Annotated in this window: 44 protein-coding genes and 4 pseudogenes (1 of these 48 running past the window's edge); 8 read left to right on the forward strand and 40 right to left on the reverse strand. The window is 38.2% G+C overall.

Annotated elements, in window-relative coordinates:
• From V7D18_RS20120 to V7D18_RS20160, 9 genes are all read right to left on the reverse strand, one after another.
• On the reverse strand, window positions 1-707 hold a 707-nt coding region (locus V7D18_RS20120), incomplete at its 3' end, for a recombinase family protein (RefSeq protein ID WP_426156871.1).
• 92 nt (window positions 708-799) lie between these two features.
• Window positions 800-1,132 (reverse strand): recombinase family protein, encoded by a 333-nt coding sequence (locus V7D18_RS20125; RefSeq protein ID WP_426156873.1) that lies wholly within the window; start codon window positions 1,130-1,132, stop codon window positions 800-802.
• Between the two features lie 174 nt (window positions 1,133-1,306).
• A complete protein-coding gene (locus V7D18_RS20130; protein ID WP_426156875.1) occupies window positions 1,307-1,660 on the reverse strand; it encodes an SDR family oxidoreductase in 354 nt (117 codons plus the stop codon).
• Window positions 1,661-1,677: 17 nt separating this feature from the next.
• On the reverse strand, window positions 1,678-2,106 hold the full coding sequence (locus tag V7D18_RS20135) for an SDR family NAD(P)-dependent oxidoreductase (protein ID WP_426157002.1): 429 nt from the start codon (window positions 2,104-2,106) through the stop codon (window positions 1,678-1,680).
• A 68-nt stretch (window positions 2,107-2,174) separates the two neighbouring features.
• Window positions 2,175-3,191, reverse strand: coding sequence for an SDR family NAD(P)-dependent oxidoreductase (locus tag V7D18_RS20140; RefSeq protein WP_426156877.1), 1,017 nt, complete (start codon window positions 3,189-3,191; stop codon window positions 2,175-2,177).
• Window positions 3,192-3,501: 310 nt separating this feature from the next.
• On the reverse strand, window positions 3,502-4,173 hold the full coding sequence (locus V7D18_RS20145) for a response regulator transcription factor (RefSeq protein WP_426156879.1): 672 nt from the start codon (window positions 4,171-4,173) through the stop codon (window positions 3,502-3,504).
• Window positions 4,174-4,740: 567 nt separating this feature from the next.
• Window positions 4,741-7,047, reverse strand: coding sequence for a glycoside hydrolase family 2 TIM barrel-domain containing protein (locus V7D18_RS20150; RefSeq protein ID WP_426156881.1), 2,307 nt, complete (start codon window positions 7,045-7,047; stop codon window positions 4,741-4,743).
• Between the two features lie 90 nt (window positions 7,048-7,137).
• On the reverse strand, window positions 7,138-8,091 hold the full coding sequence (locus V7D18_RS20155; RefSeq protein ID WP_426156883.1) for a nucleoside hydrolase: 954 nt from the start codon (window positions 8,089-8,091) through the stop codon (window positions 7,138-7,140).
• Between the two features lie 150 nt (window positions 8,092-8,241).
• Complete coding sequence (locus V7D18_RS20160; RefSeq protein WP_426156885.1) at window positions 8,242-9,672, reverse strand: MFS transporter; 1,431 nt, start codon at window positions 9,670-9,672, stop codon at window positions 8,242-8,244.
• A 394-nt stretch (window positions 9,673-10,066) separates the two neighbouring features.
• On the opposite strand from V7D18_RS20160, the gene V7D18_RS20165 reads away from it, so the two are divergent.
• Entirely contained in the window at window positions 10,067-10,834 is a 768-nt protein-coding gene (locus tag V7D18_RS20165; protein ID WP_426156886.1) for a helix-turn-helix transcriptional regulator, read from the forward strand.
• A 391-nt stretch (window positions 10,835-11,225) separates the two neighbouring features.
• Here V7D18_RS20165 and V7D18_RS20170 read toward each other — a convergent pair whose 3' ends face one another.
• The gene (locus tag V7D18_RS20170) at window positions 11,226-13,265 is read right to left on the reverse strand and encodes a hypothetical protein (RefSeq protein WP_426156888.1); all 2,040 of its coding nucleotides are present in this window, start codon (window positions 13,263-13,265) and stop codon (window positions 11,226-11,228) included.
• 149 nt (window positions 13,266-13,414) lie between these two features.
• On the opposite strand from V7D18_RS20170, the gene V7D18_RS20175 reads away from it, so the two are divergent.
• The gene (locus tag V7D18_RS20175) at window positions 13,415-14,581 is read left to right on the forward strand and encodes a helix-turn-helix transcriptional regulator (RefSeq protein ID WP_426156890.1); all 1,167 of its coding nucleotides are present in this window, start codon (window positions 13,415-13,417) and stop codon (window positions 14,579-14,581) included.
• Window positions 14,582-14,718: 137 nt separating this feature from the next.
• Here V7D18_RS20175 and V7D18_RS20180 read toward each other — a convergent pair whose 3' ends face one another.
• From V7D18_RS20180 to V7D18_RS20210, 7 genes are all read right to left on the reverse strand, one after another.
• Window positions 14,719-16,140 (reverse strand): cell surface protein, encoded by a 1,422-nt coding sequence (locus V7D18_RS20180; protein ID WP_426156892.1) that lies wholly within the window; start codon window positions 16,138-16,140, stop codon window positions 14,719-14,721.
• 101 nt (window positions 16,141-16,241) lie between these two features.
• Complete coding sequence (locus V7D18_RS20185) at window positions 16,242-17,624, reverse strand: MFS transporter (protein WP_426156894.1); 1,383 nt, start codon at window positions 17,622-17,624, stop codon at window positions 16,242-16,244.
• A 473-nt stretch (window positions 17,625-18,097) separates the two neighbouring features.
• Window positions 18,098-19,624: a DUF5605 domain-containing protein gene (locus V7D18_RS20190; protein ID WP_426156895.1), complete on the reverse strand. Its 1,527-nt coding sequence runs from the start codon at window positions 19,622-19,624 to the stop codon at window positions 18,098-18,100.
• Window positions 19,625-19,677: 53 nt separating this feature from the next.
• Window positions 19,678-21,834 carry a family 78 glycoside hydrolase catalytic domain gene (locus V7D18_RS20195; protein WP_426156897.1) on the reverse strand — a complete coding sequence of 719 codons (2,157 nt, stop codon included), beginning with the start codon at window positions 21,832-21,834 and terminating at the stop codon, window positions 19,678-19,680.
• 39 nt (window positions 21,835-21,873) lie between these two features.
• Window positions 21,874-24,276 (reverse strand): glycoside hydrolase family 3 N-terminal domain-containing protein, encoded by a 2,403-nt coding sequence (locus V7D18_RS20200; RefSeq protein WP_426156899.1) that lies wholly within the window; start codon window positions 24,274-24,276, stop codon window positions 21,874-21,876.
• Window positions 24,277-24,317: 41 nt separating this feature from the next.
• Window positions 24,318-25,370, reverse strand: a complete 1,053-nt coding sequence (locus V7D18_RS20205) for a family 43 glycosylhydrolase (protein WP_426156901.1) — start codon at window positions 25,368-25,370, stop codon at window positions 24,318-24,320.
• A 39-nt stretch (window positions 25,371-25,409) separates the two neighbouring features.
• Window positions 25,410-25,766, reverse strand: coding sequence for an ABC transporter permease subunit (locus V7D18_RS20210; RefSeq protein ID WP_426156902.1), 357 nt, complete (start codon window positions 25,764-25,766; stop codon window positions 25,410-25,412).
• Here V7D18_RS20210 and V7D18_RS20215 point away from each other — a divergent pair.
• The gene (locus V7D18_RS20215) at window positions 25,723-26,232 is read left to right on the forward strand and encodes an IS66 family transposase (RefSeq protein ID WP_426156904.1); all 510 of its coding nucleotides are present in this window, start codon (window positions 25,723-25,725) and stop codon (window positions 26,230-26,232) included. The two genes, V7D18_RS20210 and V7D18_RS20215, sit on opposite strands and share 44 nt — an antisense overlap.
• Before the next feature lie 116 nt (window positions 26,233-26,348).
• Here the strand turns inward: V7D18_RS20215 and V7D18_RS20220 are convergent, their stop codons facing one another.
• From V7D18_RS20220 to V7D18_RS20230, 3 genes are all read right to left on the reverse strand, one after another.
• A complete protein-coding gene (locus V7D18_RS20220; protein WP_426156906.1) occupies window positions 26,349-27,920 on the reverse strand; it encodes a sulfatase-like hydrolase/transferase in 1,572 nt (523 codons plus the stop codon).
• Window positions 27,921-28,250: 330 nt separating this feature from the next.
• Complete coding sequence (locus V7D18_RS20225; RefSeq protein ID WP_426156908.1) at window positions 28,251-28,430, reverse strand: hypothetical protein; 180 nt, start codon at window positions 28,428-28,430, stop codon at window positions 28,251-28,253.
• A gap of 224 nt (window positions 28,431-28,654) precedes the next feature.
• Window positions 28,655-30,112, reverse strand: a complete 1,458-nt coding sequence (locus V7D18_RS20230; protein WP_426156909.1) for a sulfatase — start codon at window positions 30,110-30,112, stop codon at window positions 28,655-28,657.
• A 102-nt stretch (window positions 30,113-30,214) separates the two neighbouring features.
• Between V7D18_RS20230 and V7D18_RS20235 the strand changes: the two genes are divergently transcribed.
• Both V7D18_RS20235 and V7D18_RS20240 read left to right on the forward strand, forming a co-directional pair.
• The gene (locus tag V7D18_RS20235) at window positions 30,215-31,078 is read left to right on the forward strand and encodes an AraC family transcriptional regulator (protein ID WP_426156911.1); all 864 of its coding nucleotides are present in this window, start codon (window positions 30,215-30,217) and stop codon (window positions 31,076-31,078) included.
• Window positions 31,078-31,397 (forward strand): annotated as a pseudogene (locus V7D18_RS20240) (transposase); the annotation flags it as partial. The gene V7D18_RS20235 and the pseudogene V7D18_RS20240, both read left to right, overlap by 1 nt.
• Before the next feature lie 148 nt (window positions 31,398-31,545).
• Here V7D18_RS20240 and V7D18_RS20245 read toward each other — a convergent pair.
• A complete protein-coding gene (locus V7D18_RS20245; RefSeq protein WP_426156913.1) occupies window positions 31,546-34,641 on the reverse strand; it encodes a glycoside hydrolase family 2 TIM barrel-domain containing protein in 3,096 nt (1,031 codons plus the stop codon).
• A 177-nt stretch (window positions 34,642-34,818) separates the two neighbouring features.
• On the opposite strand from V7D18_RS20245, the gene V7D18_RS20250 reads away from it, so the two are divergent.
• Together V7D18_RS20250 and V7D18_RS20255 are read left to right on the forward strand one after the other, a co-directional pair.
• A complete protein-coding gene (locus V7D18_RS20250) occupies window positions 34,819-35,664 on the forward strand; it encodes a helix-turn-helix domain-containing protein (protein WP_426156915.1) in 846 nt (281 codons plus the stop codon).
• Window positions 35,665-35,946: 282 nt separating this feature from the next.
• Complete coding sequence (locus tag V7D18_RS20255) at window positions 35,947-36,246, forward strand: hypothetical protein (RefSeq protein ID WP_426157004.1); 300 nt, start codon at window positions 35,947-35,949, stop codon at window positions 36,244-36,246.
• On the opposite strand, the gene V7D18_RS20260 is transcribed toward V7D18_RS20255, so the two are convergent.
• The 11 genes from V7D18_RS20260 to V7D18_RS20310 all read right to left on the reverse strand — a co-directional run bounded on the left by V7D18_RS20260 (window position 36,187) and on the right by V7D18_RS20310 (window position 48,745).
• A complete protein-coding gene (locus V7D18_RS20260) occupies window positions 36,187-36,954 on the reverse strand; it encodes a hypothetical protein (protein WP_426156917.1) in 768 nt (255 codons plus the stop codon). The genes V7D18_RS20255 and V7D18_RS20260 overlap by 60 nt on opposite strands.
• 496 nt (window positions 36,955-37,450) lie before the next feature.
• A complete protein-coding gene (locus tag V7D18_RS20265; RefSeq protein ID WP_426156919.1) occupies window positions 37,451-37,741 on the reverse strand; it encodes a hypothetical protein in 291 nt (96 codons plus the stop codon).
• A 171-nt stretch (window positions 37,742-37,912) separates the two neighbouring features.
• Window positions 37,913-39,457 carry a DUF5605 domain-containing protein gene (locus tag V7D18_RS20270; RefSeq protein WP_426156921.1) on the reverse strand — a complete coding sequence of 515 codons (1,545 nt, stop codon included), beginning with the start codon at window positions 39,455-39,457 and terminating at the stop codon, window positions 37,913-37,915.
• A gap of 252 nt (window positions 39,458-39,709) precedes the next feature.
• Window positions 39,710-41,917, reverse strand: coding sequence for a glycosyl hydrolase (locus V7D18_RS20275; protein WP_426156923.1), 2,208 nt, complete (start codon window positions 41,915-41,917; stop codon window positions 39,710-39,712).
• Entirely contained in the window at window positions 41,914-42,798 is an 885-nt protein-coding gene (locus tag V7D18_RS20280; RefSeq protein ID WP_426156924.1) for a DUF4982 domain-containing protein, read from the reverse strand. Before V7D18_RS20280 ends, V7D18_RS20275 begins: the two co-directional genes overlap by 4 nt.
• Window positions 42,799-42,866: 68 nt before the next feature.
• A complete protein-coding gene (locus V7D18_RS20285; protein ID WP_426156926.1) occupies window positions 42,867-43,121 on the reverse strand; it encodes a hypothetical protein in 255 nt (84 codons plus the stop codon).
• A gap of 109 nt (window positions 43,122-43,230) precedes the next feature.
• On the reverse strand, window positions 43,231-44,775 hold the full coding sequence (locus V7D18_RS20290) for a family 43 glycosylhydrolase (RefSeq protein WP_426156928.1): 1,545 nt from the start codon (window positions 44,773-44,775) through the stop codon (window positions 43,231-43,233).
• A gap of 78 nt (window positions 44,776-44,853) precedes the next feature.
• Window positions 44,854-45,162, reverse strand: coding sequence for a hypothetical protein (locus tag V7D18_RS20295; RefSeq protein ID WP_426156930.1), 309 nt, complete (start codon window positions 45,160-45,162; stop codon window positions 44,854-44,856).
• A gap of 92 nt (window positions 45,163-45,254) precedes the next feature.
• On the reverse strand, window positions 45,255-46,154 hold the full coding sequence (locus V7D18_RS20300) for a carbohydrate ABC transporter permease (RefSeq protein WP_426156932.1): 900 nt from the start codon (window positions 46,152-46,154) through the stop codon (window positions 45,255-45,257).
• 11 nt (window positions 46,155-46,165) lie between these two features.
• The gene (locus V7D18_RS20305) at window positions 46,166-47,107 is read right to left on the reverse strand and encodes an ABC transporter permease (protein WP_426156934.1); all 942 of its coding nucleotides are present in this window, start codon (window positions 47,105-47,107) and stop codon (window positions 46,166-46,168) included.
• A 75-nt stretch (window positions 47,108-47,182) separates the two neighbouring features.
• A complete protein-coding gene (locus V7D18_RS20310; protein ID WP_426156936.1) occupies window positions 47,183-48,745 on the reverse strand; it encodes an ABC transporter substrate-binding protein in 1,563 nt (520 codons plus the stop codon).
• Window positions 48,746-48,920: 175 nt separating this feature from the next.
• Between V7D18_RS20310 and V7D18_RS20315 the strand changes: the two are divergent.
• Window positions 48,921-49,495: pseudogene (locus V7D18_RS20315) on the forward strand (transposase); the annotation flags it as partial.
• Window positions 49,496-50,141: 646 nt separating this feature from the next.
• Here the strand turns inward: V7D18_RS20315 and V7D18_RS20320 are convergent.
• The 8 genes and pseudogenes from V7D18_RS20320 to V7D18_RS20355 all read right to left on the reverse strand — a co-directional run.
• On the reverse strand, window positions 50,142-50,933 hold the full coding sequence (locus tag V7D18_RS20320) for a response regulator transcription factor (protein ID WP_426156938.1): 792 nt from the start codon (window positions 50,931-50,933) through the stop codon (window positions 50,142-50,144).
• Complete coding sequence (locus tag V7D18_RS20325) at window positions 50,911-52,575, reverse strand: sensor histidine kinase (protein WP_426156940.1); 1,665 nt, start codon at window positions 52,573-52,575, stop codon at window positions 50,911-50,913. The genes V7D18_RS20320 and V7D18_RS20325 overlap by 23 nt, the downstream gene beginning before the upstream one ends.
• Before the next feature lie 399 nt (window positions 52,576-52,974).
• Window positions 52,975-53,400: pseudogene (locus V7D18_RS20330) on the reverse strand (transposase); the annotation flags it as partial.
• A 415-nt stretch (window positions 53,401-53,815) separates the two neighbouring features.
• Window positions 53,816-53,952 (reverse strand): annotated as a pseudogene (locus tag V7D18_RS20335) (site-specific integrase); the annotation flags it as partial.
• Window positions 53,953-54,103: 151 nt separating this feature from the next.
• Entirely contained in the window at window positions 54,104-54,979 is an 876-nt protein-coding gene (locus V7D18_RS20340; RefSeq protein WP_426156942.1) for a sugar phosphate isomerase/epimerase family protein, read from the reverse strand.
• 15 nt (window positions 54,980-54,994) lie between these two features.
• Entirely contained in the window at window positions 54,995-55,942 is a 948-nt protein-coding gene (locus V7D18_RS20345) for a Gfo/Idh/MocA family protein (protein WP_426156944.1), read from the reverse strand.
• Window positions 55,935-56,849: a dihydrodipicolinate synthase family protein gene (locus V7D18_RS20350; protein WP_426156946.1), complete on the reverse strand. Its 915-nt coding sequence runs from the start codon at window positions 56,847-56,849 to the stop codon at window positions 55,935-55,937. Before V7D18_RS20350 ends, V7D18_RS20345 begins: the two co-directional genes overlap by 8 nt.
• Before the next feature lie 237 nt (window positions 56,850-57,086).
• Window positions 57,087-57,671 carry the 3' portion of an ABC transporter ATP-binding protein gene (locus V7D18_RS20355; protein WP_426156948.1) on the reverse strand. The gene runs 369 nt beyond the window's last position, so 585 of the gene's 954 nt are visible here — the last part of the coding sequence; the start codon falls outside the window, past its right edge — the gene reads right to left on this strand; its stop codon occupies window positions 57,087-57,089.

Here is a 57,671-nt window from a genome sequence, read left to right on the forward strand (position 1 = left end):
TATTCTGTATTTGCCTTGGTATTCTCAGTTTTCATCCTTTTAATTTCTGTCCGGAGTTCTGTCATGTGACAATCTTGTGCGTTGCTGACAACCATGTTGTCGGGGACTATTGACATACGTTCAAAAATTTGATGCAGCACTTGAGTAATTGCATCGTCAAGTAAGTGCATTGTATATCCTGTCTGACCATCGCACTCAAGACGGCGTCTTGTTTTATTATAGCAAATATATCTTATTCGCTTAACGCCTTTTGTTTCACCATTCGCTAGTCTAACTACTTTGCCGTTAGTTGTTAAGACCAGACGGCCTCCACAGTGACCACAAAACACATTCCCTGATAGAAGTGACTGTCCTGAAGTATTTAACGGAGCAGTTCTCTCTTCCTTCTTCTGATTGATGCGTTCTTCTATTAGCTCCTGAGCAAGATCAAATGTATATCGATCAATAATTTGAAGTTCCTTAAAAGGATCCGAAAATGTGGTTCCACTTCGTAATATCCCTTTATAGGTAACATTCTTCAAAATTGCTCCTACCGATGATTCATGCCAGTTTGCACCATTCCGAGTTTTGATACCTTTGTCATTTAAAAACATAGCGATACGCCAGCGCCCATATCCAGAAGATACGCATAGGTTATACATCATGTGTATTACTTCAGCTTCATCATCAATCACCAGTTTATTGACCTCATGCTTACGCTTATTCATTAATCCGCTTTTTTCGAGCCGATATCCGTATGGTGCCACGCCCCCGCGGAAGCGACCTTCCTGAACCATCTGGCTAAGGGCGGTTTTAGTTCTTATGGAGGTTTTTTGGCTTTCACCGTCAGCCTGCCAGAAACGGATGTAATAGTTAAGCGGTCAGTATGCGAGTCAAATCGCTGTTCTCCTTCATTGACGCTCCATACTTTAATACCTTTCTTTACAAACCATTCTACAACAAAAGGAGTTTCATCGGATTTTCTACCAAGTCTATCAAACATAAACACCAGTAGAATATCAAATTTACCTTTTTCAGCATGCTCTTTAACAAGTTGGAGCTTATCTCTGTCTGCTGCACTGACTTTAAATCCAGAAACGCCAGTTTCCTGCTCCTCGCGGATAATAATTAGAACACTAAAACCTCCCTGCATTCCAGTTCCTTGTCCAACTCATTCAGCATGACATTGCTAAGCAACGGACTAAGTGGTCCACCCCTCCTCTCCCATTAGGTCACCATGTTTTTCTCACGGTATATAGAACCAAATGCGAACCGGAGCATTTGGAAAGAATACCAAGTCTCCGTCACGCTGAATAACTGCACTATGCTACTTTTTGATCTTTTCTAAACCAAATCCGATCATACCTCCGTCACAAATAATATCTGTAGCAGTCAGATAACCGTTTCTTTCATCAACAATAGTTGAAAATAAATAAGCAATTTCTTCCGGATAACCAAAACGTTTAATAGCACATGCCTGAATATATTTTTTACCATCCTCAGATTCTAACGCTCCCATTGGCGTTTCAAATTTTCCATGAGAAACTGAAACCACGCGAATGCCTTTATCCCCCAATCTGCCTGCATCGTGCTTTGCCCTCCAATTTACAAAATTCTTCGATATTCCATAAGCCATAGCAGTCTGCATGTTTTCAGGAACTTTATTATTAATTTCTATCATTTTATCTAGAAACTGCTCTACATTTTTATAACTTTCCGGATAAATTTTTTTCGGGATAGCATCAGCAGGAGCAAATATGCTGAGATAGAGGAAACATCCAGAATACAGGATTTATCACCCATAACCTTTGAAAATACTTCATTAACATAAATGGCCCCCAAAGCATTTACTCTAAGAGGCATTTCTCCTGTTCCCATATGCGGGCTCATGCCTGCAGCATGAATTACAGCTGTAACTTTTCCAACTTCATTTGCCCTTGCTGCCAATTTTTCCACAGATGCTCTGTCACTGATATCACACGCTATCGCTTCAACTTTTATTCCTGCTTCCTGTAATTCATTTACTGCATTTTGTAATTTTGAAATTGTCCGGCCAGAAATAATAACATAGTGTGATTTTCCCATTATCTTTGCAGTTGCAAGTCCCATACCGCTGGCGCCGGTTATGACTCATACTTTTTGTCTGTCCATGTTTTCCTCCCAAAATTTTATTTCATAATAATTTTTTAAATTAGTTAAAATTCTCTTTGTGATGCAATAGATGTATAATCTTTTAATAAAGTCCTTGGAACTTGGTCAATAAGCTCTTCTACACTCCAAGGTTCCATATCTTTTCTGATTTCATTCGTTATTATCGGTTCGGCGTACAGGGATATCCTTCCTCCACCTGTTACTGTAAAAACAGCTCCATTGACATATTTTGCATTTACAGTACAGAGATATGCTAAAAATGGGGCAAGATTTTCAGCCGGGCCATGTTCTTTTTCAGATGTCTCCACACGCTTATCATTCGGATCGGCTTTAATTCCATTTTCCTCCATCATAGTCTTTAACGTTGCATTAAAGCTCATGTGTCCCGGAGAGGCTGCCTGAGGGCAATAGGCATTTACAGTAATGCCAAAACGATCAAGTTCTTTGGCTGTAGCTTTCGTTAATCCAACGATTCCGGCATTTGCTGCACTATAGGCACTTAAATTTGCAATTCCAGTCCATGCATCGGAAGCACTGTTTAATATTCTGCCATAGCCTTGCTTTATCATGACCGGAACAGCATGTGACATAAGATTATAGGCGCCTTTCAGCTTAGTCTGCGTTTGATAGTCCCAGTCTGACTCTGTGGTTTGTACAAAAGGACCAAATCCTAAACCCGCAGCATTATTTATTACAATATCAAGACGACCATATGTATCAATAGCTGTCTGCACTAATTTTCCAGCTACTTCATAGTCTGATACATCGCCGTAAAATGCGGTCGCTTTACCACCCTCTAACCTGATTTCGGAAGCAGTGCTTTCTGCATCCCCCCGCATCTTCATTATTTTTTTCTCTTCCTCCAAATCAAATTCTGCATTGCCCTTTAAGCCAATGGATTTAAAGGATTCATTTACTGTAATCGTATCATTAGTTTTTGGTTTACGGTTATTCGTAACAACCTTTGCCCCTTCTCTTGCAAGGAAAATAGCAATACCTCGCCCGACTCCCTGCCCTGAACCTGTTACAATCGCAACTTTACCTTCCAATGAATTTCCCATATTATACACAACCTTTCTTTAATTATTTAAGAGTAATATTAACAGTCTGCTGAACTTTCGGTCTTACAGCTGATTCAATGATCATACGGCATAATTGTTAATACATCTCTGTATTTATGTTAATGTTTTATTAAACTATAACGGAAAAGGCATACAGGGCTAGCGTATAGAACTGGTTATGCAAACTTTATGCCGCATTACTATATCCGTGATATATACAACTACTAGATATAAATAAACCGATACACTACTCCTATATAGCCCATACTGTATGAACTTTTAGCATTTATGCGTGGATCCTTATTGGAATTCATGAAATCACCGCCTTATAGCCAAGTCCTCGTACAGTTATAATTTTGAATGCACTGCTGTCCGAAAATTTTGATCGTAGATTTGTGATGAATACATCCACGGTGCGAAGTCCACTTTCACTTTCAACTCCACTAAATTCGTTTATTAGCTGACTCCGGGTAAAGGTACGGTTGGGATAAGATAGTAATCTAAAAAGTATCTGAAATTCCCGTAAAGTTAAAGGAACCTGTTCTCCATTTATAGCTGCACTTATTTCATTCTCGTCCAGAATCAGGTCGCCAATGACCAGCTTCTTTTCGGCGGCAATATTGGCCCTGCGAAGCAGTGCTGTAATATGCAACAACAATTCATCCAAATTAATGGGCTTTACCATATAATCATCAATTCCCAGCCGAAATCCCCGTTCTTTTGCTGAAAAATCCTCTCTGGCTGTCATAAACAGGATTGGGATATTGGAGTTTAGCTTTCGCACTGCCTCAGCAAATTCGAACCCATCAATGCCAGGCATCATAATATCTGAAATGATAATGTCATAATGACCGCTATACATGCACTCATAGGCCTCTGTCGGATTCAAACAACCCGTTACCTGATATTGGTGAAAACTTAAGTGCTTACATACCGTATGATTTAAGTCTTTATCATCCTCTACTATTAATATATTTATCATAATATCCCTCCTCGTTTATTTTCATTATAACTTACCATTCTTCTGTTAATGAATTGTTAATCCCCGCAAACATTTTTAAAGTTGCGTTTTAAAATGATGCTTTCTTTACGTATAACACTTTTCATATTTTCAAAGGTACGCAAAGATCCCATCGTGTATTGCGTGTATAAATCGTTTAGGAGGAGAATAAAGCTATAGCAGGTAAATATAACATACCTTAACAAACTATGCTTGAAAACAATAATCATTTCTACCCCTGCTATTTTCAAACATGTAACAAGAAATGAGTCCTGATTTGGACCTAAAGGAAAGATTACGCTATTGTTAGCATTATCTTTCCTTGTCTTCAATCATAATCATAGCTTTTATTTACTTTTGGATTATTGAACTAGTCTGGTCTTATATCCATAAGCCTCTAGCTTGGTCAAAGCGGAAATGAAAAATGAACCATCTGTATACCCTAATCTGCTTAATACTTCTTCTCTTTTCAAATTGTTTCCTCCAACGTTATAAATATTAACCGTTTTCAATTATTCTTACATTTAACTGACTTCTTCACCGTACCGATTATTTTGATTTTTTTATCTTAGTCAATTCTCTATTCAACATATACATCCGCTTTTTATTTTCTTCACTATTATCCTGTGCTGCTGTTGTATCAATCTTCATGTCAAGTACCATGGAAAACATCGGATGCTCATCTCTGTTTCCAAAATATTTACGATAAATAGCCTTAGTTTCTTCATTCTCAATAATTTCTCTGTAAGTGCATTGTGTAGAATAAACATCAGCTGTAATTTCCAAGTCTTCGATTATGACCTCACCTAAATCTGGCAGTACAAACCAGTTTTCTACATTTTCACCCACACCGGTACCTGGAGCTTTATAATATTCATTTTGCTCAGCAGTTTTATGGAAATGTGCAATATCTTCCCAACAGCCATCGTCATTTTTGCTCATTGCTCTTATTTCATTCCATTCTTTTTCCAATGGAACATTCGCAAATATAAATATACGATCATTCTTTTCTTGTGTCTCAAGTTCCTTTCCATTTACCAGCAGACTTACCTTTTCACAATTTGAATATAGCTTTATCTGTATTTCATCTGCACATCTGTCTACATAGCGTTTACCGGTGATATAAATAAACTTTTCATCACTCCAGAAAGCTTTATATAAATAAAAAGCATCTTTTTTTATCTTTCTGTCATAAGTTACCAGACCTTTATTGTTTCTACCCTTGACACCGCCCTCATCCCTGATGTTTGCGCCGAAGTCAAACATGTTCCATACATAAGTTCCCCAAAGGAACGGCCGTTCCATAAATATTTTCCAAGTTGTTTCATGGTATAGTGCATGATATTCTTCCGAATAATCACGGACTACCGGCGCATCACTATGATACTCCACAATTCCCTCTGCTCCATATTCCGAAATGCTTAATTTAACCTGTGGATTGATTTCATGAAAATCATCCAGCCATTGAGCCATATCTTCCGTCTTACCGCTGTACCAGCCAAAATATTTGTTAAATCCCAAGACATCTGTGATATAATTATATTCATCTGTATTCTTTACAAAGGTAACATTTGCCATAGTTGTTAATCTATATGGATCCTCTTTTTTAGTTAATTCATTTAATTCTTTTACGACCGTCTTTATTTCCTGACGATCTCCTCCAATTTGAATTTCATTTTGTAATCCCCAAAAAATCACTGAAGGATGATTATAATTCTGTTTAATCAATTCAAGCATCTGCAGTTTAGCATTGGAGCCGGTTAAATCCTCTTTGGACATAACTGAAATAAATGGTATTTCAGCCCATACTATCATCCCCTCCTGATCACACAAATCGTAGAAATATGGACTATGCTGATAATGTGCCAGTCTAATTGAAGTTGCCCCGATCTCTTTTATTAGTTCCATATCCTCAATCTGCTCTTTCTTTGTAATGGCCCACCCCATATTCTTCCGATCCTGGTGTCTTGAAACACCATTTAAAGCGAAATGATCTCCATTTAGGAAGAAGCCCTTTTCAGAGTCCACGTGAAAAAATCTTATCCCAATAGGAATTACCAATTCATCCGTAGTATCGTTATGTTTTATTAACGATACGATGGCTTTATATAAGTTAGGTTTTTTTCTACCATTCCACAAGATAGGTTTTAAAATTTTTGCAGAGAGCTCCACTTCTGAAGTGTCCAAAGCTTTTAATAATACTTCCTGGGCAGAATATGTAACATCATTTCCTTCCGAATCAATTATCTTCACCCAGAGTCGGACTTTTTGATCTTCCTCATATTCATTTTTTAATCTAGTTTTAATTTTTAGAACAGCACTATCATGATCCACTTTTTCCTGGCCAATATAAACCCCTTGGGAGCCATAATCCATTAGATCAAAATGTAAGTTATCAGTTATTATAATGTTAACATCCCGATAAATCCCGCCGTAAAAAGTGAAATCAGCTTTTTGAGGATATACGTCATCTACGACTGTATTATCCACTTTAACAGATAATATATTATTCGATCCATATTCTATTACATTCGTAATATCAAATCGAAATGTAGAATAGCCTCCACGATGCTGTCCTATATAATTGCCATTTACATATACATCTGTAATACTATTAGATCCATTAAATTCTATAAATACTTTACTTCCAAGTGTTAAGGAATTAACTTTAAATTCCTTTCTATACCAACAGGCGCCCTTGTAAAAGTCCACTCCGTTTGCACCATCAATTGCATTCCAGGTATGCGGTATATTTATATCTTCCCAACTTTTATCAATTAATGAGTTTTGAGTAGCCTGTTCTTCGTTGCATTTTGTAAATTTCCATTGGTTGTTTATATTGATTATTTGTCTCATGAAATAGTCCTTTCTCTACTTATTCTATTTACTTATTTTTTTATAACTATCACAGATCAATCGTGACCCTAAAGAATTACAATCATTATATTATTTACCATAACACAGCTGTAACTTAGCAAAAAAATCCTCCAGAGTCATACGTCTGTCAATACAGTCGTAGACCCTGATCTCTTTGCCTTCAGGATTGGGGGTATATGTCATATCATCATTCAATGTTACCTTTTCTATATGCCAGCACTCATATCCTGAATTTTGCAATAATACACTTACCGTAGGTTGATCCCCGATCCCCCATATTTCACCATGTGGAAACGGTAATCTCCTAGGAATCTTGCCATACCAGTCATTTACAGAAAACATTTCATCAACTAAATATTTTCCAAGTTCTCCATGGGGCTTTACCTTAAGCATAAGCTCTGCAAACGTAATGTGAACGCCACTATAAACATTTATTGGAATTTGCCATAAAGGAATTTCACTAAAAAAAACGATCTGAGCCGCAAGTACATCCTGCTGCATATTAGATTCACGTCCTCCATTTGGATATTTGCCTCCGCCTATCCATACCGCAGTAAGTCTTTCTGCAATCTTTGGATTCTTAAGATATGCAATTGCCAAATCAGTAAGGCCTCCTTGTAAGGCTACAAATAAAGGTGTATCATCATCCTTCATTGCTTCATTAATAATAAAATCAGCTCCTGGAGATGACGGTAAATTCTCTAAATCTATTATCTCATGTACTGCTCCTTTGACCAAAGGTACATCCTCCATTTCCATAAGCTTTAAAATTTTCTCTCCTTCTTCAAAGCTTTTTTCCATACTTGTAAAACGTTGTGCCCCAAGTTTAGGAATTGTTCGATAACGCCACTCAAAATTTGCAGCAATTATTCCAACTACCTGCTCTGACGGTGTCAACAAATGGTGAACGATTGCATACTGGTCATCTGCCTCGGCTGCTATATCTGCATGAACAATAACTCTTTTTTGCTTTATCTCCGGAACTATATAGCCTAATTTTTGCAGTATTTCTTTTCTTTTCATGAATTCCTCCTAAATGTTTTTTGATTTATAATTTATTTTATTTACAAATCTTCACCGAACTGCTAATAATTTTCAATTTTAATCAAAAAGCTGCAGTACAAAAACTATCTGCAGCTTTCAGATTATTTTTCTATCAGTATGTACCCGTAGCTATTTAGTTAACATCTCTTGACGCTTTATCTGATTGGCAATCTGTACTTTCTTCATCATTTCACCATCCAGCTTATAGAATCTCATTGCTACGACAGTAAACAACCAGCCCAAAATCGGCAATCCAAGCCATAAAGCCATAGACATCCAAAAGATTGCAGGCGTTCTTGGATCTGTTGGCTGCGGCATCTGTGAGGCATAGCCTATAGTGGCTATACAAAATGCAACTATCGTTGTTGCTAAAGATGATATCAATTTATCTATAAAACTATAAATTGCGCCTACCGTCGCAGGCAGATAATTCCCTGAACGATACATCTCATAGTCAACCAGGTCAGGAATCATTGCGCTGGTGCAGACACTTGTGATAACTTTTGCTCCTGTAAATAAACAAAATAGAATTAGGAATAGTGCAGTGTATATAGGCGAAACACTAATTTTAGTAGGATCATCAATGGCCAAAAATGCAATTAGCAGCACCGCAAATCCGATAGCAATCCAAGACCATTTAATCAAAATAGATTTTACATCTCCTTTTCCTCGTAGCTTTGTTCCATAAAATATCATGGCAATACATGGGATTAATGTAATTAAATTCAGTGAACCATTGAATGCATAATTACCGATTATAATACCAAAAACCATGGTAGTTATTGCAGATTGACTAGCCGCCTGAAGAGCTAATTTCTCTGTGCTGGCCGCTACAATAAAAGCCCACATTGGCCGATTTCCCTTTACCAGTTCCCAGCAATCTTTTAATTTAACTGCTTCCTTTTTTCCGCTTATGAAATTGTCCATTTTATCATATGGGGAAATGGCAATCATGGATATTGCAACCATTACAACTCCTGCAACAATGCAGACCACACTCAACTCCTGAAAGGCACCTAACTGCAATCCCCCATACTTTTTAGCCAGGAACATTGACATATAAACACTGACAAGTGCTGCAAATACCTGTGTAAAAATGGTACGCCAACGTGCTTGAATCATTCGCTGCTTAGGTTCATTCGTTATGATTGGTCCTCCCATGTTCTGTGCAATTCCAAAAAACGTATAACCGACCATATATAATATGTAAGCCAAAATAAACACTATCGTATTTGTTCCAATTCCCCAATAAAAAATAATGATCACTGCAAGCACCATAATACCATAGCCCAGTCCCAGCAAAATTCGTACTCTTCCAAACCTCGTTGTCAGTTTATCACTCATTAGTGCTACAATAGGGTCTAGTACTGCATCAAATATACGTGTTCCGGTTACTATAATTCCTGCAACTGATACTGCAATTCCATAACCACCAGCAGCTACATAACTAATAAACATCATCAGAATCATGAACATATTGTTTACACCTGTTGTCAAAGGCCATAGTGTATTTCTCCATGGTTCCGCTAGTTTGTATTGAATCGTTCTTTCTTCAGCCACAATATAATTCCTCCAATATGTCAATTGTTTGATAAATTTGATAAGATATCAAAATAAATGTAATCTACATAAAACCATTCGTTTTTCGATCAGCTAAATTAAATATCTTTTACAGTATGTAACTTTTTATTTCCATTACTAAAATCTCCTTCTCCACTTTTAAAGTAAAATTGAGGGTAACAGTTGTAATCCGTTACAGACACTCAATTGTTTTTATAGAAGCTGCGCAAAATCCATTTACTTTCCTTCATATCTTATTACTTTCTCACAAATTTCACCTGTATTATTTTTACTTATTCCAGTAATTTATTGCATTTTTCATATGGTTCAGTTATAATATTTATACATATATACTATCAACCAGAGCTGTTTAAGTTTCAGTTGGAGGTCCTTCATGAAAGGCATACATGATAAACATAACACTTTTAATTTGGCTGATATACAGTTGTCAACATTGAATATAGCTACCATTGAAAATGCTTATGTAACTGAAAAGGAAATGATGCTTGCTGTACAATCTGGTAATGTCAATAAGCTTGCCGACCTTTATGAAAACTCACACAATCATTATTCTCAAGATCATTTGAATCATCTCTTAAAACGAATCCCTCAGGATCCAATAAGACAATTGAAAAATATGATGTTTGTCAAAAATACGCTACTTAGAACTGCTGCCATGAAGGGTGGCCTACCAGTATTATATCTCCATACTATTTCAGAGAAGTTTGCTATTTCTATTGAAAATTCAATATCCTTTGATTTTTTGTTCACTCTTAGCAAGAAAATGGAGACGGATTACGCTAATGCTGTTGCCACGTTCTCAACCCTGAACTATAGTAACATTGTAAAAGAAGCAATCTGCTATATTACCTCTAATATTGCAAGGAAAATATGTATTGTAGAATTAGGATCTCAGCTTGGCGTCAATCCCAGTTACTTATCCCGGACATTTAAAGAAAATACCGGGATGTCAATAAGCAATTATATTAACCATCAAAGAATCGAACTGTCAAAATTCTACTTTGAGTCAGGTTCAGATAACGTAACGGAAATTGCTTTCCAGGTAGGTTATAATGACAGTAATTATTTTTCTAAGATTTTCAAAAAAACAATAGGGATAACACCAAAGGAATTTATAAAGAATTTAAAGATTAAAAATTAAACAAAGTAACAAATGAACTTATACTTCTAAAACAATACAAAAGAAAACTCTAGCAGATGTAGATATCGATCTTACATATCTCATCATATACCATTATTGGGGTAATTTTCCCTCATACATAATGCCACTTAATAATACACTTATTTTATAGTTTATATTTTGTTATGTAGCATTAAATCTCATTTTCAACCACAAGTATATTAGTCACATATACCTCTTCCTTAATTTGTAGACCATTTCAATAAAAAAAGAGTTTTTTCTTTTGTATAATGAAATTACCACACCAACATAATACAAAAGAAAAAGCTCTTATACATAGTTTAGACGAACCAAACAAAAACAATAAATTAGATTAAAATAAATTTCTTTTGAAAGTCATTTATCCTCCCCACTACTCTACTATTACTCTGGCACGGCAAATGTTTTTCACTTGCGTAAATATATCACTACTATCACCATGACGATTCGCTTTTACCCGGACAACTGCAAAATAAGTTCCCGGCTTCTGATAAATATGTTTTTGCTCTGCAACTGTGTAATCCTCTTTTTCTTCAAATATACTTTTTACCGGAAAGTCCTGCTCACCCTCAAAGCTCCATTCTACCGCAGTAACCTTACCACTCTTTGGCGGAAATTGTACTTTTGCCTCAAAGTACACTTCTTCTCCGGTTTTAACTCTGGCACACACACCACTATTGGCAGTCAAAGTTACTACTTGCTGAATTCCTCTTCTTTCTCTGGCTGTCAATGGCAGAATCACCTGTCCATCTTCAACCGTATATGCAGTATTATCACTCGGCTCAATTCCTTTTTCCACCCAATCACTCAAATCCAACAATGCCTGACGAAGCAATCCCATGTAGGAAGTAACATGCAGCTCATCTACTGTCTTTTCCTGATCATCATGGAGACTATTGTCCACATACCAGAGGCGAAATTGGTCATCAACATTTTCCCTCTTTTCCTCAGTTACTTTTCTCCTATACCAGTCCGGCTGCCATGGGAATGCACTTTCATCCATAACTGATGCTACCACAATCGCTTTACCTTGTATATCACCATCCTGGATAGAACCTGCACCGGATAATGCAATCGACTGACTTAATATATTTTGGCGCTGTGGCAGTACTGGATTCCCGCTCTTATCGCGGTACTGATCCCATACTGTATACTCTCTATCCGGAACCTGGTGACGGTGATACGTCTGGATAGCAATATAATCAGAATTATCCAACATCACCTGATCTCCTGCTTTCACTTTACCTAAAACTTCCGGTATACTCTCAACTCCAAAGCACATGCCAATAGTTACTTTATTATCCACTATTGATCCCAGAAGTAATCTCTGATCTTTCGCCTCTCCGTCTTCAAATATAATGTTGACACCACAAAGATACAGATCTTTCCCCGTCGGAATCTTATCTAATTCAAGATAACACTTACCCCCGTCATTCAGCATTTTTTTAAATGCATCATCAGCTCCATTACCTGCACTTACAGTAGATTCCTTTTTTTCTTCAGGGATATAAACCCTTTTTACTCTGGAGCGAAATTGAATACGATCATTTACCGCACTACCGTTTTCTTCCGTTCCCATATACCCTTTTTCTTTCCAAAAGTCTACAAAATACCCCGGATCATTCATAACTACGCTAGGTGCAAGCACTGGAAGGGCCCCATCATCCATATTCTTATGCCAAAACCAGCTCCTGGGCGGCATTCCCATAGCGGTTACTTCTTTCAGCACTGCTGCCTCCTCTTTATTTAATCCTTCATACATATCTCCACTTCCCCCGGGTTCCAATGCATCAACAATTCTCGGGAGTACATGCCGAAGCACCCGCAGTCCATGCACCTTAGTTGTATGACAATTTGGTATGGCCACTGGTGAACCAATGATATAAGGAACACCGCCATCCCATGCCTTCGTATTTTCTATACAACTTATGGTTTTATAACCGCCACCGCTACCTCCATATATGTATCCATATACCCGATGCTCTCCATACAACTCTTTTGCTTTCACCCTGGAATACTCTGCTGCTGCTGCACTGGCACGATAAACAATTGTCGAATCTGGGATTGTTTCAAAAGCAGCTCCTGACCCCATATTTGTTTCAACAAAATACGCTCCATGAGTTATTGCAAAAGCTATTTTATCATCTTCTGCAACTTTTTCCAACGAAGCAATCTCTTCATCTGGTCCCGGAAAAGGTGAGAGAAACTGAAAGAAACGACCCTGATACTGCTCTTTTTGCGGAAAACAAAAAATAAACTTTACATTGGTTCCATGAAAACCACCATGTATATACAGATACGGTATTACATTATCACCAGGTAAGTTCCGCTCTCGTATTTCTTCCGTATCTATATAAGGCTCCTGAAATTGCGGATCCTCTTTAGCAAAATAGATCTTTTTTGTATTATCCATCTTTTATCTCCTTGGCTTTATTAAAAATGTAAAAAAACAGTCGGTACTCGATATATTTAATAGTAATTTATCACAATCCTCTTCATTTCTATACTAAAATTTCAAACTATGTTATAATATATTTACATGATTTATTAGGAGGTTAAATAATGGACATCATTACTTTATTAACTAAATATTTTAAATCCACTCATATCCCCATTACCCTTTATGATTGTAATAATCCAATATATTTCTTTGATCCAAATGCATCACAGCTGGACATTGCTCATATACTGCTTAGCACCGCTGCTACTCCTAATACTTCACCCGATGCATTCTACACGCTAAGCTCTCACTATCTATATTGTGGCCTGATCCATCTAAATGATACTCAGCAGTATATTACGATCGGCCCCATTGCAGAATTTGCAGTATCAGCAGGACATTTTAAAGAAACTCTTTTATCACTTAATTTAGATACTCCAAGATCAACTGAACTACTGAATTGGTTCCAAAGCGTTCCTTTAATGACAGGAAAACAGTTTATCGCTGTTTTAGAGTTCCTGCAAGTTTTACTTAACGATAAAAATGAACCAATTCCTTATTTTCCTTGTAGCGATTCGCCTTACAAGAGCACAACACTTGGTAAAGAACCCGATATTCCGCAAGCTCTCTCCCCCCAGATGGAGATTGAAATTCTTGCTTATATCAGATACGGTAAAACCAAAGAAATTAAAAAGCTTTGGAATACCTATTTCAGCAATAACGATCTTTATTTTACTCCATCGGTCACTTGTAACCAAACATATCAGGATATTTTTATCTGTTCCGCTGTTCTCGCTTCCAGGTCAGCGATTCGTGGTGGTTTAGATTTTAGCATGGGTGTTGACTTACTGAATAAATATATAAGTAAATTTCGTAACCTGAATAGTTCATCGGCAATTATCAACTTGCTAAATAATATGTTTTTAGATTTTGCCGAACAGGCTAGAAAAGTTCAGGAGCTTCCGGCTTCTTCTCCGACAATAAAAAAGGTGTCCCGTTTTGTGCAGAGTCACCTTTATGAAAAAATATCGACTTGTCATATTGCCAATGAATTAAATATGAGTGAAGCATTCCTATGCCGACACTTTAAGCAGCAAACCGGTATGACGCTCACTGAATATATAAACCTGACTAAAATTACGGAAAGTAAATTACTACTTGAAACCAGTGACTTATCACTGGCACAGATTGCTGTCACTCTAGGTTATTCTTCACAGAACTATTATCAAAGCGTCTTTAAAAAATTAACCGGCACTACTCCCACCCAATATCGTGAGAATATCCATTAGATATTTTTTTATAATCGCTATAAATCTTTCCCTCGGTACGGATCCCCCATACTGGATACATTGATTATATAAGTTTCCGGGAATGCCATAAAATACAGAAAAAAATCATTTGTCATATAAAATAATAAATTGATTATCTAATAATTTAATCGCTCCTCTACAGGTAAATTATCTACAGTAGGTACAGTATCATAACCTGCAATAAAACTTTCTTTCATTAAATTATAAAAACCAGTTCCTTCCTCTCCTGTTTTCCATTTTGGCTTTTCTTCGTCATCTACCCTTATTATGAACCTACCGTTAATTATGATGAGGTATCCTCCTTCCTTATCCTTCACTGCTTTTTTATCACCTTTTACCATTTTTCCATTTGTATCTACCACCTTATAGTAAACTTCGGTATTTTTATTTATCTCTACAATGCCATATCCATATTCTTTATCCGCATCTAGTCTAAGACCGTTAATATAATACTTGTCATCTTTTCTTTGTAACTTATTTCTGTTCCCATATGCCTTTCCATTGTCTGAAAAGCCAAAATAAAATACCCCATCACTCAAATCCACTATTATTTCTTTCCCAGTTTGCATTGAACCCCCTTCTGCTTCAGATTGAGAAAACAGATACAGATCGAAATTTTCAATATCATCTATAGAGCCCTTTTTTAAATCATCTGAGCTAAAGCTATCAATATCATGTTGAGATATAAATTTAGATTTTCCATCGAACAGAACAAAACCAGTCTTTTTTTCACCTGATCCATCAAAGGCATAATATTTTTCACCTATCTTATGAATGGAATCCTTCGGCAAAAGTTTCCACAGGGTCGATCGCATATTGACAATTCCATTTTCATCAAATTTATATAATATACCTTCAATATTCTTAGATCTATTATATATTTTTTTCGAATTTTCATCAAAAAAGATCCACTTATTTTCGTACCATTCTGTATTTTCTCTATATAAATCGGCTCCTTTATACTTGATACTTATGGTCTCATAGTCAAGCCACTGCTCTGTAAGCAATGCACCGTCTTCTTTGGAAAAATAAATTCCATCAATAAAAGGATTTTCTAATTCATTAATGGAATATCCTTCTTTATCAAACCAACCCGTCAGCATTAGTCCCGCTTCATTAAAAATATATGTTTTACCATCAATCACTTTTTTAAAACTATTATTTTTACGACAATATGATCTTCCATCATGGCCAAAATAATACCAGCCTTCATCAAAATCACCAGCCGAGTTCTGGGCTTCATCAATATATACCCAGCTGTTTTGAACCATTTTCCCACTGGCATCTACATAATAACTAGCTGTTCCCCAACCAAAGATGCAGTTCTTTAAAATTGTACCATTTGATGATAGGTAATACCATTTGTCATCGTATTTTTTCCAAGCATTTATCACCTCATGGCTGCTCGAGTCAGAACAGATAAACTTATTATTTTCGAGAGTACAACATTCTCCTGCCAATACTTCCTCATATAAAAAAGCATTCAAAAGGCAAAATAGAAGCAAAAAGGTTGTTAAAATAATTCCCCTCTTATACATTACTCTTCCCCCAAATATATTCATATTTTTTAGCCAAATATATAAGATATTCTTGCCCAGTTATTTTTGATAAATAAGATTCCCAATCCAGTATAGAATCTTTAACTTTCCAGAAGTTTTTCTCTGCTTTGCCATGAAGATTTACGTGATTCCTCATTTTCCACTTTAATTTTCGGCATTATCTTATCAAGTTTATAAAAAATCAAAGATAAAGTCATTAACAGATAAAATAACATAGGAATTATGCTGAATAAAATGTGAATCATTGCAATAACCTTATCGGGCATTATGGTAAGAGAAGCATCATAACCAACACTTCCCAAAAGAAATCCAAGCATTCCAGCGCCAATAGCAGAACCAACTTTTGTTGCAAATCCAACTATGCTTCCTAACATTCCCTCCATTCTAGGTTGTTTTCTCCATTCATTATAAGAAGCACAATCAATAATAAGCAAAGGTGTTAAATAGGCTATTGGGAGATTCCCCATTCCGCATATAACAGTTCCAATCGCCAATAGTGGAATATTATCCCCTGCAAAAAATAAAGAAAAATATCCAATGGAACTAATCATACATCCCCCCATCACAATTTTGGATGCAGTAAATTTTTTCATTAGAACGGGTACTAACATCATTACCGGCAGAGAAAGTATTGTTGTCGCCGCGATTATACCCATTATTGCTACATTTTTCACTATATATGTGTAGTAATAAATAGACACTCCCATATTTGCAACTAAGCTACTGGTAAAACTTAAAAGCGCAACTACATATATATACGGATTTCCTTTTAATAAAGCCAGAACATCCTTAAATATGATTTTTTCTCCTATAGCAGAAATCTCCGTATGGTTTTCTTCTTTAATAAATATAAAGCGAAGCATTCCAATTAACAAAAGCGGTACTGCATAGATCGCAATCAACGTACTCCAACCTTTTGGTGAAACCGCAAGTTTTGCCATTAAAGAAGGAAAACTGATGTTCAAGAAAATCACACCAATAGTTGTAATAATACCACCGTAAGAATTTAATTCTATGTATTTTTGATCACCTTTAAAAGCACGTACCATATAAACTATACCATTAGCATGTAATAAAGTTACAAATATAGAATTAACAAAAACAAACATTATTAGAACCCATACAGTTTTAAGTGTGATTTCAGCCTCAGACGGGCAACTGTATAATAGCCACGTGCACAACCACATTCCAATAACAGCAAACTCATATGGACGTCCGCGTCCAATCCTGGTATTCGTACGGTCAACAATATACCCCGCTATCATATCGGTAATAGCATCCATCACTTTGCTAATCACCAGAAGAGTCCCCACCAAAGCCGGAGGCATTAACAAAGTGTCTGTACAGTAAATAGATAAATAGCCCAAAACAATTGCATTACACGCTAAAGATATCGACCTACTATGCCACATCAGCAGTTTCTTTAGCCCAAGCCGTTCCGTATTTTTTGCATTCTGCCCCATACAAAAATCTCCTTATCATTTATTTATGGTTTTTAATATAATCATTTTACCCTAACAACTTTTTATCGTATTACGCTATTTTAACTTATATTACAAATTATTTACTTAACTTTATACTTTATAGGCATTGTCAACAATATTGATATGTCCATCACAGTCGTATTTGTAATATTTTATTACAATTGTTGCATTTTCTATTTTATCCGAACATACCAATAAACAAAATTGCTAATCCACCAGTTATTTGTGGGGTTTTTTATATGAATTAATTTATTCTATAAATCAGAAATCACCAGGGCGCCAGAGACAAATTTACTGATAGGAGATCAGCAAATTAATAATTCTAAGTTTAGACCCTAGACTTTTGAATTCCAGCAACGATAATCTACCTTGACAAATATATCATGTTTAATAAAAATGCTGGAAAATAGCATATAAATCACTATTTTCCAGCATTATAAAGTTAAAACTATTTAATTCAATTTTAATGATTGTCCAGACATTCGAGTAATAAGTATTGCTATTCCTTCTTTTCCCGGTAGACCTATTTTTACCTGGCCGCTGATTCCTTCTGCAATCATAGTGCGTGTCATTGCCCATATATCTATTACTTCCACCCGATATTGTCCGTCTTTTGGCAAATTCACCCTTGCAAAGACGGGGCAGCTTCTTCCCAAATACTCTAGCCGGTAATCATCCGCAAACAGTACCATTGGCCTATGTGAAATTACATCATACGTTCTGTCTGGTGCTGCTTTTTCCAAAAGAGTTTTAAAATACTTATCCTGCTGTACAGCATCTTTGTCCTGATTTGGATTTTCATCAGTGATCTGATGTAAATATTCCCCCTCTTCGGGTAAACTATAGAGCAAATCTCTCAAAAAGGAAATTCGGCTTTCGCTTTGGCCGTATAAAATCCCGCCTTTCGCCCACCAAAGTACCTCATCCTCGCGATGAAAAGTTTCTCCATGTGTACAATATCCGCCCCGACAAACTGACACCCAGAAACGATGGGCCATTTCAAATGCAGAAATGTTTCCCCACGCATATTCGATATCTCCCTCGTATCCGCACTCATCAACAATAACCGGCATTTCATATTCCTGTTTCCATACCGGTATATAATGAATCCCCATCGATTGTACGGAGCAATGCGTCATCCAATTTTTTTTAGGATACATGGTAAGAATCTGGTGTATCGAAATAAGATGGCCATACGGATCCTTTTTCTTCAGCAATTCACCATACTCATTCCAATCTTCCATAATCTTTTTATAAACCATCTCATATTCATTAGCCAAACTCCACCAGACATTTCTGTACGCTGCCAATCTTGCAATACAATATTCCAGATATTCAAGCGACTCCTGCTGGCTGATCTTCGCAAATCCCCACCGGTCATACGGATGAAACAGAATGATATCAGCTTCTATTCCAAGCTCACATAAATCTTTTATTCGCTTGTCCAGATTATCCCAGAAAGCAAAGACCGGCTGCTTTATATTCCATTTTTCATTTCCAGATCCTGCAAACGGGAAATATTCTGGTTCGTTGTTGTTATATGGCATGGATTTGGGAAATATACACATACGGATTTTATTAAAGCAGGAAGCCTTTAAGGTATCCAATGTCTGCACCTGAAGTTCTTCCGGCTGATTGGTCCATGCATAACAGGTGGTTCCAAAAGGAATATACCTTGATCCATCAGTATACCGGAAATGAACGCCTTCCGTCCGCACTGGCCCATGATTACCGCCGCCACATGCAATACATTCGAATTCCCCGCTGAACTCCTGTCCGCCAAGCGTAATCCGATAGCTCCATATTCCTGTCTGGTCTGGCATAAAACGAACCATATATTCCTTTTCTCTGTACTTAAAAGCCGGAATAACTTTTTTAATATTTCCTTTTGTAAATATTCCGCAATATTCTACCAGTCCGGCATTTGCAATATCTTTTATACTTACCTCAAATATATCATATTGCTGTATTCTTTTCATGGTACCCTCCTAATATAAAGTCTGTTTTAACTTACTACTTTAAAAACCTCTTTTTATAGAAAAAAGACGTACGATCCGGGTTCTACTTTCTTTTCCTGCTCTCCTAATACCACGTAGGCTGGGCTTTCCGTTTTTATCTCAAGTCTTATCCGGTCTTCTACCCACGTCCATCGTGAGGTTATCTGGCCGGCTCTGGTCTGCAGATCTGCCTCTAACCATTCCAGTCTCTTATCAGGTTTGGGGGCAATGCGGACTGCCGCAAAGCCGGGCGCTTCTTCAATGAGCTGGATACCGCCTGCTTCTTCATACAACCAGTCCGCAACGGCTCCATATGCATAATGATTAAAAGAGTTCATATTTACACTCCAAAACTCTCCATTTTCCATGATTCCGTCCCAGTGTTCCCATATCGTTGTTGCCCCTTTGTTCACAGAATAGAGCCACGATGGATACTCTTCACGCAGCAACAGGCTGTAGGCCAGCTCACTATGCCCGTATTTGCTAATTACATGTAGTATATATGGTGTTCCAACAAATCCGGTTTTCATTTGGCAGCCATCTTTTCTTATCATGTCCGCCAACTCGTCTGCCGATTTCTGCGGATTTTCTGATAATTCAAACCATACCAACAGAGTATATTCTGTCTGAGTCAGACAGCTGGGATATTTTATCCTAAAAGCCCTGATAATTTCCCCGTATAAACTTTCGTATTCCGATACATCTTCTCCCAAGACTTTTCCCGCCTTCACCAGAATGCCTGTGGAATATGCATAAAAAGCAGAAGCAATAAAATCTTCCCTGCTGGATCCTTTATAGCTGCCTGTCGGTGCATCGAGTCCCAGCCAGTCACCGAAATGTTCCCCGTTGGTCCATAAATATTCCGTTTCTGTAGTACCGGTAATATAATCAACCCATTTTTTCATACTTGGAAATTGTTCGCGCAGTACCTCTGTATTTCCATATGTGAGATAAATCTGCCAAGGGCAAATTACCGCGGCATCTCCCCATGCCGCACTGGGCGCACCTTCCGGCATATAATCTGGAATAACCTGGCCAACAGCTCCGTTTGGACGCTGATCTGCTGCCAGATCCCGCAGCCATTTTCTAAAAAAGCGTTCAACATCAAAATTATAACTGGCTGCTTTTACAAACACCTGGGCATCACCTGTCCACCCCAGCCGCTCATCCCTCTGAGGACAGTCAGTCGGCACATCAAGAAAATTTCCTTTTTGTCCCCAGACAATATTGGAAAATAATTGATTGATCTTTGAATCAGAGCACTGTATTCTTCCTGTTCGCTTCATTTCCGAATAAACTACAATTGCTGTAAAATTTTCTGTCTTTGCTTCCCCCGGGAACTGCTCCAGCTTCAGGTAGCGAAATCCGAAAAAGGTCAATCCTGGATGCCATTTCTGCGTACCTTCTTCACAGATATAGTTTATTTCTGCCCTGGCACTGCGATAATTATCATTATAAAAGTTTCCGTTTGCATCCAATACTTCTCCGTGCAGGATTTTTACAGTATCTCCTGCTTTTGCATCAACAGTAAATTCTGCATAACCGGTTATTTCCTGGCCAAAATCCACCACCGTTTCACCCGCCGGGGTCTGAAACACTGATTTTGCATATACCCGCTCCATTTCGCGGATTTCTTCTCCTTCCTGGGGAATCAGAATGTCAAGCGGCCAGTCCAACGGAGCAACAGCCTTCCATGCTTCTGTACGATAACCGGCATCATAATTTTCCCCGTCATATATTTCACTGAATCTTACCCCACTTTCACCGTATTCCCATGAAGTATCTGTTGTAAGAATCTCTGTTTCTTTCTCTCCATAAATCAGATGAATTTCTCCCCAGATGCCGCAAGGCTGGCTGCTCCTTCTATGTTTATCTTCCGTTTCCTCCCAACCTGGCATAGGAGAACGAAACCAGCCTTTTCCGACCGTAACCAACAGTTTATTCATTCCGCTTAACAGCTCTGTAATATCATATTGCTGATATTGCAGTCTTTTCTCATAAGCCGTCCAACCGGGAGCCAATACGTATTCACTGATTCTCTGACCATTTAATTCTGCTTCATATACTCCCAGCGCAGTCAGATAAAGAATTGCTCTGACCGGCTGTTCTTTAAGCTGCCACTGTTTTCTGAATACGGGACAAATACTCCCCATTTCTTCAGACGGCTGTATCCATTTTGCCAAAAACTCCATATTATATTTCCTTTCTGTTCGCCTCTAAACTGTAAAGCGTCACTTTACTTTACAATCCGCATAAAAGTCCCTCTCTCTTCCCTGTATCCATGTATCCTGTGTTATGATAAATGTATCCTTTAAACGGATATCTTCTGATGAGCTTCCTATCTGGACCTCTATCTCTCCTTTTTCTATTTTCCACTTCATTTCTCTGTCAAGGAAAGCACATTGGCTTGCCTTCATTGTAAAGACAACGTTTTTCCTCTCCCCGACTTTTAAAGTCAGCCGTTTGAATCCCGCCAGTTCTTTTACAGGGCGCGTCATGCTTGCAAAACTATCACGGATATAGAGCTGTACAACCTCATCTCCATCCCTGCTGCCTTTATTCTCTACTGTAACTTCAATTTTGATCTGTTCACCCGGACGAACCTCTTTCTTATCCAACTTTAAATCCGAATAATCAAACTCCGTATAAGACAAGCCGTACCCAAAAAAATACCGGGGTGTATGCGGCATATTCACATAATTCTTAAATCCGATACTTTCTCCCTGATGATAAGCCGAACCATTGGGATGGTTATAATAAATAGGGATCTGCCCGGCATTGTATGCCGTGGATACCGGCATCTTTCCACCCGGGTTATATTCTCCCAGCAACACCTTAACGATTGCCTCCGCACCACACTCTGATGGATTCCAGCCCTCAAGGATGGCATCCAGATATGTATCAGCTGCATCACTGGATATCGGACGCCCATCGAAATGAATTCCTATCATTGGTTTGCCATATTCTGCCGCCTTTCTTATGAATGTGTCCTGACATACCGGAAGATTAATGTCCGTACTGTCTACACCCTCACCCATGGATGCAACCGAACAGGAACCATGTTTTCCACCCAATGTCATAATAACCAAATCAGCATCTTTCACTGCTTCAAGAGCCTTATCAATATGGGATAAGTCATTCCCAGCAATTGGATACCCATATTCATAAGTAATCGCAACATCAGGCAGTTTTTCACGGAGTTCTTCCAGGAGACAACGACATCCCGGTTTCTGTTGTTTCAAGATGGCATCAAATTCTTCTGTCTCATCAATTTGAATCTGGGTCCCCGGGACCGTTAGCATATTTTTCCTGGTTACGTCTCCTGACTCCATACCCGCAATTGAGTTTGCCACGGCATATACTGCTTCCACCATGCTCAGATGTGTATATCCACCAAAAAAACTTCTGGCATTTTTCGCATGGCAGCCGATAACAGCTATCTTTTTCAAATCCCTTTCAAGTGGCAATGCGCCGTTATTTTTTAAAAGCACCATGGATTCCATCGCGGACTGCAGGGATATTTTTCTGTCCTGTTCATCAAAAAATGCGTTTCTTAATTCCTCACCTTCCAAAGCAAACGGATGCTCAAAAATACCCATGCGGAACTTTGCTTCCAACACCCTCATAACTGCTTTGTCCAGTATTTTCATATCTGCTCTTCCTGTGCGAAACCATTCTTTTAGTTCTTCATTATATCCCACACAGTTCTGCATTTCCACATCCATTCCCGCTTCCATACAGAGCAGCCCGGCTTCTGTTATGCTCTCTCCAATTTTCTGCACATCATGTACATTAGCAACTGCGGTATAATCAGATCCGCAGATTCCATTAAATCCCATCTCATCCCTGAGAAGCCCAGTCAGCATCTTTTTTGATGCGGACAAAGGTTCTCCATTGATAGAGCAGTAACACGGCATAATTCCCTTAAGATCCGCTTCTCTGATTGCCGCCTGAAATGGCTTTCCATATACTTCATCCAGCAGCCTGTCAGGAATATCACAGTTTGAGCCGTGAATTCCTCCTTGTGAATTGTGAAATCCCAGAAAATGCTTCGCCATGGACTCCGCTCTTCGTCCTGCAGTCTTTCCTGACTGTACTCCCTTTGTATAGGCGGTCCCCATAGCTGCTGCAAGTGCCGGATCCTCCCCATAAGTCTCACCCTGACGCCCCATTCTGGAGTCTCTGGAAATATCAAGGATCGGAGCCAGCACCTGAGTAATCCCACATGCCAGCTCCTGCCTGCTGACAATCTGACCCACCTTTTCTTCCAGCTGGGGATTCCAGGAAGCCCCCCTGCCAATCCCTGAAGGAAAACTTATTCCATCCTGAATGAACGGACCGCACAGTCCTTCCATATGAAAGATTGCAGGGATATGGTGTTCACTATTCTCCATGACCATTTTCTGTATTTTCTGCTGCCAGGCGGCAGCGTTTTCCAAACTTTCAATTTCTCTCATATCTAATGTACTAACCTGGCCGATTCCATACTTTGCTTCTTCTTTCAGGCTGTCCCAGGTATTTCCAAGTGGGAACAGGCAGTTCACCTGTCCCATCTTCTCGCCCAGGCTCATTTTTGACAACAAATCCTGCGTTCTCTCCTCTGGGGAAAGATTTACATTTAAATATTTTTCCATTTTTTCACCCGTCCGCTGATTTCCTCAAAAATATATTTTATTTACTCGTAATCTTCTATTTTCCACTCTTCTTTCCAATCCACATATACCATCTCTCCCTCAAACCGCAGCGGAAGCCAGACATAGTCCGCAATGGATGTGTTCCTTTTGGAATCTTCCCCAATTTTTTTTCCAAAATCAATCTTACCTTTAAATTCCGGATGAAACATTTTCTCATACATTTTACTGTATTCGTCATACTTTAAGTCCATCTGATCCGGCACCCATCTGTCCGCCATTGCAACATAAAGGTCTTTCTTTCCCTCAACCTTGAAAATAGAAGATATCTGTGAATGATAAGAGGTTCGGCTTTCATCCCCTGGATGGGGATCACTCAATACCTTATATGGTCCATGCCATGTATCCGCGATCGCAACCTCAGAAGGATTGGGGAGATAGCCGGTGGTTCCAGACGTAATCAAATAATGTCTGAAATCCCTGCTGAAATGCACAGTTGCCTCTCTCACATAAGGTGGGTGCGAATGGGGAAAATGTGTACTGTAATATCCCGTCACATCTGTATAGTCCGATGTCAGGTCTGCACAGATTGTTTCACTGTGGACACGCTCAAAATAGTAATATGCTTTTCCGTCAGGTGCAACCGCCAGGTCAAAATCTCCTGCGCTCATATTCAGAGGCTTTAATCCCTCTCTCACTTTCGTGTATGGTCCAAGGATATCATCAGCTGTCATTACAGTCTCTGTCTGCGAACCAGCCCTGTCCATGATTTTCATCCAGCATATAAACTTCTTTGTACTTTTGTTATATATAATATGCGGTCGGTCCATCATGGAAGAGGGATGCAGAGATGACCGGGGATCTTCTGTTTCAGGCGGAATAATCAGTCCTTTATCTTCCCAGTTATATAAATCTGTAGAAGTGTAGCACCTCACACCCCAATGCCAGACTTCATCAAGACCCGTCGTTTTTTCTTTATTTTCTCCGTACCAATAATATACTCCATTCAGATACATCACAGAACCACCGTGCGACTGAATCCGTTTTCCTTCTGTGTCCAACCATACCTGGCCCGGACAAAAAGATTCATATTTCATTTTACTGCCCCTTTTCATTTTCTATCCTAGTATAAGTCATCATCCCTTTACACTTCCAGATGTCAACCCTGTCACAAAATATTTCCGTGTTAACATGAATAACGCGTACATCGGTATCATAACCAGACACATAGCGGCTGTGAGAGTTCCCCAGTCTTTTGTATACTGCCCCTGGAAATTCAGAAGTCCAATCGTAAGCGGAATTCCCTTATCCGCAAAAGATGTTACAATCTGTGCCCACATCAGTTCTCCCCATACAAAACAGAAATCAAATACCAGACATGTTGAAATTGATGTTTTCATCAAAGGCAATACTATCTTAAACATTGTCCTTGTTTCGCTGCTTCCATCTATGCGTAGCTTAAGGATCTTACCCCCTGATGATAGAATGATCAAACGTCAGGAAAAAGAAGTAACTGTTTGGAACAGCTTCTTTAAATGGATAGAAACAATAAATCCACTTGGAGGAAGCAAACTTGAAAAAGCAGTGAACTATGCCCTGAATTATAAAGAGACTCTATGTAACTATCTGCTGGATGGCAGATGTGAGATATCCAACAATGCCGCTGAACGTCGTGTGAAAAGTTATGCTCTGGGTAGAAAAGCTTTCATGTTCCACACTTCTGTAGCAGGTGCAGGTGCCAGTGCAGTCATGTATAGCATGATAGAAACAGCTAAGGCCAATCACTTAAATGTGTACCAGTATCTTTACATGGTGCTGCTGTATATGCCGGACTACAAAAATGAGCCCGCAGGCATAGAAAAGTTATTACCATGGAGCGATTTTATAAAGGAACACTGCACAGGCCTGATCGATGTTGAAAATATAACACCAGAAAATCATATACCATTACCGTTTTAACGTTTTGGTACACCAAGGGTGAATTATGCCATACGGTATCTTATTCATCGCTTACAAATGCTGTATTCAAAACCTCAACAGGTTTAAATACAGCATTTTCATATCATTTTATAAAATTAGTTCATTAAGTTATTTTCATATTCCATCTTAGCAATTGGATTCTTTCCACCGAACGTGTATGCAAGACGGAAACCTTCTGCTTGTCGTTGATCGATCAACTTGTCAATTTCCGGACTTACTTTCATTACTTCCCTGCCTGGAATTAAATCTTTGCCATCACTGAACCCTTCAGGACGGTTCTCTAATTCCTTTACTAAATCAGCTCTCCACTTTTCCAAAACTGACTGCCACTCCTGCTCTTGTGATAGATCATGCAACTCATTTGGATCACTAGAAAGATCAAAAAGCTGTTCCAAACCACTAGTAATATGCCAAATATATTTGATTTTTCCGTCTGTAAGATACTGTGTTCCCTTCTCATAGTAGAAGTTATGTCTAGGATCAACTGGGCGAGTTTTTACCTCACCAAAGAAGTTATGTACTGTTTCGCCGTGCATATATTTACGCCAAGGAGTAGATGTCCCTTCACCGCGAAGCAAAGGTGCAATACTACGTCCATCCACACTTGAAGGTATCTCAAGGCCTGCCAGATCCAAGATTGTTGGCATAAGATCATGCCAACCTACAGGTGCATCAATTGTCTGATTGTCACTAATTCCAGGCCCCATAATACAAAGTGGCAAATGTGAAGATCCTTCGTAAGGACGGCTCTTATGATACATATAATGATCTCCAAGCATCTCGCCATGATCTGAAGTAAAAATCACATAAGTATTGCATCCAAATGCAATCATAGGATTAGTAAGCAAACGTCCGACCTGAGCATCCAGGAATGAAATATTACCGTAATAACCAGCTCTTGCTGCTCTAAGTTCTTCATCTTTCAAATTGATGTAGCTTGACATAAAGTTTCCACTATTAACTGGCGGTATTTCCCAATCACCAATTGCAGGATTATCCAGATCTTCACGATTATAATAACGGTTAAAGTATTCTACCGGCGGATTATGTGGTGAATGTGGTGCATAAAAGCCAACGAATAACATAAATGGGCGAGATGGATCATGATTATCTAAGAAATCCATTGCACGATTTACTGTCCATTTGCTTTGATGGAATTCATCAGACAAATGGAAAGGTGCTGCCGCACGGGAATTATTGTTAATTCCATTACCATAGTATCCACCAGTTTCATCACTATTATTATCACGAAGATACTTAAAGAAAGCATCTGTTGTATCTTTGTTTTCACTGCTTGGATCTCCAGGCAGATAATATTCGAATCCATAAGACTCATTTGCTGGATATGTATGCATTGTACGCCCCACCATAGCTGTTTGATAGCTCCCACGACGCATTTCTGTCGGCAGGCTGGTTTCCATTGGGAAATATGGTATTCCAATATTTGATAATAATCCGTGGTGCTCCGGAGTCAGCCCAGTGAGAAATGACATACGCTGTGGAATACACAGTGGGCAATTGCTATAACATGCAGTAAAATTCGCTCCCATATTACCGATTGTATCAAGATATGGTGTATAGATTCCCTTTCGACGATTGTTAATTCCGACGCAGTCAAAACGATGTTGATCGGTATGAATCACAATAAAATTTGGACGTTGCTTCATGCTGTGTCCCTCCTTTGATTATTTAATTTTTTGACAGTGAAACAAACTGCCTTTTGATATAATTCTACTTATAATTTATAAATGAATATACCATCCAGATGAAACAACCCATCTAAAAGAAAGATCAATGGCACAAAAATCGGTCCCTGACGGCAAAATGTCAGAATCAAAGATGGTATTGCATTTCCCATGATCTGCACCTGTCTAGATATGGATTCATTGCCTGTTTTTTATTCATATTTATATCTCGATTTCTATTATATCTTCATTAACCACTATACTATTAATATAGTAACACGTCAAATCATCATTACAGCCTTCAGTTCCGCTTTATGACATCTGAATTGTCCCTCTAGCAAGTACTTTACAACCTGACAAAAAATTGATTGAAGAAACACTCGCCAAATGAAGCAAATCCAGAGTCGGCTTAATAATCACGCCTCCGCCGATGCCGCATATTGCCCCAATGATTGAAGCCAAAAAGCTTACAAGAAAGTAAAAAATCTGCATTTATGTCTTCCTCCTAATGCCCTACATAAGCAAAAAATAAATAAAAAGATAATAACCTTATTATTAGATCAATGTAGCAGTTTCCACTAACTCACGCTTGTAAATGCAGTATCTTCCGTATATATTGCTGTTCTTGGCATTCCATTCAATTTTGATTCTGGACTAAATTACCGGATAATTGTGTATCAATTTTATATCAACATGATATACTTTCTATTTTGACCCTATTTGTCTGTCAGCCCTAGCCTTTTAAATTGTTCCTCCGGGCAGTCATTTTCCCTCATTAGGCTCACCATAATATCAATCATATTTTTTTCCACCTTTGCGTCCTTGAGCGGAGTATTCTGATTTGGATCTTTTTGCAAATCAAAAAGAAGGGTTCCGAAGGAGTGAGATCCGAAGTACTGTCGGGATTCAATTTTCATAGTTCTACATCCCTTCGTAAAGGAGAAGGGGGCTGCCAATTGGATATTCTGTAGCTCTTCAGGTGGAAACATACACCACATATGTGTGGGCATCAAGGTGTATTCATATAGCGGAGCATTCATTTCAGATTCAGGTGCGCGCATATAGACATACCTTCCGTTGGTACAATTGACATGTCCCCCGTTGATTCCGAAAAGAATACCATCATGTACTTTTGTATTATTCTGAATCGTATCCTTTAAAGCTTTTCCCTGCATATCAGAAGGAGCAGCAATATTGAAATAATCCAGAATTGTTGGTGCCAGATCTATGGTCTGTACCAGTGCAGACCTACGGACTCCTTTAATGGCTACCTTGGGATCCCAGATAAACAAAGGTGTATGCGCAATCTCCTCATAAAAAGGCATGGAGTTTTTAGCCCACCAGTCATGCTCGCCCAAAAGAAAACCATGATCTGTATTGACAATGAGCATGGTATCCTTCCACATATCATGTTCATCCATGAAATCAAGAACTTTACCCATATAATGATCGCACATACTGATTAATGCCGCGTTCTCATATTGGACATGCTGGACATATGGGCGTTCCTCCCCACTTACCGGTTGGTACGGAGGCCAGTCAAATTGGGGGCCGTCATACTCATGAGGATAAAGGTCCTTATAATGCTGCTGTGTAAAATAGGGCTCATGAGGATCAAAGGTTTCTATCTGAAGAAACCAGTTGTCGTCATCCTTATTTTTCTCCAAAAACTCAAATCCAAGTTTGAAGGTAACCGCCTGAGGCTGATCCTCTTCCTTCTGCATGTATTTTCGGTTGACTACATCCTGACGACTGCTTCGCCCCATATGCACAGGACCATCTGGATCCTTCACTTCCCCTTTCCATTTGTCACCCTCCTGCCCCCGGACAATTTCCCATGTATTGTACCGTTGATGGTAGGTACAGCCTCCATCCTCCCAGTAGTGTTGGTGATCACTGACCAGATGTGTATAGACACCATTCTTCCCTAATACCTCCGGCATGGAATCATCAAAAGGCTCCAGTGGTCCCCAACTGCGGTGAAGAAAATTATATCTTCCTGTATGTAATTCCCGGCGCGCAGGCATACAAGGCATACTACCCACATAGCTGTTATCAAAAACCACCGTCTTTTCAGACAGTCTTTGAAAATTAGGAGCCTTTACCCAGTCACATCCATAGGGAGGAAGCATATGACGGTTAAGAGAATCAAACATTACCATTATCGCTCGCACTTTTACCACTCTCCTTTATCTTTTTGCGACTTAATTAATTTTATGATATACTAATATTATAACTTTTCAGTTCTAATAAGAATATCTTAAAAGGAGAATTATATGTCATTTTGCGAACTAGTAAAAGAAGGCTTTTGGCGATTAATAAAAAATGCTTCCAAAGAATTTGAGTTTAAAATGCACGGGAGTTTTCGCTATTCCGTCTATCCCGGCTGGAAATCTACTCTTCAAAACTATAACGACCTGCATATCTTGTATGTAAGAGGTGGTGAAGGTTGCTACCACATGCATGACGGTACGGATATCCAACTAACCCGGGGCACTTTAGTTTTTATCAGTCATGGGGTAGAACATCATGCCAGTGTCAATATACAGAATCCGCTACAAATAGTAGGATTGCGATTTGGAATTTATGATTGCAATGGGCTTAATGTGACCAAAGAGCTGACCGACTCCTTTTACTACTACATGTATCCGAAAAATCTCATGTACTACGACGAGCTTTTTCGGAAGCTGCACCAACTTTACAATAAAGAAGAAGGTGCTGTAACGGAGAAGATTAGTTCTTCATATTTATATCAGCTCCTATATGATTTCTATGAAATATTGGATAGGTATTCCGATAAGAAAAGTACAGACAGCCGGATAGAAAAGGTGCGGCACATCATCGAAGACCATCCATTTGAGAAAATCAGTATTCCGATGGTTGCAAATGAAATCGGAATATCTACCCGCTATCTCCAAAAAAAATTCAAGGAAAATTACAGTCTCAGTCCGAAGGAGTATCACTTGAAACAGCAAATGGACCTTGCACTCATTCTCCTAGGACAGGAGAATCTCCCGGTAACCGAAGTAGCCGAACGTTTAGGTTATTCGGATATGTTCTCCTTCTCCAAGCAGTTCAAGAAACACTTTGGATACCCACCGCTTCAGGCCAAAACAGTGAACAACAGCCGTGGAGGCTGAACAATTGTAAGCTGCATGGTATCCGGTTATCAGGACCAAAGCTTGGACGACCAAGCGAAACAGCAAAAGTAGATAAAAAGATAGAATATCAAGATAATGTAGATAGAATCGAAGTGGAAAGAACGTTCAGCTTGAGTAAACGTGTTATGGATTGGGTCTAATCCGGACTAAGCTGGAAGAGACCTCACTCACCTCGATAGCATTATCTGTATTCGTGACGAATCTTTTCAAGATTCAGACGCGAGTACTTTCTACGTTGATTTTGCTGATACAAATTTTATGGAACAGAGCTGCCGATTTTCAGGCGGAAGCCATTTAATCAGCAGACACTAAGTATCATCAATAACAATTTCAGAAGAGTGATTCCAAATCATTACTTATCTTTATCAATGTAACTAAAATAGTTAATAACTACTATTAAATATTGCCGATAATGAAGGCTGTTTTAAGTATATCCATACACTTCTCTAAACAATTTCAATTGTAAACTGATAATGATAAAATCCTTTTCCAATACAATATTCTGAATGAATGTTCCTCATCCAGCCTGTATCTCCGCCGACCCCAGCATGCTTATAATCTATATTCAAATATATATTGTTATCTCTTATTATTTCATCTTCATATGCAGCCTGATCACAAGCTTCGATTGAATAATCATGAATGTCAAAATGAAAAGGTTCAGCACTTGAAACACATATTCCTTTACCTAATGAGTTTATTACTTTCAAATACCTTATATCTTCTTTTCCTCCGCATTCTACCGGTTTGATATACGGGGTATATTGTTCAGAAACAGTACTGTTATAGCAACTAATTTGGGCTGATGTTTTTCTATCACAGTAATTTTCCCATGGACCGCGCCCATACCATGTAATTTGGTTGTTTTCTTCAGGTAAAACAAAGGTTAAACCGATTCTTGGAATTGTATGACTAGAACAATTATTAATCACCGTCTTATTAATCTCAATCCCTTCACTTCCGATTCGAAATTGCGTAGATACCTTTAATTTTACATCTTGATAAGACACTTCTGTAAAAATAAATATCTGATTATCTGCTACTGCCGTGTTTATATTCAATACATTTATTATTAGCTTATGAAGGCCTTCTTCACGCCAATCCCATGCATAATTTCTACCCGAATCTTTTATGCCTTCATCAATACCAGTTACAGGTCTGTAAAAATTATCATGACCACCTGTCATCCTACTTTCCCCTTTTAAAACAATTTTAGAAAAGGAACAGGTCTTTTTATCGAAACAGATATTCGTATACTGCCCTGTGATGGTAATATGATGCTCCATTTCATTCATAGTAAGCATTTCACCAGCGATACATGTAACTTTCTTACTTAAAACAGATTGTTCCAGAGGAATTTGCTTAGTGTAGATAAAATAGCCTGCCTGAACATAATTTGTATTATCCCTTAAAGAAACCTTGAGATTAATATAAGCTTCACCACTTGCTTGATTATGACATAAAGGTAGATCCAAATGTTCTGCTTCGCCTGCAGGGGTGAAATATTGCTTTAATTCACCATTATCTTTAACAATACCGTCACATTCCAATTCCCATGTTATTCTAAGATGACTAAGATTTTTAAACTGATAGTTATTAATTATTTTATATCCCTTGGGGCCTAAAAATGGAGGTACGTCGTAAACTATCTTTACTGGAGCCTGGCAATTTTTTATCTCATATGCAGAAGGTTTCCAATTGAGATCCGGAAATACGACTCCATTCAAACACATATCTTCTACAGGATCAATAACAGCCTCCTCAAATGCTCCCGCATATACGTACTTAAAGGTTCCGTCTTTTCTTTTCATTGTTAAAGCTTTATCCTGGAAGTCCCAGATAAACCCCCCTTGAAAACGGGGATATTTATCTACAAGCTCCCAAAACTCCATAAAGTTACCATTACTATTACTTTTAGCATAAGCATATTCACACATAATGAAAGGCCTGAGATCCTTCATATCAGCCATTTTTTCTTCAATCCAGTCTTTTGATGGATACATTGGTGCAAGAATATCCGTAATATTTGCTGCAGGATTACAGGACTCATATTGTACATACCTAGTCTTATCATATTCTTTGATCCATCCATACATGGCTGCATGATTTATGCCTGCCCCTGATTCATTGCCTAGGGACCATAGAATCACAGATGGATGATTTTTATCCCTAAGGACCATACGCGAAGCACGTTCCACATAAGCAGAAGTCCATTCCGGTGATGAACTTAACTGACCTCCATAACCATGCGTTTCAAGGTTTGTTTCATCTATTAAATAAATTCCCATCTCATCACAGAGATCGTACCACTCATTTACATGAGGATAATGACTGGTTCGTACAGCGTTAAAATTTAACTGCTTCATACAAATAATCTGTTGCCTCATATAATCATTCGTAATAACTCTACCGGTCTCTGGACAAAACTCGTGTAAATTTACACCTCGTACAATTAGCCGTTTTCCATTTATATAAAGTACTCCATCCGTACCAATTTCGACCTTGCGAAAACCTACTTTTGTACTTTCTATATCTGTGACATCCCCCGTTCCATCAATGGTCTCCATTACTAAGGTATATAGATATGGATCCTCAGCCGACCATAAATACGGTTCTTTTACTGCTATTGAAGTGACTGCGACATATTTAGGCATCAAATAAAAACCGCATTTTGAGTAGGGGGCGCTTTTAGTAGTTGCAACTAATTCCTTTTTTGCATCATATAAACTTAATTTTACAAAACATTCTCCATAGCCTTTTACAACATTATTTGGATGAAGTATAATTCGTAATTCTGACTCAGCGTAGTTATCACCTTTGAATAAAGTTTCAACTTTATAATCTATAAGACGTTGTTTTGCCTTTGCATAAATCTTTACCTCTCGATAAATTCCTGACAAATGCCAATAATCTTGATCCTCCAAATAGGTACCATCGCAAAATTGGAGTACTTTAACAGCCAATACATTAGTCCCGACATTAACGGCATGAGTTATATCAAAAGTTGCATCCAGCTTACTGTCCTGTGAATATCCAATTTCAATTCCATTTACATAGAAATAGAAACAGGACTCAACTCCTCCAAATTCAATCATGATATCTTTGCCATTATAGTAATCAGGAATTTCAAATGTAGTTCGATAACATCCTGTAAGATTTTTCTCGGGCACATAAGGAGCGTTCAGTTCTACCTGGCCTTTGGCAATCTCAATTTCATGATGGGAATCAATTCCTCCTCTTTCAAAAGGGTACGCAATATTCACATAAACAGGTTTTCCATAACCATGAAGTTCCCAATTAGATGGTACGGGTATTACATCCCAACAGCTATCATCGAAATTAACATTTCCAAATTCTTGCTGAACTTGAAACGGACTTTCTGAAAGCTTGAATTTCCACATTCCATTCAAGCTTTGAACATACTTTGAAGCAGTACGATCATACTCTAATGCTTGTTTTACCGTTTCATATACTCCATACGGAGAATGCATCGGATAACGATTCCTTTGTGTTACATACTGATTTTCCCATTCTCTAATCATAATATCTCCTTTTTGTCTTATCTGGTATTTATCTTATTTCATACTTATCTGGTATTTATCTTATTTCTACTTGTACAATTTTATTTACTATATTACTATATATATTGGTTATGCAAAATGTTTTGTTTGGTTAATTTTTTATCCTTTATGGTAATTATATTAGAAGGGAAGAGTCAAATGAAGCTTGAAATGAAAAAAGATGTTATATATCGATGCATTGGTTCAGATTTTACTAATGGGATTCTAGCTTGTGGTTTTATGACAAAACCTACCAAAGAACAATCTCAATATAATTTTTTAATCGATTATTATAGTTGCTTTATACTATTATCAGGAAACGGTTATTATTATGAAAGTGACAATAACAAACGCCAAATCCACGCGGGCGATTTTGTCCAACGTATTCCAGGAGTTATTCATACCACTGAAGTTGTCCCTGATGGTAACTGGTTAGAATTTTTTATTAGTTTTGGTCGTACTACGTATGATTATCTTAATAGTCTAAATTTAATACCAAAGGACACTCCAGTAGGGAAAGGAAATTATAACGAAACTATACACCAAAGATTATTAGGATTATTAAATTTGATTAAAATTTCTAACGTTAATGATCTACCTTATTTATCACTTCAGGCACAGGAATTACTTTTAAATATACTTATTTCAGATAGCAAAACCCATGGTGAAGATCCAATTAAAGTTGCTATGGATGAAGCCTGTCGTTTACTCTCTTCAGAAATAAGCTCAGTAATCTCATTAAAGGAGGTAGCTACTAAAATTAATATGAGTTACGAGAATTTTAGAAAGCAATTTCGAAAATATATTGGTACTTCTCCAGCCCAGTATCGTATAGCTCAACGCATGAAACATGCTAAACTTATGCTATTATCCGGAAATTCCATTAAAGAAACAGCAATATTAACCGGGTATAGTGATACTTATTCCTTTACAAAACAATTTACTAATTCAGTCGAAGTATCTCCAGGTCGTTACAAAAAAGAAAAATTAAGTGTTAAAAATTAAATGTTTTGTTGTTGATGCTTTTACAGATACGATTTATAAAGGTAATCCGGTTGCGGCTACAAAAAGCAGGTAGCGGCGGTCTTCAAGGCTGACCTCGGTAAATATACGACTAATGCAAGAAGGATCCTTGCATATCTTCCATGCATAAGGCCAAAGCGGAAGAACATACCGTATTTACAGCCGGAGGAGAATCAAAAACTGCACGTGGTTTTTTCCGGTGACTGCGCAGCTGGTCTTTCCTTACGCAACAAGGCGATTGGAACACTCCTGTTCTTCACAGGGATGAGGCCATGTGACATCTCAGGCCTTACGCTGGATGGGATAGACTGGGAAAACGAGGAAATCCGTATTGTTCAAAATAAGACCGATGTTCCGTTAGTTTTGCCCCTGATTGCAGTAATCGGAAACGCCATCTATGATTACATCACGTCGGAAAGACCCGAAAGTGAAGGCCAGCATCTATTCCTCGGTACTAACAAGCCCCACGACCCGATAGGGCTGAATGCAGTATGGCATGTAGCGTCAAAGGTGTACGATGCAGCCTTGATCAGGCTTGCAGAAGGGACAAGTCGTACAATCTAAGTCAAGCAGATGTATCCAACGATTCAGTAGATGCTTGGTTTCTCCATATAAATTTGTCTTCTCCATAGCACGGAAAAGCTCATAGCTGGTGGAAAACGAGCATTTAAGAATAGAATCATCATAAAATGTTTTCTCTAATATTTCTCTTCCTTTGTCTAATGGAACCATTTCGTTTAAAACAGCCCAGGCCTGAGCATGCTGCGTATATTGTGTAAAATCTGGTCCCTCTTTAAAAAGACCCTTGTTTTCGTCCCAGCATTTATTCTGGATTTGAGCTATTACTATAGATAAATCACCAGTTTGTTGATAATATTCAAAAATCATATAGATATAATGCAAGGAAAATGTAGAGATGATCTGCGGAAAAGCACTTGGGTATTTCCCCTGTATTAATCCATCTGGCATCATAGAATTATGAAAGTCCTTAAGTGCTTTTTTCGCAAGTGTCGTATCATTGCTAACTGCATATGTAAATAATGCCTGCAATCTTGTATCCATGGAAAACTGCATCTGCTCATAAAACGGACAATCCATATAGGTTTCTGTCATACAATTCTTCAAAGTATTGACGCACATATTCCATATACCGGAAACCCACTCTTCAGAGGATTTAACATAGGATCCTACCTCCAACGGATAACCGGTTCTTCTGAAGATTGGCTCATAAAGGGTGACTTCTTCCTCATCTGCTTCAATTTGTATCCTCAAATATCGGAAAGTTCGAAACCAAAAGGGTTCATATTTTACATATGCTCCTGATAAAATAATTTCATCCGTTAGGCCTTCTATTTTTCCGTTAACATAATCAGATCTTATGTTCGAATCCTTATTAATAAATCTTTCAAAAGTAAAATAAAGAAGTAAATTCGATTTTCAATAAGTAAATTCCATCTGTATAGAAGTTAGTGCTATACTTGCTTTTAATAGTTGTTGTTATACGGCATTGATTTTGGAAAAATACACATACGAAGCTTATTAAAACATGACATCTTTATGGTTTCCAATGTCTGTTCCTGCAGCTCTTCAGGTTGGTTTACCCAAGCATAGCAGGTTGTACCAAATGGAATATATTTTGATCCGTCCGCATAACTAAAATGATACCCCTTCGTTACTACTTTTCCATGGTTATCGCCTGAACTGGCGATACATTCGGCTCATCCTCTTTTAAGGCTTCCCTTATAATGAATCTGGCTCCTTCCGAATCCTACGGAGTAAATTCATTCTTAAGTGGGGACTCTGCTCCATGATATAACATCCCTTCTGTATTAAACTGCATCAAATCAAAGATTTTCTCCAAATCAGCATAGCTTCGATCCACACTGCCGCTTTCTCTACCATAACGGGCAGCGACAAAGCCGATATTATCGAACTTCGGGCTGAGCAATGCCTGAACGATGGCATACTGGTCATCCGCCTCGTTTTTAGCATCGGTATCGATAATTACTCTAACTTGCTTCTCTTGTGGTATTGTGAATGAATAATTATTATAAACCATATTTTATCTCTCTCCTTATTCTGTATTATCCTTTATGATTAAAGCATCAAAAGTCATTTTAAAATTTTATTTGTTAATCAAATGTTATTTGTGTGACTTTTGACGAAAACTCTATTTAAATAATTATTAAACTATATAATTAATGTAATTTTTCATATATTTGATAAAAATTTATTCCATCGTAGCTAACATAGCGATTCCTGGCTTTCCAGGGAGAACTATTTCTACCTTACCGTTCACATGTTCCGCAGCAATTGTTCTAGTCATCTCCCAAACATCAATAATTTCAACCTTATATTTATAATTATTAGGAAGCTCGATGCTTCCGTAGATCGTGCACATATCTCCGAAATATTGAAGATATACTTCATCCCCCACGTGAAGGATTGGCTGTGTAAAAAATTTCAACATATGCTTAAATTGTTCTTCATTCAATTTTATCATGCAGATAAACACAAGGTTATCAGAGAAGCCCGGAATATTCTTAGCTAATTGTTCCTTCAATTGTTCCTGGCTCTCAATTTTCAATCCATTTTCAGGCTGATAAACTTGCGGTGTTCCGGGGAAGGATTCCATCAACTCACGTAAGAAGCGGATCCTTGCAGGGCTTTCTCCTCTCAGAACTCCACCCTTACTCCACCAAAGAACCTGGTCATCATTCATCTTCTCCATATAGGTTTCACCATGGGTTGCATAACCGCCATAACACATAGTTTTCCAAAAACGGTTTACCATCTCAAAAGCAGACAGATTTCCCCAGCCATATGGTATATTGCCTTCATAACCCATCTCATCATACATAACCGGTTTTCCATATTTCTTTATCAGAAGCGGTATCTCCTGTGCATCCGAAGTCTGTAGGCAGACATGGGTAATATCAGGATTAGAAAAATCCCATGGAATTACAAAATTATGGTTGCTCAGAAGATGTCCATAACCATCCTGATTACGTAGAAAAGTGGCAATATCCTCCCAACGCTCCAGGTCAAAATCAGCCATCTGATCATATTCATTAGCCAAGGACCACCAGAGATTTGGATAAGCCGAAAGTCTGCGGGTCATATACTCTAAGTAGATAAAACACTCCTCTCTGGTAAGATGCATAAATCCCCAGTGATCATATGGGTGGAACAGAATTAAATCTACCTGAATATTCATCTTATCAAATTGGGATATTCGATACTCCAGTTCATCCCAGAACGCCATACATGGCCGGTTTACATTCCAGTTTCCATCTTCATTCTTTTCAAATGCAAAGACTTTCGGTTCATTACGGTTGAAATCAAAGAACTTTGGAAACACACAGAAACGAATTTTGTTAAATGGAGCTTCCTGCATGGTCTGCATGGTCTGATTCACTAATTCCTGCTCCTGATGAAGCAATGCATACACAGTGGTTCCAAATGGTAAGTATTTTGTTCCATCTTCATATTCGAATTTAGTTCCTACTGCTCTTACCAGACCATGTCTCCCTTCGGCTGCGGGTTCTACCTTTTCCTCTCCTACTGCAGCTACAAGTCCGCTTACTTGATAGCGCAGGATCCCTGTCTCTTTTGGTAAAAAATTGGCTTTATATGATCCGTTTCCTGCATAATAGCCTTTTCTTACATATTCTTTTCCGTTGATTTCAAATACTGCATTGACATCAACATTTACCCAATCATCTCCGGGTTCCATTCCTGATATTGTAACTTCAAATACTTCATACTGATTCATAATGTGATATGTATCCTCCAATCGAAATTTATAATCCAACTAATTCTATTTCATCATGCTCAATTAGAACCTGATATATTTCAAAATCTTTGGTTCTAATACAATATATTGTTAAAACTACTCCACTTTATTGATTCTTTATTGTGGCATATAATTTAATCGTAATACTTTAATAGTTCACTTACCATTTCCAAAGTAAATTAGCATTTGTCAAAATGAAACCACATTAAGTTTTATATAAGATTACTTCATCTACTTAGTCCACATCAGAAATACTCCCCTATATGCCTGAATCAATATAAGTTCACCCTCCTGAAGCTTTCTGCTTGTTCCGTCTTCTGGATTCCACAAAGTAACAGACTGTTGTTGCTCAGTATACCATTTGACCTCTACCTCATCCGGGGTATTATTTACCAAGAAATATATAATTTGATCGTCTTTTTCTAATCTGGACTTCAATAATGCTGTATCTTTTCCTATCACGGAAAGCTCGAGTTCTTCTTCCTGTTCTTCCAGTTGCTTCAACACGTCTTCTGCCTTGCAGGACTTAAAATATTCATTCTCTTTGCATCTGGTATCCAAGAGTGATTCCTCACGGAAATCGTAGTAGGCAAAAGGTATCGTTGTTCCCGTCAAATATTTTGGAATTTGATCCACAAATAGAACCTGAACACCTGCACGTTGGAGCTTTTGCAGACTATCCATTACTTCACTGCGAATAATATCCATAGTTGGAAGAATTACGGACTTTACCACAATACCAGAGATAACAGGCTTTCCGCTTTTAAGACTATTTGCAGCTTGCACCAGATCGATTGCATCTGCAAACAGATAATCAAACCCATTTTCATAGATCAGTCTTGTTATTTCCGTAAGGGATCGGTCTGTAGCCGATGATTCAGCCAAGATAGCACTATGACTTGGTAAGGTCTTTGCCTGTACATCCTCTATTGCATAATATACAAAGGTGTGGCTGATCTCCTTCGTTTGGTCTAGTAGATATCCAAGCCGCCCAACATATTCATTCAGTTGATTTGCTTCTTCCTGCTTCAGATATCCATGGTAAGCATGTAATTTATCCGGTGCGAAGGCTGAAAAATCCGGTGCAAAATAAGAATTGATACAGCGACATCCTCCCATGTACAGTAAATTAATAATTCCTCGTGCATAAGCAAGGGGTTTCTCATTAAAATGCTTCCTGTCAATGAAAGGACATAATTCCGTCATCAAACCATTGGTATCATTTTTTCTTGCTGCCATCTGAGCGAATTTCACTGTATTATAATTATAAATCTCAGGATAGGAAGCCAACACATCCACTCCAGGATAATCAGTTGCTTGAAGCACTTTTAGATAATTACCGTAGTAAATCACATGTGCCTGCATGGATTCTTCTGCAAGATAATGACCTGAAAATCTGCCACCATGTGCTTTGCACCACTCAGAGATTTGTCTGACATAAGCATCAGCAACCAGCTCACCAATTAATTCATAAAAGTCAATACGCACCTGATAGGCATTGCTTCTTCCTTCAAAAATCATTGGAAGATAAGGAAGAAGTGAATAACCATATTTATCCTCAAAGGTCTCAAATAACCCATCCACCCATGGTGCTAGTGCATAAGGCCAGGTTTCATCTCCATGTAGGTATCCTACCTGAAGACTTGGCTCATCGGTAAATACAGCTTCTGCATTCCGATATGCATCTGGAATATCCTTTACAATCGGTTCATAGCATACTTCCAGGAAGCGTTCGACCGCCTTGTGATCTAATATATTAATGTATCGATTGTAGGAACAGACATTGTGTGTCAGATGCGATCCTTCGTAAGCTGATTTTACACAGAATACAACAAATACTTCATTGGTTGCCAGGTCGCAGGAACAATGTGTTTTAGTAAAGGGTACCGGTTCCATCCGATCGTATTGTATAATGCTTGAATTTATCTGCGCACAATCAATAGGGTATTTGGCGGCCCAGATAATTTTATCCGACTCATCATCGAGAACAAATTGTGTATGCCTCGGTTCATAGGCAATTCGACGATGCATATAAAAACCTTTGGCCTCCAACTCAGGATGATCCTTAAGTGTCAAACCTCCTGCATATCCGGAAGGATAACCTTTTTCGTCATAAATCCAGTAATCCAGATTTTTCTTCTTCAATTGATCCAATATTTTTGCAAAGTTTACTATATTTTCCTTGTTACCGGTATAACCATTCTCAGTTGGAGGATTCGTTGCAGTTCCACCATATCCATAAGCTTTCACTGCTTCTGCCAATAAACCTATATCCTCCGGCCAATTATGTATAATTGTTCTCATTCGGTATCGTAACACTGGTTTTTTGAATTCTTCTTTCTTCATCTTAATAACCATACCTTTCTCATAACCTGCAAACTTTGGGCCGCAGGTACAAAAGCCGGAAGTATTTGGATATTTTTCATAATGCTCAATCAATTTTCCGCTCTCAATATAACCTGTAATGGTTCACAACCTTCTGTATTAAAAGTTACCCTGATTTCTCCCGTTTCCCTAGTAGAACGGATAGCTGCCTGTACATATCCGTCAAAAGTACTGCACACAAGACTTTGGAAGCTCTCAGAATCCGCAGGATCTGCACTTCCATATCCCAGCAGAATGCCTGCCCCTTCTACCATTACATAGATTTCTTTTTTCTGCTGTAGGTTGATTATAGCGTTCTTATCTTTCATCCCTACTGTAATGAAGGAAATATCCTGAATATCTGCCTTAAGGACTTCTCTGTCCACCTCTGCAAAAAGCTCCACCTTTCCTTCAGCAGACTTCAGTGTATAGCTACCGCTGACTATTCCGTCTCGATATAGGACTGCCTTTATCTCACCTGGTTCATAAGTCACTTGATATTTGACTGTGTATGTGTCATCCTCCTTAATGCATCTGCGGCCTTGTGACTTTTCGTTGATGAATAGCTCTACCTCATCTCCATCTCCATATACGTCAACCACAACCGGTTTTCCTTCAAATCCATCCCAAGTCCAACTTGCGAGGCTGTCCTCAAAAGCCCACTGAGATTTCTTCGCTTTCTTACCGAAATGTTCCGGTCTTTCGACAGCGATAAAAGGATCCTTTCTTAGTCCAAATACAATCTCCCTATAATAACTGATTGGTCGACGATGTCCGATCAGATCAATATCTCCTGCATATGCACTGCGGTACAGAACTCCTTCCTTTTGTCCGTCCTCCTCATAACGAATCAAACCAAGTGCTGCCTCTCCTAGGTAATCATATCCAGTCCATGTCATGTCACCGATTACAAATTTATTCTGCTTTACGATTTTCCACAGCTTTGCAATCTCCAAAGGGAAAGTCTCTGCCCCCAATATGATTCGATTCGGCTTAGCAGCCCTATCCATCTCATGACGCACTGTCAGGTAATTATATCCAGCAATATCCAGAGGGGTTCCAGAGCAAAAAAACGTTTGGTATAGCGATAGACTCCACCGGGATAATATCCTGTGCTGACTCCATTAGGACAGTCGGCCTTTTGCCTCTCCTCTATCATGGCATCATGGGGCAAAGTCACTGGCTTTCCTTCGCCGTATCCCATAATCTGCGGACCCAGGATACCGCCTTCCATTTTTTGTACTTTCCAATTTTCGTTAAATAATATCTTTATCATCATAATTCTCCTTACGTTATGTAATGCTATTTTTTTATTAATTTACTTTTTATAGCCAATGATCTACTATTCTGGCGTTTTGTATTTAAATCTTAGTAGTTATCATACACCTTCAGTCAACTTTTTCCAAAGTGAATGTCAGGAAATCAAAACTGCCAACTCCTTCGAACTTCAGATATAATGAGTGAACTCCCAGCTCAAAATCCACTATTCCCTCCAGTTCTGTCCAATCTCTAGATGCAACCTTCAATGTGATATTTCCGCAGGATGATTCTTTTGCTTCTAAGCTATTTTGAATCCAAACAAATCCTTCTGCATATCCTCTTATCTGCAATTTAATCTTATTTGCTCCTTTGAACCTAAAATACTTATATCCAATGATTGTTCCATTCTGAATATTCTTTATATATTGAATAGGAAGCTGACTCTCTTTCTTTGCTTCTTCTGAATCAGGTTCTATATCATGTACATCCTGTGTTAAAAACGGATAGTCCATTTTCATAGCTTGCGGATGAGATTGCGTTACTCCTTTCTTTCCGGTCAAATGACAACATATTCGTGCCGGATATACTCCATCATCAAGCAACGGTCCTTGATTGAGTCCGCAGGAGGTCACTTCCACCTGTGCAATCCGTCCATTATGATCAATGGTAATCTTTTCTGCACAACCCTGTCTACTGTAATTTGTCCGGTCGGTCTGACGATGATAAAATATATACCACTGCCCATCAATCATCTCAATCCCACCATGAGTATTGCCCAATGCATTTAGGGCATTATCAACTGTTCGTCCATTCAGCGCGATATCCCCAATATCAATCAGAGTACCTCCATATTGGTATCCTGAATCCGGACGATCACTTACTGCATAGCATAACTCTGAACTCTTAACCGATGAATAAATTAGATAATACTTATTATTTATCTTTCGTATAGAGCTTGCTTCAAAGAATTCGTGTTCTTCATAACCAGTTCCTATACTTGACGTGATACTTGGGAGAAGACGTTTCGGCTCAGCTTTCAGAGTTAACATATCATGCATCAACTCCATTACTTGAGAGGCATGTTTCCCATCCTCATGCTCCGGTTTCATCGGCGCATTTCCAGAATATAAATAAATATTATCATTATCCATAAACACACCTGGATCAAACTGTACCAAATCCTTTTCACCAGTCCCTAGCACTGTCCCATTCTTGTGCTTAACAAAACCTAAAAACTTATATTTTCCAGCAGGTATATCACTAACTGCGACACCAATTTCCGGCAGGAAATCAAGGCAATAATAAAGATAAAACCTTCCATCCGGTCCCTGTACTACATCCGGAGCCCACTGAGCATGAATACCACGTGGATTAAGATCTTCCTCTTTTTCAGGCTCTATTCCAAAGAGCAATATCTGTTTAGGTGCATCCTCAGGAATATTCTGATTTCTGGGATCCTGTTCTTTTTTATAGATGACTCCTTCATAACTCCATTCTGTTAGATTTTTGACACTTGCGGAGTAACATACATAATCATTCAGACAAAAGCCTGCACTCCCAAATCGATCATGACTTCCATAGATATACACACGGTCACCAAACACATGCGGCTCACCATCCGGTACATACTCGTAAGACGGTAGATAGGGATTAAATGCTTGTTTCTTTTCCATAATATCCTCCATCATTTAAAATTCTTCACTAGTTGCAAACGTTACTTAATGCAATGAAATATAAGGTACAAAAGATACTTATTTATGATGAAAATATCTTCCGGTTCCGCTTCCTGAAATTCCTCTTCGATTTACCTTACTTAATGCACTCCAGGCGTGACATTCACTTCTTCCATTCTCCGGTTCCTCCAGACAACAAGTACAGTCTAACTCTATCAAGTTTGCCCAACGCATCAGACTTTCTTCTGTCTCCTGATACATTCCGGCAATCTCCATCGCACGGAAAAATTCATAAGCTGTTGAGAACGACACCCTGATCACCGGTTCACAGCCTGAAAATGGCGCATGCTGTGAAAACTGTAAAAAGTCCGGACCCTCCCGGTACATTCCAGCTGCCTCATCCCAACATAGTCTCTGAATTTACCCTTATAATTTTAACATTTATTGTCTTAATAACTTTCCTTCTATTTAGGGCACACTTATTCTTTAACACCACCCAGCGTAATTCCTTTTACTAGATATCTCTGGAAAAACGGATAAATAATTATTATGGGTATAATTCCAACCACGGCAATTGCCATGCGGATGGTTGTAGAAGGCATTTTTACATTAGTGGCTATCGCAGAGCTACTCGTAGCTGCTGCTGCAATGGCACGAATATCATCGCTTATATTATTCAACACAATCTGAATGGTAAAATATTGCGATCCTCCTCTTGCAGACAAATAGTACAATCCATTTTGCCAGTCATTCCAATAGCTTAGTGCCGTCATTAAACCGATAGTCGCAATAATTGGTTTACTTAATGGTATTATAATAGACGTTAGGATACGAACCACTCCGGCTCCATCAATCCTTGCTGCCTCTTCCAGACTAATTGGAATACTGTTTATAAAATAGTTTCGGATTAAAATGATATTAAATGCATTCATTAGCATATTGGGCACAATCAATGCCCAGATAGTATCCTTAATATCCCAAACTCTAATATAACAGTAGTAGGTAGACACCAGACCCCCATTAAAAAGCATCGTAAAAATTAATATAAAACTGACAACCTTCATACCTGGTACCCACTGCTTACTGATGCCATATGCGAATAACACACTAATAAAAAGACTTGTAACAGTTCCTATAACAGTAACTATTATGGTCATCAGATAAGCATGTCCGATGGTTCCCCATTTCATGGCTATGTATTTATATGCCGACAAGCTCCATTCCTTTGGGAAAAAGGAAAAACCATTGACCGATGCCCAATTATTATCTGTAAATGAAGCAAGAACCAAAAGAATAAACGGTAAAAGTGCAACGATCGTTGCTATTGCACATATTACATTGGTGATAAATTGTGTGCCCAGGTGCTCTCTCGTTTTCATAGGTTCCTCCTTTAGAACAATGCACTACTTGATTGATATTTTTTCACTGCCTTATTTGCTATTAGAATAATGATAAAGCCACATATAGACTGATATACACTTGCTGCCCCAGACATTCCATAATCTGCATTTTTCATTAATGCCTGATAAACATACACATCTATAGTTCTTGTGTATTCGTACAAAGGTCCGCTATTTCTTGTGACTTGATAAAATAATCCAAAATCAGAACGAAATACCTGACCTACGCTTAGAATAAACAGAGTAATAACTGTAGGTTTTAATAATGGAATGGTGATATACCTTATTTGCTTCAATTTTGAAGCTCCGTCTATCCGCGCTGCCTCAAAATAATCCTGACTGATTCCTACAATACTAGAAAAATAGATAATCATACTATATCCCACATTTCTCCATGTGTGTACAAATATAAGTATAATAGGCCAGTATGTCTTATCCTGGTACCAATTAATCGGCTTTAATCCAATCATGGGAAATAGTGTTTTGTTTAAAAATCCGCTTTCACTTGACAAAAAAGCATATGCCAAGTAACTAATCACAACCCAGCTCATTAAAAACGGAAGTAAAATTATAATCTGATATACTTGGGAAGTAAGCTTAGACTGTATCTCATTGATACAGATTGCGAGCAATATCGCACATACAGTTACCATGATAAAAAATACTATATTGTAACCAATAGTATTTCGGGTGATGGACCAAGCATCCTTTGAACCAAACAAAAAACGAAAATTGTCGAAACCACTCCAATCACTTCCGAAGATACCTTTGGTATAATTAATTTTCTTAAATGCAATGATAATGCCAAACATCGGCAAATAATTATTAATAAATAAATATATTAATCCGGGCAGTACCATAAGATAGTACGGCAATATTTTACTAATACCTTTTTTTTTCTTTGGTACCGGCGACTTTCTTTTCCCTATCATGTTTTTCTCCTATAAAAAAGAGGCTGCCGCTCACTTTCATTAGTTGCAGCAGCCTTTACCTAATGTCATCCTGTATTATTTACTTGCTGCCCATGCATCAAGTTGTTTTTGGTTTTCTGCAATAATTTTTTCAATACCTGCTGATTTTAATGCAGCAATAAATTCAGGAAGAGCTTTATCTGGATCAATCGCACCAGCATTAAAGCTATAGCAATATTGTGCCATTACTGCCTCAACTGCTGCAATTTCTGTACTTACACTTTCTGATTTAAAACTATATCCCAATGCTGGTGAGTATCTATCTCTTGGAAGAGCATTCTCAAATGCAATCCATTTTTTACTATTATCAATACTTGCAGGATAAACTGCTGGCATTGTCAGACGATTACCCCAAAGTCCATATACATTACTATATGGTAATTTAGTAATATCATCTGCCAAGAACTTGATTACCTGACTTTCACCATTATCTTCCACTACTTCATACTCTTCTCCCTCAAAACCATATTGAATCAGAGTTGCAGCAGCTTTGTTATTCAATACATAAGCAATTGCTTCTACTGCTTTTCCTGGATTAGCAGAGGTAACAGGAACGTTCCAGTTTACAGCGGAACCACCATTGAGCTTAACGTATCCGTCTACTGTACGGAACTGTACAACATCTTGACCCCAAGCGGAGGTCGTTGATAGCATACTGCTTTCAGGCTCACAATAACCAAAGGTTCCTAAATAATTATCTTCCATCGCTCTATTGGAATAATCAGTATCTACGGATGCGTCAGGTGCAATATAGCCCTTCTGAGCCCAATCATACATCATCTCACAAAACGCTTTATATTCTTCTGTTTCAAAATAATTATAAACCGTCAAGTCGTCAAAACTTCTATTCAGCATTAATACACCAGCAGAAAAGCTTCCTGATAACATATCATATTCCTGATAGCTATAGTTAAGTGGTTCAAAAGTGTTATTCCATGGTGTGGTCATATAGAAGTTATCGCCTTCGCCTGCTCTGACTATGGCAAACATATCTTCCAATTCCTTCAAGGTATAAATTTTATTATCATCCTGCGCAAAGCCATATTTATCACAATACTTTTTTTTCATATTGAATCCATACGTATTGTAGTGCTTGTTTACGGCTGTCGGAAGTGAGTAAAGCTTACCATCATAATAGTTACCGCTAATCCAATCCTTATTAATAGTGCTGCCATAATCGTCCATATATTCATCGAGAGGTAAAATCAAACCATCCTCTACCATATTTCCAACACTTGTAAATGCTGTTAGTGAAACATCCAACTGTTCTCCAGATGATATCAATAAGGTTGCATCCTGTCGAGAAGTCATAAGATCAGTAGGTACAAATTTTACATGAACACCGATATCCTTTTCCATCATCTCATTCAATGCATCTTCCATTCTATAAAACCCTTCTGTTACTTCACTTATTGCCGGATACTGCCAAAAAATCTCAACAATATCACCAGAGTCTTTCGATGAAGTATCGTCTGCTGCCTGCGTTGGTGCAGTTTTGTTTTCTGGATCTGTGGTAGATGAACTTTTTTTCCCTCCGCAGCCTGTCAATGAAGCTAGAGCTAAAACGAGGCATAACATTAATGCTATTACTTTTTTCATATATACCTTTCCTCCTTTAATTTGGTAGTGTCAAATTTGACACACCATGTTTTATAGAAAACTTTATATTTTCAAGGGTTACACTACTTTTTTAAATAAAAAAGCAATGACCTCCCTTTTTTTGTGAATACTGTGAGTATCTACGTCCAATAAACACGAAAGGATTTCATTGCTTATGGATATTATTACCTATTTACTCACTATCATTCAAGAACAATATAAAACTATTTGCTGGCTCCTGAATCTTTTATGCAGATATGTTCCCCTCAAACAGTGGGCTTTTGATGATTCACATTCTCCAAAGTACAAGAAATTCACTACTGACCGCCTGCCTGTAATCAAACCTTTCATCAAACAGGACTGGCAGTTCCTTCTTGAATACTATCTCTGGATATATAATAAACCCATAAAACCCATCCAGCGACACACTACTTCCAACATCCCTCCTGATACCGTCGCCCACTTTGTGGCTACAAACTTCACTATCTCTTCCGGGAATTTACGGTGGATTTCTTTCGCATGGATTTAGATTCTCTTTCTAAGAATGCCTCTTCCTTAAAATTCTCCAAACATAATGCACACATCATGTCTCTGTGTCTGACCATGCATGTCAACTTAGGACTTTCCCTGCGTAAAACTGCTCAGGCTCTCGCTGACCTCTATGGTATTAAAATCTCACACCAGCTGGTCGCTAATTATGCAAGAACCGCTGCGATTGTTATCAAGCCCTTTGTGGACCATTACAAATTCAAACAGATGGTGGAACGGCTCAACCGCACCTTTAAGGCTTCTTACCGGGTAAGCTGCGGTTACGACAACTAGGAACAACATGCCGGGAAAATTTCGGCTCGTTAAAGGTTTTCATAAATCATTTGACACTACCTTTAATTTTTATTACATGTTTATTATAATATTAGACCGTTTTTCATACCATATTTAAAATAAACTGCTATCTACCCAAAATAAACTTGTGATTAAAACCAATTTTAAAAGTGTTATTTTTGAAATACTATAGAAATTGAACAATAGTAGGTAATAGTATTATCAGAATCATAACAAGAAAAAATACCGATGCAAAATATTCTTTTATCATTCACATCAGTATTTTTTCAATGGATTATTTAATTATATTTATCTTCATTTTCTCCTTATTTTCAATTTCTTGATTTTCTAGCGCATTCGGCAGCCTTGCGGTAAGACTCCATATCTGCTAAATGCTACAACAACAAAGGCATATCCGCATCCAGCTGAGCAATTGCATCTAAACCCTCCTATGAATTAGGTGAATTTGCTAAAGGGCTTATTGCTCAATTTAATATCGACAATAAACCCTTAGCTTGAATCTTTACTTAATTATTTTAACCCTATCCGAATATATTGCTCTTCCGGACAAGGATTATTTATATTTATCTTCATTAACATATTGTGAGGGAGCGCATCCATAATATTTTTTAAACATTAGATTAAAATTAGCATAACTTTTATAACCAACCAGTTCGGAGACGACGTTGGCACTTAAGTGTTTTGTTTTCAAAAGCTCTCCAGCCATCTTCATTCTCTCTGCAATAATATACTGACCAACCGAAACTCCTTTCTCTTTCTTGAAAATTCGATTTAAATAAACCGGGTGTAAAAATAGCCTGTCGGCAATATCATTAACTGAAAGTGTCTCTTTGGCTAAGTCTTGTACGATATACCCAATCGCAGTATCCACCAGTTCATCCTGATTTTTCTGTCCATAATTTTCAGTAGCATGCTCAATTTTATCTTTCACTACCAGTTTGCCATACTCCTGAAAACGTTCTGAATCTTGCTGTTTTTTAATCCGATTCACTACTTTTTGCACTGCTTCTCCAATATCCTCATACATAGCAGGAATCAGAATATAGTCTTGGCACCCTAATTGGATTGCTTCCTTCGCATATTCAAAACTTGCATGGCAGGTTAAGAAGATACATTCAATATCGATCTCATTCTTTCTGACCCAACGAAGTACTTCAATTCCATTTTCACCTGGCATCTCAATATCACATAACATGAGATCAATTGGACATTCTTGTATACGAGCTTTTGCTTTTTCCGCATCATAGGCAGTAAAAACCTCATCAATTCCGTATTCTTTCCACGGAATTTCTGTCTTCATCGTCTCTACCGTTATAATTGCATCATTCACTAATAATAGGTTCATCCTCCACCTCCAAGTTATATGGGAATTGTATTGTAACACTTGTAAATTCACCCTGTATGGATGTTATCTCAATGCTTGAATCTTGTCCATAAAAATATTTTAGTCTTCGTATTGAATTTTGAAGTCCTATACTGGAATTCGAGCGCTCTGATTCGTATTCACCATGAAGCAACCTGCGGCACTTTTCCAAGGTAGCTTCATCCATTCCATTTCCATCATCCTTAATGATGAAAGTAACTTTTTTATCCTTATATTGACCAATAATAGAGATATGGAGCATAATCCCTTGTTTAATTCCGTATTTTACTGAATTCTCAATAAAATTATGAATGAGTAATGGTGGTACACGAACAAAACTAATTTCCGGATTAATTTCATAGCTTACTTTCACATTGCCAGAATAATTGATGGAAACCATCTTCACATATCCTTTTACTAATTTTAATTCCTTCGGGAAAAGCTCTAGCTCCTTATCACTGCGGAATATATATCGAAAATATTCTGAAAGATATATAATAATCTGTTGAATTGCTGTTATTTCCTTTCGTTGGGCTAAGGTATAAATTAAATTAAATGTATTCAGTAAAAAATGTGGTCTGATTTGTAGTTGCAAATTACGCAGCTCCATTTTTTGTTTGGCTAATTCTTTTTCATAACTATCTATTTTTAATGTTTTTAAATTATTTGCCATCTGATTAAAAGATCGGTATGCCTCCATATATTCAACGGAATTTGCCTTCTCCATGATACGAAAATCCTGATTTCCGTTATGGATCTGACGATGGGCATTGTTTATTTTATATAACGGATGTAGCAGCAATGACCTTAACGCCATAAATAAAACCGGTATCAAAGCTAAATATAGAAATGCCATGATTTGCAATATCTTAACATATATTGATATTCTACCAACAATTTCATTTCTCTCTATACTGATTTCTAAATAAATATTCTTGATTTTTGAGGATACAATAATTCGATCATCCGGGTTTTCTTTATTTTGTTTTTCAGTAAAGCTGAGTAGGTAATCCGTATATTTTAACCTTTTCTCCATTAGCATCTTAAGAGAATCCAGATTAAACCAGCCACCGCACATTACATCTTTTTGATCTACGATAAAAAATAAATACTTTTTAGAATTCAATTCATAGATATGCCACCCGTTCTTAACACCTTCTCTGAGTTGTGCTGATAAAAAATTGTTGATTGATTGATATAATTGATTACTTTCCTTAGGATTTTTATCATATATCAAAGTATCATTCACCTTCTTCATAAAATAAAAATAACCATCTCCACCATTCGTCATACCTTCCATTTTCTTTAGATTATAATAAAGTTTTAATTTCGAACTTTGGTAAGTATAATTATTTTCATTTTGAAGTTTCATTCGAATACAATCAGGATTTTCCATTAAAAAATAAAATAATAAGGTTTGTGTATTTACCATCCTTGACCCAATATCGTACGTAAAGGCATCTGCAAGCGTTTGGGCTGATGCTCTGTTCTGTTCAATCATAGTATCAATAACTCTCTGGTTTTGTACTATAGCGATTAAATTCAACGGTAATACTAAAATAAAGATGATTAAGATTACCTTCGTTGAGATAGAATTAAATAATCGATGAATTTTTTTCTGCATAATGTTTTCCTCTAATTCTTATTAAATTAATCGTTCGACTACCCTACCTTTATTATACTATAAAATATCTAATTTATCAGTTCCAAGAATGATGACGGTTTTAGCACATATGCCAAAAAGCCTCGAACATTCCTTATAAAGGTTCGGGGCATACAATACAACTATATTATCTATTAATCAATTGCTTTTTGCCATATTGTTTCAAAACTTTAACACCTTAATTTTAAACTATTTGTTATGAATGGATAAACACTTCATATAAAATCAGGCTAGGATATTTTATCAAGGGAGTGTTGCTCCCGTTCTTTTTAACAAAAAAATCAGTCGGCCTATCTTTTCAGATAGTTCAACTGATTTTTTGACGTACTTTAATAAACACCATCGGATTATCACCTTTTTCTATGCTGTTTTCAATTCATATAAATGGTTTTGAAGTTTTTCTGGCTGAATTTTTGAATGTAGTTTATTAATGTTATAGCCCATACACAGCAGAAGAAATTCAATTCTTACATTGATTTTGCCACTTGTCAAAAATCTGTTGAAACCGTAGTCGTGCTTCAACACCCCAAAGGCCCCTTCGACCTGAATCGAACGGTTCATCCGATATCGGATGCCATCCTTGCTCAGGATGTTTCTCAGCGATATTTCTCGCTTCTCTATTAGTAGTTTTGATACATACAGCTGCTTGCTCTTTTTGGACCTTGTACATTTCCCGCCAAAATGAGGACAACTGCTACAATCTTCACACCGATAGATTTCCTGCTTCGATTCGTAGCCAGTTACACTGGTTTTCTTCTTCCTTCCTACATGCCATAAGATTCTGCCATAACTACAGACGTAGCAATCCCCCTTTTCTGGTAATTCTCTTCATTTTCATTTCCAGCATCTGCTGTGATACTTTGATATCTATGATTTAAATTTGCTTCCATTTCCTGGAGAAAAGGAATTAATGTATTATACCATGAAAGGCAGGTTCTTCGGAATCTGCTTTTTGCTTTTTAAGACAAAAAAGCGGGGGGCTACAAAACTAACTTACGTTAGTTTTGCAACACCCCCTCATTTTTTTATCGTCGTAACCCGGGTGTAAAAAACTTTTATATTCTGCTTTTTGCTGGAATCTCATAAAATCAAGTATTTCCGCGTGGTCTATTTCTCCAAACTCTTCATCGTCGGAAATTTAATTGAACGTTCTCCAAACTCGATTATCATACCACTAAACCCGAAACTCACAGACATAAGTATCTTCTCGTCTTGGATAATAGGTTAGACTGTGGTTAATGCTAATCATACGTTTCATATCTGGTCATCCCAGCGAAGTCCAATTGCTTCTCCAATTCTACAACCCGTACCAAGTAACAGCATAAAGAGCGGATACCAACTGTTTGTATTAATGCTCTCTAGTGTATTTACTTGTAATCTACACTCTGTAATCAAAAGATTATAAAAGCCAAAACATCTGAATACTTTACATCTCCAATCTTTCCCAGGATCGAGACTACCAAAAGCTAATGCAGCATTGTTGACTATTTTATAAAATAGTTTTCAGATAGTTGGCTGACTTCTTCATACCGATGGAAGCATCAGGAATGTCATCCGGATGCCATCTCCTTTCATATTCCAGAGAAAGCCATCCATCATATCCATGTTCCTTTACCAGTTTCAAAATCTCCGTCCATGGAATAATGCCCTCACCAACAATCCTTGTGTAAACATTTCTTTCGGATTCATCCGGATGGGACACTTCGGAAGAGCTGAACGCAACGCCTTCTTTAAATGTCAGATCCTTAACATGCATATAAGATACGTATTGCTGCTGAATCTCAATTGCCTCCTCATAATCTTCATTTTCGGTAAAGTTCAGGTTCGCCTGATCGTACAAGATACGAACAGCAGGATGATTGATTTCCCTGATCAGATCAGCACTATCCTTTGCAGATAAGGCCATTGTATTAAAATGGTTTTCAATTACCAGTGTAACATCCTTTTCTGCGGCCCGTTCACCCAGAAGCCGCATCGATTCCACAAGTTTTGCTCTCCTTTCCTTCAAATCCGTTGTATCACCCGCCTGAAGGTTTCCGCCGTAAATCCGAATGAAGTGAGCACCAAGGTATTCACACGCATCAATCACTTTGCAGATTCCGTCAATTTCAGCAGTTCTGACCTGATCATCCAAAGAGTTAAAATAAGAATTATATGGTGTAAGGCATGAGATTTCTATGTTATTTTCTTCTGCTGCCTTTTTTACCAAAGCAAGTTCTTCCTTACTGCACTCACAGGAGATACCGCTACAGTATCCGTCCTGAACAACGATCTCAGCTCCTTCAATGCCGATATCATGAAACAGTTTTATTGCTTCAAGCACCGTATACTCCGGTGTTCCCATCGTATGCCCTGCAATCTTCATTTCGATTTTTCCTCCTTATTGCATGCCTGGCAAACCGGCACTTCTTAGAATTCTATCAAGCAGGACATGAGTCTTGAATGCATCCTCTGCATTTGTCATTGGAACTTTATCTTCTTTCAGGCAGTCTATAAAGTGGCGGATTGCATAACTGAAACCTAGTTTGTCTTCCGATTTTGCCCATCCCATAGCTAGGGGAGTCATTTCCGTTTTATGCTGTTCCTTCTCGTCCACAACAGTCACACTGTCAGGCATCTTAATGAGTACCGAACGATTACCTCCGTGAATCTCAATACTCTCTTCCCACTGTCCAGAGCTTCTATCTGCAATCAGCATACCGGATGCACCATTCTCGAAGTGAAGCTGTGCCGTGGTAAATGTCTCATAATCTGGATCGGTAAATTTGGAGATTGCCGTTAAATCACGGACTTCGCCTCCAAAAAATCGCATCAAGTCCACAATATGTACTGCGTTTTCGAGGGTCGCATGATATTCGGTTGCAGGACGGTTCTTCTGACCAATGATGACATCGGGAAGAACATCCTTATAAACCTCCTTTGCCTTCTGGCATACAGGAGCATATCTGCGGTTGAAACCGATCATCAGTTTTCTTCCGGTCTTCTCAGACAGTTCAACCATGCGTTCCGCATCCTTAAGCGTCGTAGCCATAGGCTTTTCACTATATACATCGATACCTGCTTTCAGCAGGAATTCAATCTGCTCCGCATGACAATGCTTGGGGGTCAGAACAAAAGCGCCATCCAGACCCAAATTTGCAAGTTCATCTAGTGAGGTAACTGCATGCTCTGCGCCGAACATTTTCTGTGCTTTTTTAGCGAGCTCAATGTCATTTACCATGGTACCCACAATTTCAACGTCTTCAAATCTCGGCAGCACCGGTAGAAAATTGTTAGTTGCCACATAACCGGCGCCTATAATACCAATACGAACTTTATCTTTACTCATTAATACCTTCCTCCTTACAATACTCAGCATAAATTTTCGACAGATTCTGCTTCTCTGCCTCAGTTAGTGCTCTGTGGGGTGCACGGCATACATCACTGCTGATCACGCCTCTCAGTTTCAGCAGGTGCTTCAAAGCAGGAATACCTGGAATGCCCGCCAGTTTTCTGTCAGTTTCCACAATCTTCTTCTGGGTTTCCATTGCTCCGGCAAAATCACCCTCATTAAATTGACTGTACAGGCGGTTGAATCTCTCATAGAAAATGCTGCCAGGACCTGTAACTGTACCCACTCCGCCGGTCATCAGGCATTGCAGAAACAAACTGTCACAGCCGATCAGAAGTTGTGGCACTCTTCCATCAGTATTCAGATAATCTTCCACACGCATAAGATTAGGGCTGCTGTATTTGATACCTACTACATTTTCATAAGCTGCCATCAGTCGTCTCAGTAGAGAAGGCAAAACATCGTTGGTAGTACATCCTGGAATGTTATATACATAGACAGGAAAATCTTTAGGAAGCCCTTCAATGACAGCTGCATAATACTGAAACAGCGACTCTTCATCCAATCCGAAGAATGCCGGACTCATAATGCCGATACCGTCTGCTCCAATTGCTGCTGCATGTTTTGCATGAGAAGCAGTTTCCTCCGTTGTCATGCTGCCACACTGAATAAAAAGTGGAAGCCTGTGATCGTTTGTCTCAGCCATAACCTCAGCAACATGCTCACGTTCCTGTTTTGTCATCAGTAGGCTTTCACCGTTTGTACCATTTGGATACAGCGCATTTGCACCTGACTCTACCAAATAATTCGTAAAATTTCTTAAAGAAACATCATCAATTGTTCCATCTTCATTCATGGGCGTAATGGTAGGAATAACCACGCCGATAAGTCTTTTACTATACATAATCTGTTCTCCTTTTTTTAGCCACATCTTCATCTGTGTTGGCTATTTTATTATTTATTTTTAAAGTGATGACAAATTAATAGCTTTGCAGGTCATCAATTTCTGCTAAAGTACGCATACCGTCTTAATATTCATACACTGTAATGATCTTTTCTAATATTTCTTGCAACAACCTTCTGTCGGAAAGTGTTTCACTTCAGGTACCCTCATTGTTCATCCATTTTCTCTTTCAATCATTTAGTTGATCTCATTGTATCGGCAGCAAGAAACAAAATGGCCGGTTGATACTTCTTCCAGCTCCTGCGGCTCATGACAGCGGTCACAGGCGTAGTTGCAGCGTGCAGCAAACCGGCATCCCGGCTTGGGATTCACAGGCGAAACCAACTCTCCTTTAAGCAGGATGCGTTCTTTCTTATTCCGAACATCTGTAGAAGGAACCGCCGACAGCAGTGCTTTGGTGTAAGGATGAAGTGGCCGCTGGAATAGTTCTTTGGATGGGCTGCATTCCACCATCTGACCCAAATACATAACGCAGATTTTCTGAGAAATATGGCGCACCACAGACAGGTCATGCGTAATAAACATATAGGTCAAGTCTTGCTTTTCCTGCAAATCCTGCATCAGATTCAAGATCTGTGCCTGTATCGACACATCCAGTGCTGAAACCGGTTCATCGCAAACCACAAACGAAGGGTTCAGTGCAATGGCACGGGCTACACCGATTCTCTGCCGTCTTCCTCCATCCAGCTCATGGGGATAAGAGTTCCAGAGACGGGCACTGAGACCAACCGTATTCATAATCTCATTCGCCCGTTCCTCTGC

Origin of the sequence: Lacrimispora sp. 38-1 (assembly GCF_049890855.1) — a bacterium.
Lineage (GTDB): Bacteria > Bacillota > Clostridia > Lachnospirales > Lachnospiraceae > Lacrimispora.

Excerpts from the sequence above, each read along its gene's own strand:
- V7D18_RS20305 (WP_426156934.1), bottom strand. The coding sequence starts at position 47,107 with ATGATAGGGAAAAGAAAGTCGCCGGTACCAAAGAAAAAAAAAGGTATT.
- V7D18_RS20295 (WP_426156930.1), bottom strand. The coding sequence starts at position 45,162 with ATGTACCGGGAGGGTCCGGACTTTTTACAGTTTTCACAGCATGCGCCA.
- V7D18_RS20145 (WP_426156879.1), bottom strand. The coding sequence starts at position 4,173 with ATGATAAATATATTAATAGTAGAGGATGATAAAGACTTAAATCATACG.
- V7D18_RS20350 (WP_426156946.1), bottom strand. The coding sequence starts at position 56,849 with ATGTATAGTAAAAGACTTATCGGCGTGGTTATTCCTACCATTACGCCC.
- V7D18_RS20345 (WP_426156944.1), bottom strand. The coding sequence starts at position 55,942 with ATGAGTAAAGATAAAGTTCGTATTGGTATTATAGGCGCCGGTTATGTG.
- V7D18_RS20340 (WP_426156942.1), bottom strand. The coding sequence starts at position 54,979 with ATGAAGATTGCAGGGCATACGATGGGAACACCGGAGTATACGGTGCTT.
- V7D18_RS20150 (WP_426156881.1), bottom strand. The coding sequence starts at position 7,047 with ATGAGACAAATAATCAATATAAACAACCAATGGAAATTTACAAAATGC.
- V7D18_RS20130 (WP_426156875.1), bottom strand. The coding sequence starts at position 1,660 with ATGATAGAAATTAATAATAAAGTTCCTGAAAACATGCAGACTGCTATG.
- V7D18_RS20170 (WP_426156888.1), bottom strand. The coding sequence starts at position 13,265 with ATGGATAATACAAAAAAGATCTATTTTGCTAAAGAGGATCCGCAATTT.
- V7D18_RS20220 (WP_426156906.1), bottom strand. The coding sequence starts at position 27,920 with ATGAAGCAACGTCCAAATTTTATTGTGATTCATACCGATCAACATCGT.
- V7D18_RS20195 (WP_426156897.1), bottom strand. The coding sequence starts at position 21,834 with ATGGAGTTTTTGGCAAAATGGATACAGCCGTCTGAAGAAATGGGGAGT.
- V7D18_RS20250 (WP_426156915.1), top strand. The coding sequence starts at position 34,819 with ATGAAGCTTGAAATGAAAAAAGATGTTATATATCGATGCATTGGTTCA.
- V7D18_RS20215 (WP_426156904.1), top strand. The coding sequence starts at position 25,723 with ATGCGTAGCTTAAGGATCTTACCCCCTGATGATAGAATGATCAAACGT.
- V7D18_RS20285 (WP_426156926.1), bottom strand. The coding sequence starts at position 43,121 with ATGATGATAAAGATATTATTTAACGAAAATTGGAAAGTACAAAAAATG.
- V7D18_RS20255 (WP_426157004.1), top strand. The coding sequence starts at position 35,947 with ATGAGGCCATGTGACATCTCAGGCCTTACGCTGGATGGGATAGACTGG.
- V7D18_RS20190 (WP_426156895.1), bottom strand. The coding sequence starts at position 19,624 with ATGAAAAGAATACAGCAATATGATATATTTGAGGTAAGTATAAAAGAT.
- V7D18_RS20225 (WP_426156908.1), bottom strand. The coding sequence starts at position 28,430 with ATGCAGATTTTTTACTTTCTTGTAAGCTTTTTGGCTTCAATCATTGGG.
- V7D18_RS20180 (WP_426156892.1), bottom strand. The coding sequence starts at position 16,140 with ATGTATAAGAGGGGAATTATTTTAACAACCTTTTTGCTTCTATTTTGC.
- V7D18_RS20325 (WP_426156940.1), bottom strand. The coding sequence starts at position 52,575 with ATGCAGAAAAAAATTCATCGATTATTTAATTCTATCTCAACGAAGGTA.
- V7D18_RS20200 (WP_426156899.1), bottom strand. The coding sequence starts at position 24,276 with ATGGAAAAATATTTAAATGTAAATCTTTCCCCAGAGGAGAGAACGCAG.
- V7D18_RS20265 (WP_426156919.1), bottom strand. The coding sequence starts at position 37,741 with ATGGTTTATAATAATTATTCATTCACAATACCACAAGAGAAGCAAGTT.
- V7D18_RS20320 (WP_426156938.1), bottom strand. The coding sequence starts at position 50,933 with ATGAACCTATTATTAGTGAATGATGCAATTATAACGGTAGAGACGATG.
- V7D18_RS20235 (WP_426156911.1), top strand. The coding sequence starts at position 30,215 with ATGTCATTTTGCGAACTAGTAAAAGAAGGCTTTTGGCGATTAATAAAA.
- V7D18_RS20140 (WP_426156877.1), bottom strand. The coding sequence starts at position 3,191 with ATGGGAAATTCATTGGAAGGTAAAGTTGCGATTGTAACAGGTTCAGGG.
- V7D18_RS20165 (WP_426156886.1), top strand. The coding sequence starts at position 10,067 with ATGAAAGGCATACATGATAAACATAACACTTTTAATTTGGCTGATATA.
- V7D18_RS20175 (WP_426156890.1), top strand. The coding sequence starts at position 13,415 with ATGGACATCATTACTTTATTAACTAAATATTTTAAATCCACTCATATC.
- V7D18_RS20205 (WP_426156901.1), bottom strand. The coding sequence starts at position 25,370 with ATGAAATATGAATCTTTTTGTCCGGGCCAGGTATGGTTGGACACAGAA.
- V7D18_RS20310 (WP_426156936.1), bottom strand. The coding sequence starts at position 48,745 with ATGAAAAAAGTAATAGCATTAATGTTATGCCTCGTTTTAGCTCTAGCT.
- V7D18_RS20185 (WP_426156894.1), bottom strand. The coding sequence starts at position 17,624 with ATGGGGCAGAATGCAAAAAATACGGAACGGCTTGGGCTAAAGAAACTG.
- V7D18_RS20125 (WP_426156873.1), bottom strand. The coding sequence starts at position 1,132 with ATGCAGGGAGGTTTTAGTGTTCTAATTATTATCCGCGAGGAGCAGGAA.
- V7D18_RS20290 (WP_426156928.1), bottom strand. The coding sequence starts at position 44,775 with ATGGAAAAGAAACAAGCATTTAATCCCTATCTACCGTCTTACGAGTAT.
- V7D18_RS20270 (WP_426156921.1), bottom strand. The coding sequence starts at position 39,457 with ATGAATCAGTATGAAGTATTTGAAGTTACAATATCAGGAATGGAACCC.
- V7D18_RS20300 (WP_426156932.1), bottom strand. The coding sequence starts at position 46,154 with ATGAAAACGAGAGAGCACCTGGGCACACAATTTATCACCAATGTAATA.
- V7D18_RS20245 (WP_426156913.1), bottom strand. The coding sequence starts at position 34,641 with ATGATTAGAGAATGGGAAAATCAGTATGTAACACAAAGGAATCGTTAT.
- V7D18_RS20155 (WP_426156883.1), bottom strand. The coding sequence starts at position 8,091 with ATGAAAAGAAAAGAAATACTGCAAAAATTAGGCTATATAGTTCCGGAG.